The 56,262-nt window shown below is 67.4% G+C and carries 55 protein-coding genes, 1 tRNA gene and 1 pseudogene (2 of these 57 running past the window's edge); 21 read left to right on the top strand and 36 right to left on the bottom strand.

Annotated features, from left to right (window positions below; genetic code table 11):
• Both fabH and ACNQS7_RS15490 read right to left on the bottom strand, forming a co-directional pair.
• Positions 1-898, bottom strand: partial view of a beta-ketoacyl-ACP synthase III gene (gene fabH / locus ACNQS7_RS15495; RefSeq protein ID WP_418013210.1) — the 5' portion only. The gene continues 116 nt to the left of window position 1, outside the view; only the first 898 of its 1,014 coding nucleotides appear in the window; it begins with the start codon at positions 896-898; the stop codon falls past the left edge of the window.
• A gap of 60 nt (positions 899-958) precedes the next feature.
• Positions 959-1,837, bottom strand: a complete 879-nt coding sequence (locus ACNQS7_RS15490; RefSeq protein WP_055578899.1) for a 1,4-dihydroxy-2-naphthoate polyprenyltransferase — start codon at positions 1,835-1,837, stop codon at positions 959-961.
• A gap of 34 nt (positions 1,838-1,871) precedes the next feature.
• Here ACNQS7_RS15490 and ACNQS7_RS15485 point away from each other — a divergent pair, with 34 nt between their 5' ends.
• Together ACNQS7_RS15485 and ACNQS7_RS15480 are read left to right on the top strand one after the other, a co-directional pair.
• Positions 1,872-2,648, top strand: coding sequence for an S-methyl-5'-thioadenosine phosphorylase (locus ACNQS7_RS15485; protein WP_418013208.1), 777 nt, complete (start codon positions 1,872-1,874; stop codon positions 2,646-2,648).
• Positions 2,645-3,676 (top strand): NAD-dependent epimerase/dehydratase family protein, encoded by a 1,032-nt coding sequence (locus tag ACNQS7_RS15480; RefSeq protein WP_418013207.1) that lies wholly within the window; start codon positions 2,645-2,647, stop codon positions 3,674-3,676. The genes ACNQS7_RS15485 and ACNQS7_RS15480 overlap by 4 nt, the downstream gene beginning before the upstream one ends.
• Before the next feature lie 5 nt (positions 3,677-3,681).
• On the opposite strand, the gene ACNQS7_RS15475 is transcribed toward ACNQS7_RS15480, so the two are convergent.
• Positions 3,682-5,199, bottom strand: coding sequence for a hypothetical protein (locus ACNQS7_RS15475; RefSeq protein WP_418016007.1), 1,518 nt, complete (start codon positions 5,197-5,199; stop codon positions 3,682-3,684).
• A 467-nt stretch (positions 5,200-5,666) separates the two neighbouring features.
• Here ACNQS7_RS15475 and ACNQS7_RS15470 point away from each other — a divergent pair, with 467 nt between their 5' ends.
• Genes ACNQS7_RS15470 through ACNQS7_RS15460 form a run of 3 tightly spaced genes read left to right on the top strand, consistent with a single transcriptional unit; the run spans position 5,667 to position 9,231 of the window.
• Positions 5,667-7,889, top strand: coding sequence for a hypothetical protein (locus ACNQS7_RS15470; protein WP_418013206.1), 2,223 nt, complete (start codon positions 5,667-5,669; stop codon positions 7,887-7,889).
• 26 nt (positions 7,890-7,915) lie between these two features.
• Positions 7,916-8,566, top strand: coding sequence for a glycosyltransferase family 2 protein (locus tag ACNQS7_RS15465; protein WP_418013205.1), 651 nt, complete (start codon positions 7,916-7,918; stop codon positions 8,564-8,566).
• Complete coding sequence (locus tag ACNQS7_RS15460; RefSeq protein WP_418013204.1) at positions 8,563-9,231, top strand: TIGR04282 family arsenosugar biosynthesis glycosyltransferase; 669 nt, start codon at positions 8,563-8,565, stop codon at positions 9,229-9,231. Before ACNQS7_RS15465 ends, ACNQS7_RS15460 begins: the two co-directional genes overlap by 4 nt.
• On the opposite strand, the gene ACNQS7_RS15455 is transcribed toward ACNQS7_RS15460, so the two are convergent.
• The 12 genes from ACNQS7_RS15455 to fadD8 all read right to left on the bottom strand — a co-directional run bounded on the left by ACNQS7_RS15455 (position 9,218) and on the right by fadD8 (position 19,593).
• Positions 9,218-10,570 (bottom strand): hypothetical protein, encoded by a 1,353-nt coding sequence (locus tag ACNQS7_RS15455; RefSeq protein WP_418013203.1) that lies wholly within the window; start codon positions 10,568-10,570, stop codon positions 9,218-9,220. The two genes, ACNQS7_RS15460 and ACNQS7_RS15455, sit on opposite strands and share 14 nt — an antisense overlap.
• Positions 10,571-10,596: 26 nt before the next feature.
• Entirely contained in the window at positions 10,597-11,667 is a 1,071-nt protein-coding gene (gene menE, locus ACNQS7_RS15450; protein WP_418013201.1) for an o-succinylbenzoate--CoA ligase, read from the bottom strand.
• A gap of 68 nt (positions 11,668-11,735) precedes the next feature.
• On the bottom strand, positions 11,736-12,044 hold the full coding sequence (locus ACNQS7_RS15445; protein WP_055578758.1) for a DUF3349 domain-containing protein: 309 nt from the start codon (positions 12,042-12,044) through the stop codon (positions 11,736-11,738).
• Positions 12,045-12,103: 59 nt separating this feature from the next.
• Positions 12,104-12,391 (bottom strand): hypothetical protein, encoded by a 288-nt coding sequence (locus tag ACNQS7_RS15440; RefSeq protein ID WP_055578759.1) that lies wholly within the window; start codon positions 12,389-12,391, stop codon positions 12,104-12,106.
• Positions 12,388-13,650: an anion permease gene (locus tag ACNQS7_RS15435; protein WP_418013199.1), complete on the bottom strand. Its 1,263-nt coding sequence runs from the start codon at positions 13,648-13,650 to the stop codon at positions 12,388-12,390. Before ACNQS7_RS15435 ends, ACNQS7_RS15440 begins: the two co-directional genes overlap by 4 nt.
• 118 nt (positions 13,651-13,768) lie before the next feature.
• A complete protein-coding gene (locus ACNQS7_RS15430) occupies positions 13,769-14,155 on the bottom strand; it encodes a VOC family protein (protein WP_418013198.1) in 387 nt (128 codons plus the stop codon).
• A 10-nt stretch (positions 14,156-14,165) separates the two neighbouring features.
• Positions 14,166-14,786: a maleylpyruvate isomerase family mycothiol-dependent enzyme gene (locus tag ACNQS7_RS15425; RefSeq protein WP_418013197.1), complete on the bottom strand. Its 621-nt coding sequence runs from the start codon at positions 14,784-14,786 to the stop codon at positions 14,166-14,168.
• 15 nt (positions 14,787-14,801) lie between these two features.
• Positions 14,802-15,683 (bottom strand): SDR family oxidoreductase, encoded by an 882-nt coding sequence (locus tag ACNQS7_RS15420; protein WP_418013196.1) that lies wholly within the window; start codon positions 15,681-15,683, stop codon positions 14,802-14,804.
• Positions 15,684-15,879: 196 nt separating this feature from the next.
• Positions 15,880-16,782, bottom strand: a complete 903-nt coding sequence (locus ACNQS7_RS15415) for a 1,4-dihydroxy-2-naphthoyl-CoA synthase (protein WP_418013195.1) — start codon at positions 16,780-16,782, stop codon at positions 15,880-15,882.
• The gene (locus ACNQS7_RS15410) at positions 16,779-17,459 is read right to left on the bottom strand and encodes a hypothetical protein (protein ID WP_418013194.1); all 681 of its coding nucleotides are present in this window, start codon (positions 17,457-17,459) and stop codon (positions 16,779-16,781) included. Before ACNQS7_RS15410 ends, ACNQS7_RS15415 begins: the two co-directional genes overlap by 4 nt.
• Entirely contained in the window at positions 17,456-17,902 is a 447-nt protein-coding gene (locus ACNQS7_RS15405) for a nitroreductase family deazaflavin-dependent oxidoreductase (protein WP_418013193.1), read from the bottom strand. The genes ACNQS7_RS15410 and ACNQS7_RS15405 overlap by 4 nt, the downstream gene beginning before the upstream one ends.
• Positions 17,903-17,991: 89 nt before the next feature.
• A complete protein-coding gene (gene fadD8 / locus ACNQS7_RS15400) occupies positions 17,992-19,593 on the bottom strand; it encodes a fatty-acid--CoA ligase FadD8 (RefSeq protein WP_310781624.1) in 1,602 nt (533 codons plus the stop codon).
• A 65-nt stretch (positions 19,594-19,658) separates the two neighbouring features.
• Between fadD8 and ACNQS7_RS15395 the strand changes: the two genes are divergently transcribed.
• The 6 genes from ACNQS7_RS15395 (at position 19,659) to ACNQS7_RS15370 (ending at position 26,496) form a co-directional block, all read left to right on the top strand.
• Positions 19,659-21,263, top strand: a complete 1,605-nt coding sequence (locus tag ACNQS7_RS15395; protein WP_418013191.1) for an amidohydrolase — start codon at positions 19,659-19,661, stop codon at positions 21,261-21,263.
• Between the two features lie 50 nt (positions 21,264-21,313).
• On the top strand, positions 21,314-22,231 hold the full coding sequence (locus ACNQS7_RS15390; RefSeq protein WP_418016006.1) for an o-succinylbenzoate synthase: 918 nt from the start codon (positions 21,314-21,316) through the stop codon (positions 22,229-22,231).
• The gene (locus ACNQS7_RS15385; RefSeq protein WP_310781630.1) at positions 22,228-23,016 is read left to right on the top strand and encodes an alpha/beta hydrolase; all 789 of its coding nucleotides are present in this window, start codon (positions 22,228-22,230) and stop codon (positions 23,014-23,016) included. Before ACNQS7_RS15390 ends, ACNQS7_RS15385 begins: the two co-directional genes overlap by 4 nt.
• A 110-nt stretch (positions 23,017-23,126) precedes the next feature.
• The gene (gene menD / locus ACNQS7_RS15380; protein ID WP_418013189.1) at positions 23,127-24,776 is read left to right on the top strand and encodes a 2-succinyl-5-enolpyruvyl-6-hydroxy-3-cyclohexene-1-carboxylic-acid synthase; all 1,650 of its coding nucleotides are present in this window, start codon (positions 23,127-23,129) and stop codon (positions 24,774-24,776) included.
• A gap of 26 nt (positions 24,777-24,802) precedes the next feature.
• Complete coding sequence (locus ACNQS7_RS15375; protein WP_418016005.1) at positions 24,803-25,282, top strand: DUF3592 domain-containing protein; 480 nt, start codon at positions 24,803-24,805, stop codon at positions 25,280-25,282.
• Between the two features lie 71 nt (positions 25,283-25,353).
• Entirely contained in the window at positions 25,354-26,496 is a 1,143-nt protein-coding gene (locus ACNQS7_RS15370; protein WP_418013188.1) for a glycosyltransferase family 4 protein, read from the top strand.
• A gap of 5 nt (positions 26,497-26,501) precedes the next feature.
• Here ACNQS7_RS15370 and ACNQS7_RS15365 read toward each other — a convergent pair whose 3' ends face one another.
• Positions 26,502-27,326, bottom strand: coding sequence for an SDR family oxidoreductase (locus tag ACNQS7_RS15365; protein ID WP_418013187.1), 825 nt, complete (start codon positions 27,324-27,326; stop codon positions 26,502-26,504).
• A gap of 65 nt (positions 27,327-27,391) precedes the next feature.
• On the opposite strand from ACNQS7_RS15365, the gene ACNQS7_RS15360 reads away from it, so the two are divergent.
• Entirely contained in the window at positions 27,392-28,081 is a 690-nt protein-coding gene (locus ACNQS7_RS15360; RefSeq protein WP_310781639.1) for a demethylmenaquinone methyltransferase, read from the top strand.
• Positions 28,082-28,101: 20 nt separating this feature from the next.
• Here the strand turns inward: ACNQS7_RS15360 and ACNQS7_RS15355 are convergent, their stop codons facing one another.
• The 3 genes from ACNQS7_RS15355 to menJ all read right to left on the bottom strand — a co-directional run bounded on the left by ACNQS7_RS15355 (position 28,102) and on the right by menJ (position 30,533).
• Positions 28,102-28,437: a DUF732 domain-containing protein gene (locus tag ACNQS7_RS15355; protein WP_055578775.1), complete on the bottom strand. Its 336-nt coding sequence runs from the start codon at positions 28,435-28,437 to the stop codon at positions 28,102-28,104.
• Positions 28,438-28,461: 24 nt separating this feature from the next.
• Positions 28,462-29,148 carry a class I SAM-dependent methyltransferase gene (locus tag ACNQS7_RS15350; protein ID WP_418013186.1) on the bottom strand — a complete coding sequence of 229 codons (687 nt, stop codon included), beginning with the start codon at positions 29,146-29,148 and terminating at the stop codon, positions 28,462-28,464.
• A 146-nt stretch (positions 29,149-29,294) separates the two neighbouring features.
• A complete protein-coding gene (gene menJ / locus ACNQS7_RS15345; RefSeq protein ID WP_418013185.1) occupies positions 29,295-30,533 on the bottom strand; it encodes a menaquinone reductase in 1,239 nt (412 codons plus the stop codon).
• 21 nt (positions 30,534-30,554) lie between these two features.
• On the opposite strand from menJ, the gene grcC1 reads away from it, so the two are divergent.
• Both grcC1 and htpX read left to right on the top strand, forming a co-directional pair.
• Complete coding sequence (gene grcC1 / locus ACNQS7_RS15340) at positions 30,555-31,562, top strand: nonaprenyl/(2E,6E)-farnesyl/geranylgeranyl diphosphat synthase (RefSeq protein ID WP_418013184.1); 1,008 nt, start codon at positions 30,555-30,557, stop codon at positions 31,560-31,562.
• Positions 31,563-31,641: 79 nt separating this feature from the next.
• The gene (gene htpX / locus ACNQS7_RS15335; RefSeq protein ID WP_418013183.1) at positions 31,642-32,505 is read left to right on the top strand and encodes a zinc metalloprotease HtpX; all 864 of its coding nucleotides are present in this window, start codon (positions 31,642-31,644) and stop codon (positions 32,503-32,505) included.
• A gap of 101 nt (positions 32,506-32,606) precedes the next feature.
• Here the strand turns inward: htpX and ACNQS7_RS15330 are convergent, their stop codons facing one another.
• Positions 32,607-33,128, bottom strand: coding sequence for a hypothetical protein (locus ACNQS7_RS15330; RefSeq protein WP_418013182.1), 522 nt, complete (start codon positions 33,126-33,128; stop codon positions 32,607-32,609).
• 138 nt (positions 33,129-33,266) lie between these two features.
• On the opposite strand from ACNQS7_RS15330, the gene ACNQS7_RS15325 reads away from it, so the two are divergent.
• Positions 33,267-34,130, top strand: a complete 864-nt coding sequence (locus tag ACNQS7_RS15325; protein ID WP_418016004.1) for a Gmad2 immunoglobulin-like domain-containing protein — start codon at positions 33,267-33,269, stop codon at positions 34,128-34,130.
• Between the two features lie 84 nt (positions 34,131-34,214).
• Here the strand turns inward: ACNQS7_RS15325 and ACNQS7_RS15320 are convergent, their stop codons facing one another.
• From ACNQS7_RS15320 to ACNQS7_RS15305, 4 genes and pseudogenes are all read right to left on the bottom strand, one after another.
• Positions 34,215-35,348, bottom strand: a complete 1,134-nt coding sequence (locus tag ACNQS7_RS15320) for a YncE family protein (protein WP_418013181.1) — start codon at positions 35,346-35,348, stop codon at positions 34,215-34,217.
• A gap of 106 nt (positions 35,349-35,454) precedes the next feature.
• Positions 35,455-35,919 carry an META domain-containing protein gene (locus ACNQS7_RS15315; protein ID WP_418013180.1) on the bottom strand — a complete coding sequence of 155 codons (465 nt, stop codon included), beginning with the start codon at positions 35,917-35,919 and terminating at the stop codon, positions 35,455-35,457.
• Between the two features lie 197 nt (positions 35,920-36,116).
• A complete protein-coding gene (locus ACNQS7_RS15310) occupies positions 36,117-36,626 on the bottom strand; it encodes a hypothetical protein (RefSeq protein ID WP_418016262.1) in 510 nt (169 codons plus the stop codon).
• Between the two features lie 6 nt (positions 36,627-36,632).
• A pseudogene (locus ACNQS7_RS15305) lies at positions 36,633-36,710 on the bottom strand (DUF2510 domain-containing protein); the annotation flags it as partial.
• Between the two features lie 388 nt (positions 36,711-37,098).
• On the opposite strand from ACNQS7_RS15305, the gene ACNQS7_RS15300 reads away from it, so the two are divergent.
• Positions 37,099-37,608, top strand: a complete 510-nt coding sequence (locus ACNQS7_RS15300; RefSeq protein ID WP_418013179.1) for a hypothetical protein — start codon at positions 37,099-37,101, stop codon at positions 37,606-37,608.
• 9 nt (positions 37,609-37,617) lie between these two features.
• On the opposite strand, the gene ACNQS7_RS15295 is transcribed toward ACNQS7_RS15300, so the two are convergent.
• Positions 37,618-39,090: a SulP family inorganic anion transporter gene (locus tag ACNQS7_RS15295; RefSeq protein ID WP_418016003.1), complete on the bottom strand. Its 1,473-nt coding sequence runs from the start codon at positions 39,088-39,090 to the stop codon at positions 37,618-37,620.
• Positions 39,091-39,384: 294 nt separating this feature from the next.
• Positions 39,385-40,410, bottom strand: a complete 1,026-nt coding sequence (locus ACNQS7_RS15290; protein WP_310781657.1) for an NAD(P)H-dependent glycerol-3-phosphate dehydrogenase — start codon at positions 40,408-40,410, stop codon at positions 39,385-39,387.
• 127 nt (positions 40,411-40,537) lie between these two features.
• On the opposite strand from ACNQS7_RS15290, the gene ACNQS7_RS15285 reads away from it, so the two are divergent.
• Positions 40,538-41,935 (top strand): trypsin-like peptidase domain-containing protein, encoded by a 1,398-nt coding sequence (locus ACNQS7_RS15285; protein ID WP_418013178.1) that lies wholly within the window; start codon positions 40,538-40,540, stop codon positions 41,933-41,935.
• Here the strand turns inward: ACNQS7_RS15285 and ACNQS7_RS15280 are convergent.
• Positions 41,932-43,407, bottom strand: a complete 1,476-nt coding sequence (locus ACNQS7_RS15280) for a flavin-containing monooxygenase (protein WP_418013177.1) — start codon at positions 43,405-43,407, stop codon at positions 41,932-41,934. The genes ACNQS7_RS15285 and ACNQS7_RS15280 overlap by 4 nt on opposite strands.
• A gap of 113 nt (positions 43,408-43,520) precedes the next feature.
• Positions 43,521-44,012 (bottom strand): YajQ family cyclic di-GMP-binding protein, encoded by a 492-nt coding sequence (locus ACNQS7_RS15275; RefSeq protein ID WP_055578789.1) that lies wholly within the window; start codon positions 44,010-44,012, stop codon positions 43,521-43,523.
• 67 nt (positions 44,013-44,079) lie between these two features.
• Here ACNQS7_RS15275 and ACNQS7_RS15270 point away from each other — a divergent pair.
• Positions 44,080-44,163, top strand: a tRNA-Tyr gene (locus ACNQS7_RS15270).
• A 118-nt stretch (positions 44,164-44,281) separates the two neighbouring features.
• Here the strand turns inward: ACNQS7_RS15270 and ACNQS7_RS15265 are convergent.
• A complete protein-coding gene (locus ACNQS7_RS15265; RefSeq protein WP_310781665.1) occupies positions 44,282-44,539 on the bottom strand; it encodes a hypothetical protein in 258 nt (85 codons plus the stop codon).
• Positions 44,540-44,932: 393 nt separating this feature from the next.
• Between ACNQS7_RS15265 and ACNQS7_RS15260 the strand changes: the two genes are divergently transcribed.
• The gene (locus ACNQS7_RS15260) at positions 44,933-46,750 is read left to right on the top strand and encodes an AMP-dependent synthetase/ligase (protein WP_418013176.1); all 1,818 of its coding nucleotides are present in this window, start codon (positions 44,933-44,935) and stop codon (positions 46,748-46,750) included.
• A gap of 30 nt (positions 46,751-46,780) precedes the next feature.
• Here ACNQS7_RS15260 and ACNQS7_RS15255 read toward each other — a convergent pair whose 3' ends face one another.
• The 3 genes from ACNQS7_RS15255 to ACNQS7_RS15245 all read right to left on the bottom strand — a co-directional run bounded on the left by ACNQS7_RS15255 (position 46,781) and on the right by ACNQS7_RS15245 (position 49,123).
• Positions 46,781-47,419, bottom strand: coding sequence for a TetR/AcrR family transcriptional regulator (locus ACNQS7_RS15255; protein WP_418013175.1), 639 nt, complete (start codon positions 47,417-47,419; stop codon positions 46,781-46,783).
• A complete protein-coding gene (locus ACNQS7_RS15250; protein ID WP_418013174.1) occupies positions 47,419-48,183 on the bottom strand; it encodes a hypothetical protein in 765 nt (254 codons plus the stop codon). The genes ACNQS7_RS15255 and ACNQS7_RS15250 overlap by 1 nt, the downstream gene beginning before the upstream one ends.
• 70 nt (positions 48,184-48,253) lie before the next feature.
• Positions 48,254-49,123, bottom strand: coding sequence for a lysophospholipid acyltransferase family protein (locus ACNQS7_RS15245; RefSeq protein WP_418013173.1), 870 nt, complete (start codon positions 49,121-49,123; stop codon positions 48,254-48,256).
• A 112-nt stretch (positions 49,124-49,235) separates the two neighbouring features.
• Between ACNQS7_RS15245 and ACNQS7_RS15240 the strand changes: the two genes are divergently transcribed.
• The gene (locus ACNQS7_RS15240; protein ID WP_418013172.1) at positions 49,236-49,958 is read left to right on the top strand and encodes a TetR/AcrR family transcriptional regulator; all 723 of its coding nucleotides are present in this window, start codon (positions 49,236-49,238) and stop codon (positions 49,956-49,958) included.
• On the opposite strand, the gene ACNQS7_RS15235 is transcribed toward ACNQS7_RS15240, so the two are convergent.
• Together ACNQS7_RS15235 and ACNQS7_RS15230 are read right to left on the bottom strand one after the other, a co-directional pair.
• Positions 49,950-50,894 carry an LLM class F420-dependent oxidoreductase gene (locus ACNQS7_RS15235; protein ID WP_418013171.1) on the bottom strand — a complete coding sequence of 315 codons (945 nt, stop codon included), beginning with the start codon at positions 50,892-50,894 and terminating at the stop codon, positions 49,950-49,952. The two genes, ACNQS7_RS15240 and ACNQS7_RS15235, sit on opposite strands and share 9 nt — an antisense overlap.
• Before the next feature lie 51 nt (positions 50,895-50,945).
• Positions 50,946-51,923 (bottom strand): YihY/virulence factor BrkB family protein, encoded by a 978-nt coding sequence (locus tag ACNQS7_RS15230; protein ID WP_055578793.1) that lies wholly within the window; start codon positions 51,921-51,923, stop codon positions 50,946-50,948.
• 130 nt (positions 51,924-52,053) lie between these two features.
• Between ACNQS7_RS15230 and ACNQS7_RS15225 the strand changes: the two genes are divergently transcribed.
• Positions 52,054-54,165: a catalase gene (locus tag ACNQS7_RS15225; RefSeq protein WP_418013170.1), complete on the top strand. Its 2,112-nt coding sequence runs from the start codon at positions 52,054-52,056 to the stop codon at positions 54,163-54,165.
• Positions 54,166-54,167: 2 nt separating this feature from the next.
• Here ACNQS7_RS15225 and ACNQS7_RS15220 read toward each other — a convergent pair whose 3' ends face one another.
• Together ACNQS7_RS15220 and ACNQS7_RS15215 are read right to left on the bottom strand one after the other, a co-directional pair.
• Positions 54,168-55,736, bottom strand: a complete 1,569-nt coding sequence (locus tag ACNQS7_RS15220; RefSeq protein ID WP_418013169.1) for a long-chain-fatty-acid--CoA ligase — start codon at positions 55,734-55,736, stop codon at positions 54,168-54,170.
• A gap of 40 nt (positions 55,737-55,776) precedes the next feature.
• Positions 55,777-56,262: the 3' portion of a mycofactocin-coupled SDR family oxidoreductase gene (locus ACNQS7_RS15215; RefSeq protein ID WP_418013168.1), read on the bottom strand. Its footprint extends 318 nt past the window's final position; 486 of the gene's 804 nt are visible here — the last part of the coding sequence; the start codon falls outside the window, past its right edge; it ends in the stop codon at positions 55,777-55,779.

Genomic DNA, 56,262 nt, shown 5'->3' with positions numbered 1-56,262 from the left:
CAATGGCCAGCGGGATGGAGGCCGCCGAGGTGTTGCCGGCATGCTCGATGTCGTTGGCGACGACGGTGTCCGGCCGCAACTGGAGGTTTTTCACCAGCAGGTCGTTGATCCGGGTGTTGGCCTGGTGCGGCACGAAGACGTCGATCTGATCGGGCCCCACGCCGGCGGCCTCCAGTGCCCGACGGCCGACATCGCCCATTTTGAAGGCAGCCCAACGGAATACCGCAGGGCCTTCCAGACGCACGAACGGGCGTGGGCCACTGGGGTTCTGCGCGAACGTGATCCAGTCGATGTCCTGCCGGATCGCGCTGGACTGTTCGCCGTCGCTGCCTGCGATCGTCGGCCCCACGCCCTGAAACGGTGTCTCGCCGACCACCACCGCGGCGGCGCCGTCGGCGAAGATGAAACAGTTGCCGCGGTCGTACATGTCGATCGTGGGGGACAGTTTCTCGGTGCCGACCACCAGCATCCGCCGGGCGCCACCGCCCCGGATCAGGTTGGTCGCCGTGCTCAGCGCGTAACCGAACCCCGCGCACCCGGCCGAGATGTCAAAGCCGAGAACATCTTTGGCGCCGAGCGCCGCCGCGACCATCGGGGCGGCCGGTGGGGTCTGCAGGAAGTGGGTGTTGGTGGTGACGATCACGCCGTCGATGTCGGACGCCGACAGCGAGGCGTTCTTCAGGGCACGCCGGCAGGCCTCCGCCGCCATCGAGGCGGCTGACTCGTCGTCGGCGGCGAACCGGCGTGTCTTGATTCCGGTGCGTGAGTAGATCCACTCGTCCGAGGAGTCGATGTTCTGGCATATCTCGTCGTTGGTGACGACGCGCTCGGGACGGTATGCCCCGACACTGAGCAGGCCGACGTTCGTGGGGCCACTGACCGTGGCGATCTCCGTCATTTACCGCGTCCTTCCCGCCGCCGCCGCACCTTCCCTTATGCCGCCGGGGCCTGATCGACTCTAGGCGTGCCCGCTGTACGCCAGCGCGGCGGCCACGGCAACCGACCACACCACCATGGCCAGGCCGGTGTCACGCAGCACCGGGATCAACTCCCGGCCGCCGCGGCCGGACCGGACCGGGCGGTCGGCGCGCAGGGCCAGCGGCGCGGCCACCAGACCCGCAGCGCACCACGGGGTGGCAAGCATCAGCACCAGCGTCAGCAGACCAGGGACGACCAGCAGCGAGTGGTAGAGCACACGGGTGCGGCCGTCGCCCAGGCGGACGGCCAGCGTGATCTTGCCGGACTGGGTGTCGGTCGGGATGTCGCGCAGGTTGTTGGCCACCAGCACCGACGACGACAAGGCACCGATACCCACCGCCAGCACCAGGCCCACCCAGTCGACCCGCAGAGCCTGCGTGTACTGCGTGCCCAGCACCGCGATCAGGCCGAAGAAGACGAACACTGCGACCTCGCCCAGCCCCGAATAGCCGTACGGCCGCGACCCTCCGGTGTAGAGCCAGGCACCTAGCACCGAGACAGCGCCCACCGCGATCAACCACGGTGCGCTGACCAGCGCCAGCGCCAGCCCCGCCACGCAGCCGACGAACAGGCTCACCAGCGCCGCAGTCAGCACCGCCCGCGGGGCCGCGAGCCGCGAACCCACCAATCGCACCGGGCCGGCCCGCTCGTCGTCGGTACCGCGGATGCCGTCGGAGTAGTCGTTGGCGTAGTTGACGCCGACGATGAACGACAGCGCCACGGCCAGCGCCAACAGCGCCTTCCACCACACCGCGCCGTGCAGCCATGCCGCGGCGCCGGTGCCCGCGATCACGGGGGCTACCGCGTTCGGCAGCGTGCGCGGGCGCGCTCCGGAGATCCACTGGGCAAAACTGGCCACCACCGCATCCTGCCCTATGCATAAGATTGCGCGGGTGCTCGGAGTGATTGGCGGTACCGGCTTCTATACGTTCTTCGACTCAGACACCCGAACCGTCCGTCCGGACACCCCCTGGGGTGAACCCAGTGCACCGATCACGATCGGTGCCGTCGGCGGGCATGAGGTCGCCTTTCTGCCGCGCCACGGCGCCAAGCACGAGTACTCGGCGCACACCGTCCCGTACCGGGCGAACATGTGGGCGCTGCGCGCGCTGGGCGTGCGGCGGGTGTTTGCGCCCTGCGCGGTCGGCAGCCTGAACCCCGCGATCGAGCGCGGCGCGGTGGTGGTGCCCGACCAGCTCGTGGACCGCACCAGCGGCCGCGCGGACACCTACTTCGACACCGGCGGGGTGCACACCAGCTTCGCCGACCCGTACTGCCCGACCCTGCGCACCGCGGCCACCGCTCTGCCCGACGTGGTCGACGGCGGCACCATGGTGGTGATTCAGGGTCCCCGCTTCTCCACCCGGGCGGAGAGTCAGTGGTTCGCCGCCGCCGGGTTCAGCCTGGTCAACATGACCGGATATCCGGAGGCTATCCTCGCCCGTGAACTCGAATTATGTTATGCAGCAATAGCTTTGATCACCGATGTGGATGCCGGGGTGGCGGTTGGGGAAGGCGTGAAGGGCGTCGATGTGTTCGCTGAGTTCGGGCAGAACATCGAGATGTTCAAACAACTGGTGCGCGCCGCGATCGGTCGCGTCGCGGCCGAGCGCACCTGCACGCACTGCATGCAGCACGCCGGGGTCCCCTTGCCTTTCGAGCTGCCATGAGGGTCCTGCTGACCGGAGCGGCCGGATTCATCGGATCGCGGGTGGACGCTGCGCTGCGGGCCGCCGGTCATGAGGTGGTGGGCGCCGATGTGTTGCTGCCCGCCGCGCACGGTCCGGATGCCGTACTCCCCGAGGGTTGTCGTCGGGCCGACGTCCGCGATCCCGACGCCATCGCCCCGCTGTTGGCCGGGGTGGATCTGGTGTGTCACCAGGCCGCGATGGTGGGAGCCGGGGTGAATGCCGCCGATGCTCCCGAGTACGGCGGCCACAACGATTACGGCACCACGGTGTTGCTGGCGCAGATGTACGCCGCCGGCGTCTCGCGGCTGGTGCTGGCGTCGTCGATGGTGGTCTACGGGCAGGGCCGCTATGAGTGCGGTGAGCACGGACTGGTCGACCCGCAGCCACGGCGACGCAGCGACCTGGACGCCGGCAACTTCGAGCACCGCTGCCCGCGCTGCGGTGAACCGGTCGGCTGGCGGTTGGTGGACGAGGACGCCGCGCTGCGCCCCCGCAGCCTCTACGCGGCCAGCAAGACCGCGCAGGAGCACTACGCGCTGGCGTGGGCGGAGGCCACCGGCGGTTCGGTGGTCGCGCTGCGCTACCACAACGTGTACGGGCCGGGCATGCCGCGCGACACGCCCTATTCCGGGGTGGCGGCCATCTTCCGGTCGGCACTGGAAAAGGGTGAACCGCCGCGGGTCTTCGAAGACGGTGGGCAGATGCGTGACTTCGTGCACGTCGACGACATCGCCGCGGCCAACCTTGCCGCGATGGACACGGATCGGGGCGGGTTCACCGCGGCCAATGTCTGCTCCGGGCGCCCCATAGCGATCCGGGAGGTGGCCGACGCGCTGTGTCGCGCGCGGGGTGGTGACCTGTCGCCGGTCGTCACCGGGCAGTACCGCAGCGGGGACGTGCGACACATCGTCGCAGATCCCGCCCGAGCGGCCGAGATCCTCGGTTTCCGGGCGGCGGTGGAACCGATGGAGGGGTTGCGCGAGTTCGCGTTCGCTCCGTTGCGGTAGCCGGCTTACTGACGGTTGTTCGGCGGCCGGAAGATCTTCGGTCGCACCGGCCCGGTGGTTTCGCTGGACCGGAAGATCCGCGGCGCGGGCCCCGGCGCGGACAGCACCGTGGTGGGAGCATCGTGCTCGGTCGGGGCGGCCCCGAACCGCGTGGTCCTGGCCTCCGACGGAGGCGGGGGAGCGCCGGGACGGGTGGGGATCGGCACCGGGGGGCGGGTCCTGGCGACCGGACGCTGGGCCGGCCGGCGCCGGCGCCGCGGCTTGCGGATCTGTGCCGCGACGATGACGGCGGCGAGGATGAACAGGGCCAGACCACACAGCGTCACGTCGAAGGTGCTGGTGATCTGCTGCGCGAGATTGTTGCCGTAGACGGGGCTGACGGACCCGCCCTGCTCGAAGCGTGGGGCCAGCACGACGCCCAGGATCACCCGGGAAACCGTCAGCGTGACCACCAGGCCGCTCAACGCCGTGATCAACCGCGACCGCAGTACCCCGGATGCCAGCCTGACGCGCAGCCACAGCGCCAGCGCCGCGGTCATCACGTCGAAGGTTGCCAGCGTCAGTGAGTTGTACGGGAAGGTGGGGTAGTTGAGCAGCACCGCGACCAGCAGATCCGTGATCCGCATCAGCGCCGAACCGAAGCACCAGACGACGATCAACGTCAGGCCCTTGCGGATCGCGTTGCGCCACACCTCCCGGTCCCGGTACACCTCAGGCCGGCTGAACAGGGTCAGCGGCACGAACAGGGCCGCTGCCGCGGTCCAGGCCAGATAACCCTCGTAGCCCACGCCTGCCGTCGAGGTGTTCTGTGCGATGCCGTGGAACGCGTCGATCTCGCGGCCGGCGGGCAGGGCCCACACCAGCATCCCGGCGAGCAGCGACGAGACGCCCAGGGCGAAGATGGCGAACCGGGACGCCGGGGTGTTGCGCAGGATCCAGCGGGAGGCCACCAGCACCGCCGTCAGCGCCACCACGCCGTACACCACCGCGCTGAGAATGACGGTGGTGTTGCGGGTGCCGAACGCCTCCGAGCCGCCCGCGTTCTGCAGTGCGTAGCGCACCCGCCAGCACAGGTTGAATCCAGCGCTCAGCGACGCACCGAACATCGAGATGTAGCCGAGGAGCCGGGCGCCGCGCAGCCACCTCTCGTAGTGCTGTTCTTCGAGGTGGGGGCGGATCAACGCCGGTTGCGCGGCCAGCAGTGCGCCCGCGGCGCCCAGCCACCCGCCCGGCCCGACGCCACCCGGTACCTCCGTGGTGCCGCCCTGCAGGATCGACTCGGCCACGTCGTAGAGGACGAAACCCGCGATGAGCACCAGGTAGGGAATGTTGAGGATGAGCCGCAGCCGCGCGCTCGAACCTCCGTCGGATCGTCCGCGCGCTACCAGGATCGAGACCAGCGACAGCAGGGTTGCCAGGACGAGCAGCCCCCACCACACCAGGCTGCTGTGCGGGATCCCCAGACCGAAGTAGAGATTCCAGGGGAACACCAACGCCAGCAGAAGCAGGACGACGGCGGCGATGTCGCGGAGTGAGTTGCGCCGCTGCGCGGTGGAGCCGGGAGGCTGTGGACCCGGGGCGGGCCGCCCGGCGCCCGCCGGGCCGGGAGATGCCTGTCGCGCGCCCACGATCGGGCCCGTCGGCGTGTCGTCGGTGTTCAGGCTCACGATGCCCCCCAGGGATCGAGGTCGGGTGCTGGCGGGGCAGGTTCGGTAGTGTCGCAAGGGAACCCCCTGCCCGGCCCGCTGCGTTGTTCCCTTGCGAACATATTCTCCATTCGGATGTGGGGCAGTGGCTGTGAACAGGTTATGAACGTGAACGGGATCGCTGGTGAGCATCCCTAGGGGGTGGGAATCCGATTACGCTGCGCTCATGGGGCTTGCCTCCAAGCTTTCTCCAAGCCTGAATAACGAATATTGCCGACGGTACAAAGTGTAGTGATGCCGGGACTTAGCTGGTTCTGGGGTAGCCAGCCGAAGGGGAGCCGTAAATGGATGTCGTGTTGGGGGTGGCCGTCACCGGCCAGGTCGCACGCCTGGCTCTGGTTGAGGCGGCCGCTCGCGGTAACCAGGTGCTCGACCAGTCCACGGTCGAGCTGTCGCGTGACCCTGTCACGGACCTGACCGAAACCGTGGTCGGCACCAACCGGCTGCTGGCCGACGAAGGCCACCGGCTGGTGGCCACCCGCCTGGTCTGGTCGGACCAGTACCTGGCCGACCAACTGCGGCAGGCGTTGGACTACGCCCGCGTGCCCAACGTGCAGGTGGTTTCGGAGTCTAAGGCGGCCGGGGCGCTGCTGGGCCCCGGCCGGGGCGCCGCGGCAGTCCTGCTGATCGGCGACCAGACAGCGAGCCTGGCCGTGTCGGAAGATCCGGATGCGCCGCCGACAATCCTGGCATCGACACCGGTGGAGAACGATCCGGGTGCGACGTTCGACACGTTGATGGCCCAGATTCCCGGGCAGGCCGGCAGCCCGGACGACGTGCTGGTCGTGGGCAGCTCGCCCGAGCAGACCGCGATGTTCGCCGACCACTTGCAGTCCGCTTCGACCATGGGTGTGCAGATCCCGCCGGACGCCACCTTCGCGCTGGCGCAGGGGGCGGCGGCCGACGCGACGATGGCTGCCCCGGTGATCCCTGCCGACGGGCCGGCGGGCGTTGCCGGGTCGTCTCTCGATGCCCCGATGGGGCACCAGGGATTCGCGGGCGGTGGTCCCGGGGGCGCTCCCACATCGTCGCCGGATGCGTCGGGTCTGTCGGCCGGTGGTCCCGGTGGCGCTCCCACGTCGTCGCCGGATGCGTCGGGTCTGTCGGCCGGTGGTCCCGGTGGTGCTCCCACGTCGTCCCCGGACGCCTCGGGATGGGCCGCGACGATGGCGCAACCGTCGCTGTCTGGCGGCGGTCCCACTGCGTCCCCGGATGCACCGGGGTTGTCGGCCGGCGGGCCCGGTGGTGGCCCCACTTCGTCTCCGGATGCTTCGGGACTGGGTGCGACGATGGCGCACCCGGGCCTGGCTAATCAGGCGCATGGCCACCAGGGGTTTGCGGGAGACGCCACAATGGCCGCCCCGACCGCCTCCCCGGACGCCACGATGGCGGCGCAGGTCCCGGGCGATGCGACCGCGTACGTGTCCTCGCCCGACGCGGGGCAACCCGGCGGCGGGGATGAACAGCTGGCCTATTCGCAGGCCAGCGAGTACGACATCCTCCCGGTCGACACCGACGGCTTCGGCGATTACGGCGATGAGTACGACGAGTTCGACGACGGGTTCGACGAGGACGACCCCGAAGCGGCCGGCGGGAAACCGCACAATCTCAGGCGACTGCTGATCAGCAACGCGGTGATGGGGTTTGCGGTACTCGGGTTCGCCTCGCTGGCCGTCGCGGTGGCCGTCACCGTCCGCCCGACCGCGTCCACACTGCCCGTCGAAGGACACCAGAACGCGCAGCCGGGCAAGTTCATGCCGCTGCTGCCGACCGAGCAGCAAGCACCGGTGCCCCCGCCGCCGCCCGAGTTGCCCACTGCGGGTTTCCAGGGCGGCAGCATCCCCGCGGTGCAGAACATCCCGCGCCAGGCGCCCGCCGCTCCGGCACCCGTCCCTGAGCCCGTCGCTCCGGTCCCCGTTCCGGAGCCCCTGCCGGTACCGATCTTCATTCCGCCGTACCCGGGCTGGCAGCCCGGCATGCCGACCTGGCCGATCGTGACGCCGCCGACGACTGCGCCGACGACGGAGTACACCACTCCGCCGACCACGCCACCCACGACGCCGCCGACGACCCCACCCACGACGCCGCCGACGACGCCACCCACGACGCCGCCGACGACGCCACCCACGACGCCGCCGACGACGCCGCCGACCACGCCACCCACGACCGTTGTGACGACGCCACCGACGACCGCGGCCGTGACTACTCCACCCACGACGTACGCGCCGCAGCCGACCACCGCTGCTCCCGCGCCTACTACCTATGCGCCGCAGCCCACCACCGTGGCGCCCCAGCCGACCCAGGCGCCGCAACCCACGCAGGCCCCGCAGCCGACGTATGCGCCGCAGCCCACGCAAGCGCCGCAGCCCAGGACTCAGGCTCCGCAAACCCAGGCGCCGCAGACCGTGGCCCCGAAGCCGCCGACTCAGCAGGCGCCCAAGCCGCCGTCCGGCGGCAGCGGCGGCAGTGGTGGCAGTGGCGGCAGTGGCGGCAGCGGTCCCCGGTGAGTTGATTCCGCGGCGTCAGGGTTCCCATGTCTGAGGTGACCGTCGTTCTGCCCTGCCTGAACGAGGAAGAGTCTCTGCCTGCGGTGCTGGCCGCCATCCCGGCCGGTTACCAGGCGCTCGTGGTGGACAACAACAGCACCGACGGCACAGCCGCGGTGGCCGCCCGCCATGGTGCCCGGGTGGTCGCCGAGTCGAGGGCCGGATACGGCGCAGCGGTGCACGCGGGTGTGGTCGCGGCCACCACGCCGATCGTCGCGGTGATCGACGCCGACGGCTCGATGGACCCCGGCGACCTGCCCAGACTGGTCGCCGAACTGGATCGCGGCGCCGACATGGTGACCGGGCGGCGCCGCCCGGTGGCCGGCCTGCACTGGCCGTGGGTTGCCCGGGTGGGCACCGTGGTGATGAGTTGGCGGCTGCGGACCCGCCACCGGCTTCCGGTGCACGACATCGCGCCCATGCGGGTGGCACGGCGCCAGGCGCTGCTCGACCTGGGCGTCGAGGACCGGCGATCGGGCTACCCGCTGGAACTCCTGGTTCGCGCGGCGGCCGCCGGCTGGCGGGTCGTCGAACTCGATGTCAGCTACGGCCCCCGGACGGGCGGCAAGTCCAAGGTCAGTGGGTCGCTGCGGGGCAGCGTCACCGCGATTCTGGACTTCTGGAAGGTGATCTCGTGACTCTGCCGGTCACCGTGCTGGTGGTCGCCAAAGCGCCCGAGCCGGGGCTGGCCAAGACCCGGCTGGCGGCGACGGTCGGAAACCGCGTCGCCGCCGAGATAGCCGCCGCCGCGCTGCTCGACACGCTCGACGCGGTGGCCGCGGCCCCGGTGGCCGCGCGAGTGGTCGCCCTGACCGGCAATCTGGACAATGCCGCCGGGACAGCTGAGCTCCGGGAACGGCTCGGCGCGTTCACCGTCGTCGAACAGCGCGGCGACGACTTCGCCGACCGCCTGGTCAACGCCCACGCCGACGCGGCGAGCTCGGGCTACCCGGTACTGCAGATCGGGATGGACACGCCGCAAGTCAGCGCCGAGTTGCTGACCGACTGCGCGCGCCGGTTGCTGGAAGCTCCGGCCGTGCTCGGAATGGCGCAGGACGGTGGCTGGTGGGTGCTCGGGGTGCGCAGTCCGGACGCCGCCCACTGTCTTCGCGGCGTCCCGATGTCGCAGTCCGACACCGGCAATCTCACGCGTAAAGCGCTGCAGGACAACGGTATTGAGGTAGCGCTGGTGCGGGAGCTGGCCGATATCGACGTCATCGGCGACGTAGCAGGGGTGCGTCAGGTGTGCGGACGCACCAGTCGCTTCGCCCGCGCCACCGAAGGCGTCGCTACCAGTTCGTGAAGATCACGCTGTTCAATAGCAGCGCCCCGGCCGCGTTGACCGCCAGCCAGACCCGGTGCGAGCGCACCGGAAGCAGCGCCGGCGCCGCGGTCAGCCAGACGGTGAACAGCAGCCAGATCCGCTCGGTCTCGGCCTTGCTCAGCATGCTCAGGTCGGCGCAGACGATGGCGGCCAGGACGGCCAGCAACAGCAGGTGCAGGCCGCTGCGGCGACGGATCGCGGCCAGGTCGAAGACCCGGCTGACGCCCGCCACCGAGCCGAGGCCGACCGAGCACACCACGCACGCCAGGTTGGCCCAACTCCAGTACTGGAACGGCCGGTCCTTGGCGATGCCCTGCCAATAGCGTTGCTGCACCAGGTTATAGCCGTCGAACCAGTAGAAACCCGCAACCGCGAACGTCGCCGCCACCGCCACCGCTGCCAGCACCGCCGGCCCGAGCGCTCGCAACGCCGCCCGCCAGTCGGCGGCTGAAACGAGCACCGCCAGCGCCGGCAACCCGATCAGCACCAGGCCGTAACTGAGGAAGACTCCCCAGCCGAGCACCAGCCCCGCGGCGGCACCGGCGAGGGCCGGGACCCGGACACCCCCGTGCACCGCCAGCGCCAGCAACGCGATACCCCAGGCCGCCACACCGGCGAAGTACCCGTCGGCCGATACCGCGACCCAGATCGCCGTGGGGGCCACCGCGACGAACGGGGCCGCGCGGCGGGCCATCGGCTCGCCGGCCAGGGCGCGCACGGCGACCAGTACGGCGGCGGCCGCGCTGGAGCCGACCAGCAGGCACCACAGCCCGGCCCAGGCGCCGCCGTGCAGGCCGATGCGGTCCAGCCACACGAACGTCAGCAGCGCGCCAGGGGGATGGCCGGAGACATGTGTGGTCCACGAATGCGGCTGGAAGTCGACGATCCGGCTCGCGAAGGTGCGCAGCGTCGCGGGGATGTCGGTGATGCCAGGCACTTCCCACAGGTATTCGTCCCGGGTGGTCAGGCGACCTGCGAAGCCGCGCTGCCAGCCGTCGATCATCGCCAGCGACAACGCCCACGCGGCCGAAGTCGCCCAGCTGCCGAACAGCAGCGTTCGCCAGGAAAGTCGTTGCGCCACAACGGGACCCCACAACACCACGGCAGCCGCGATGACAATCGCCGCCGCGGTTCCCCAACTGAAGTGGATATCCCAGTAGCCGAATATCGGAGCGGCGCCGGCGCGCATCGCGAACCGCTCCAACCCGATATCCGAGCGCGGCTTGACGCCGACGTTCATCCGCGGCAGCACGAACGCCGCAGCAACCAGTACGGCCGCGGACGCCACCGCGAGGGTTTCCCGGCGCGCGATCTTCACACCAGCAGCCTATTGAAAGAGGCGGCCTACCGACCGAAGTGTTGCGCCAACGCCCGGCGGTCGACCTTCCCGATGCCCCGGCGCGGCAGCTCCGAGACCACGTGCAACTGCCGCGGCGCGGCAGTGACGTCCAGGGTGCGCGCGACGTGGGAACGCAGTTCCTGCACGGTCGGCGCCGCAAATCCGGCCTGCAGCACGATCGCGGCGACCACCCGCTGGCCCAGCCGGACGTCGTCAACTCCGAAAACCGCGCAGTCCGCCACGGCGGGATGGGTGAAGAGGGCCGCCTCGACCGGACCCGGCAACACGGTCAATCCGCCGGTGCTGATCGCGTCGTCGACCCGGCCCAGCACCGTCAGGACACCCGAATCATCCACGGAACCAAGGTCATCGGTGAGAAACCACCCGTCTTCGAACGGATTCGGATCGACCGGGTTGCGGTAGCCGCTGGCCAGCGTGGCGCCACCGAGTGCGATCCGGCCGTCATCGCGCACCCGCAGTTTCACCCCGTCCAGCGGGATGCCGTCGTAGACGCAACCGCCGGCGGTTTCGCTCATTCCGTAGGTGCGTACCACCGAGACACCTGCAGCGGCCGCGGCATCGAGCACCGGTCGTGGCGCGGGTCCGCCGCCGAGCAGGATGGCGTCCAGCTCGGCCAGCGCGGCCGTGGCGGCAGGATCGGCCAGCGCCTTGGCCAGCTGGGCGGCGACCAGTGAGGTGTACCGCCGCCCGGAGCCCAAACGCGCTACGGCGCCAGGCAATTCAGTTATGTCGAAGCCGGTTGAGACATCGAGTTCGACCGGTTCCGATCCCGCCAGCAGGCTGCGGATCAGCACCTGCAGACCGGCGATGTGATACGGCGGGATGGCCAGCAGCCAGCGTCCGGGTCCGCCGAGGTGCCGGTAGGTCGCCGATGCGCTCGCCCGCAGGGCCGCGGCGGTCAGCAGCGCACCCTTGGGCGCGCCGGTGGTTCCCGACGTCGTCACCACCAGGGCGACGTCCTCGTCGATCTCTTCCCCGACGCGCAGGCCGCGAACCGTGGAATCCAGGGCATGCTCGGGGCCGACGACCAGCGCGGGGTCGGTGCCGTCGAGCACCCGCTGCAACGCGGGCAGCAGCTGCCGGGTCGCCGAACCCGGTGCTACACCCAGTGCCCGCAGGACGGCTATGCGTGGTCTCCGTTGTCGCGCACGTCATCCAGGGGCCAACCCTGGGCGGCCAATCGCTTACGGACGCGCTCGACGTCATCGGGCGACGGCAGTTCGTCGGTGAGCTGGGTGATCGCGACGCCGATGTCGATCTTGTCGATGTTGAGTTCGCCGCGCTGCATCAATTCGTTGGCCACCGTGACGATCTCGTCGTTGGTCAGGCGGCGGGCCAGCAACGCCAGCACGGCGAAGGAATCCGTCGGCGGAATGCCGTCCGGGTACCCCGCGCGCAGCCACGAGACGATCGAACTGAGAAAACGGTTCATTGTGCGATCAACTTACCCCCCTGACCATCGCCGAAACGCGGTTGACGAGCAACTTCGCGTTACGGTTTGGCGCCCAGGAACGGGTAGTGAGTGTGGTGGGCGATGAAGTCCCTGGCGATGTAGAGCACGCCCAGGACGACCACCACGAGAACCACCGCGTAGATCAGCCAGGCGATGGCGGTCAGCATCGGGCGGTGCCGTCCTTCCGTGCCGCCCGCGTTGAGGGTGCCCCCGCCGGCGGCCTGAAGCCGCACGCCCAGGGCGAACAATCCGGGTAGGGCCGCGCCGGCCAGCAGGCTGAAAAGCAGGATCTTCAACGTGGCTTCGTAGTTGAACCAGGCGTTCATGAGGCGTTCCGAGCGGGGATCTGGCCGTCGGAGCCGTACTGACGGGCAGGCGGTGTCGGCGGACTCGGCGGCATCGGACTGGGCGGCGGTGGAGCCGGCGGCAATTCGTGCTCGTCGACGCCGTCCAACCCGGCCGTCAGGTGGCCCTCCCAGTCGGCGTTGACGTTCTTGTGGTCGACCTTCACCCGGCGCGACCGCAGGTAGATGGTGGCCGCGACCGCCACCAGCATCGCGAAGCCGACGATCGCACCCGGGTACCCTCCGATGAGGTGCACGATCCAGTAGGTGACCGCCCCGACCAAGCCTGACAGCGGCAGCGTCACCAACCACGCGGTCGCCATCCGGCCTGCCACTCCCCAGCGGACCTCGGCGCCCGGCTTGCCCACGCCGCTGCCCAGCACCGAGCCGGTGCAGACCTGTGTGGTGGACAGCGCATAGCCGAAGTGTGCCGACAGCAGAATGACTGCGGCCGAAGATGATTCGGCGGCCATGCCCTGCGGCGACTTGATCTCCACCAGTCCCTTGCCCAGGGTGCGGATGATCCGCCAGCCGCCCAGGTAGGTACCGCCGGCCATCGCCAGCGCGCAGCACACGATGACCCACAGCGGCGGCATGGAGGCCGTCTTGCTGACCGACCCGTAGGACATCAGGGCCAGGAAGATCACGCCCATCGTCTTCTGCGCGTCGTTGGTGCCGTGGGCCAGCGAGACCAGCGACGCCGACCCGATCTGCCCGCGCCGGAAACCCGCCTCGGTGCGCTCGTCCGAGGTGCCGCGGGTGATCCGGTAGACCAGCCAGGTGGCTGCCGCGCCGACGACGATCGCCAGCAGCGCTGCGATCACGGCAGGGATGAGGACCTTGGAGATCACGCCCTTCCAGATCACCCCGTGTCCGCCGACGGCAGCGATGGTGGCACCGACGATGCCACCGATCAGTGCGTGCGAGGAGCTCGAGGGGATGCCGAGCAACCAGGTGAGCAAATTCCAGACGATGCCGCCCACCAGGCCGGCGAACACCAACTCCAGCGTCACCAGGTTGGCGTCGATCAACCCCTTGGCGATTGTTGCCGCCACCGCCGTGGACAGGAATGCGCCGATCAGGTTGAGCACCGCCGAGAGCGCGACCGCAACCTTCGGCGCCAGCGCGCCACTGGCGATGGAGGTCGCCATGGCGTTACCGGTGTCGTGGAAGCCGTTGGTGAAGTCGAAGGCGAGTGCGGTGATCACGACGATGATCAAGAGGAACAGCTGAATGTTCACAGGCCCTGATTCTTGTGGTCGGAGTAACCCTTGTCGAACGGATGACTAGGGGAAATGCAGGAATATCGCGAGTCGTCGCCAGATGTTACCTAGCAGTTCATCTTCGGTTCGTCCCCGCTCACTGCCGGGTATCGGTGCGCAGCGGATGACCTCGCGGAACCTGGATGAATATCAGGTTGACGCCGTCGGGGTCGGTCACGTGCATCTCGTGCAGACCCCACGGTTCCTGGCGGGCCTCACGGGCGATCGGCACGCCCCGGCCGCGCAGCTCGTCCTGGGTTGCGTACAGGTCGCGCACCTGCAGCCACAGCGCGCCGGGAAAGGGTCCCCGGGAATGGTCCGGCTCGTCGTAGCCGGTCAGTTCCAGCAACGACTGGCCGGCGAAAAACACTGTGCCAGCGCCGTACTCGCGGGCGATTGCCAGACCGATCTCGTCACGGTAGAAGGCCAGCGAGCGTTGATAGTCTGCCGGTCGGAGCAGCATCCGGCTGGCCAGGATCTCCATGTGTTCGTGTCTAGCACCGGTTGCGCAGGGTCGCCACGCCGGGGCCGCTGAGATCGTCGCAGGCCGCGGCCCGGCCGGTCATTGCCAGCAGCAGCGACAGCAAGGGGCCTTCGACAGCTTCGCCCTGCCCGTGTTGCCAGTCGTCGTCGATGGCGCGCAGCGACAGACCGGCGATTCGCTTCTTGGCGCCGCTGAGCATGTTGGAACTTTTGTAGAAGTCGATCACCTGGCGGACCGCTTCGGTCGGGTAGGTATGCGCGATGCCCAGCGGGCGCCGGATGTCGGCGCCATGGATGACGATCTCGCCCAGCCAGGAGACCTTGGGACCGGGCGGGGCGGAGGTCGAGTGCACCCGGCCGCGGAAGTCGGCGAGCGTAGCCGCCGGATCGGGTCCGCGGTGCTCATCGAGCTGCCCTTTGGAGAACTTGGCGAAGCTGAAACCCGCCTTGGCCATGCCGGCGAAGAACTTCGCCGGGGTCATCGACGCGGTGGCAGACAGGTGGGCGACGACGTCACGGACCGTCCACCTGGCGCACAGGGAGGGCGCGTCCCATTGCGCGGGGGTCAGCGCGGCCAGGTCGCCGGCCAGGGCGCCGCGCTCGGCGGCGATGGTGGTCCAGATGTCGGTCATGGCACCCTCCTCGGCTCAGCCTGGGTGGTTGTTGCGGGCCTGCATCAGCGTATTGACCCAGCGGGGGCCGACGGTGTTCAGCGCCTTGGCCGCGATGGCCATCCGGGGCGCAATCTGTACCGGGCGGGTGCGGGCCGCGGTGATCATCCATTCGCCCGCCTCTTCGGAGGTCAGCGCAGGCATTCCGTCGTAGGCCTTGGTCGGGGCGATCATCGGAGTGGCCACCAGCGGGTAGTAGAGGGCGGTGGAGTGCACGCCCCTGGGGCCCCACTCCGTTTCAGCGATCCGGGTGACCGAGGTCAACGCGGCCTTGGATGCGTTGTAGACCGAGAACAGCGGAGCGGCCTCGTTGAGCACACCCCAGGTGGAGACGTTGATGATGTGGCCGTCGCCGCGCTCGATCATGCCGGGCGCCAGCCCGCGCATCAGGCGCAGCGGCGCGTAGTAGTTGAGCACCATGGTGCGTTCGACGTCATGCCAGCGTTCCAGCGATTCGGCCAGCGGCCGGCGGATGGACCGGCCGGCATTGTTGATCAGGATGTCGATGCCGCCGATGCGCTGTTCGACGTCGGCGACCAGGGCGTCGATGGCGTCCATATCGGAGCAGTCGCAGGGGATGGACATCGCCGTCCCACCCGCGGTGGTGATCCGGTGGGCCAGTTCGTCTAGCAAGTCCCGACGCCTGGCGACAACGACGACGGTGGCGCCGCGCTCGGCGAACTGTTCCGCCGCTGCCTCACCGATGCCCGACGAGGCACCGGTGAGCAGGACGCGCTTACCCCGCAGGTCGATGGGTTTGATCGCCGGCCGGTTGAGCAGCACCTGAGGCGTCACTGGCGGGCGCATGCTGGCCAGCACGATCTGATCGGTCAACCGGCGCAGCGGACTCTTGCTCACGGCGCGAGTCTAGGGTGGGTGTCTTTCAGCGCAGCGGATGGCTACCGCGCCTGACAACCGGTGCGCGAGAAAGTGTCAGCCGACGCCGAGCGCACGCCCGACGGTGGTGTTGCCCGATTGCTGCATCTCCGACTCGAACAGGCCGTGGCGTAGAGAGCTTCGTATCTTGGATTCAAAAATGCAGCCCCGTCGAAGCTCAGAAGTACCGCGGGAACGGGCTCCAGTCCGGCGGCCGCTTCTCCAGGAACGCGTCGCGTCCCTCGACGGCCTCGTCGGTCATGTACGCCAACCGGGTGGCCTCCCCGGCGAACAATTGCTGACCCACCAGGCCGTCGTCGAGCAGGTTGAATGCGAACTTCAGCATCCGTTGTGCCTGAGGCGATTTCGCGTTGATCTCAGCGGCCCACTGCACGGCCACCGCTTCCAGATCCGCGTGGTCGACGACCTCGTTGACCGCACCCATGTGGTGCATCTGCTCCGCGGTGTACGTGCGGCCCAGGAAGAAGATCTCGCGCGCGAACTTCTGGCCCACCTGGCGGGCCAGATACGCACTGCCGTAACCACCGTCGAAGCTGCCGACGTCGGCGTCGGTCTGCTTGAAGCGCGCGTGTTCGCGACTGGCCAGGGTGAGGTCGCAGACGACGTGCAGGCTGTGCCCGCCTCCGGCCGCCCATCCGTTGACCAGGCAGATCACCACCTTCGGCATGAACCGGATCAGTCGCTGCACCTCGAGGATGTGCAGCCGGCCGGCGCGTGCGGCGTCCACGGTGTCTGCCGTCTCGCCGCTGGCGTACTGGTAGCCGCTGCGCCCGCGGATGCGCTGGTCCCCACCGGAGCAGAACGCCCAGCCACCGTCCTTGGGTGAGGGCCCGTTGCCGGTCAACAGCACCACTCCCACGTCCGGCGACATCCGCGCGTGATCGAGCACCCGGTACAGCTCGTCGACGGTGTGCGGGCGGAACGCGTTACGTACCTCAGGGCGGTTGAACGCCACCCGCACCGTCGCGTCGCTCAGATGTCGGTGGTACGTGATGTCGGTCAGATCGTCGAAGCCGTCGACGGGTCGCCAATGAGTCTTGTCAAAGGGGTTGTCACTCAAGGCTCTTGGACTCCATCCTGGTCGATTGTGCGCTCGCCGCAACTGATCGTCTGGGCAGTCGTCACCGCGGGGTCCTGCGCGGACGTGGCCGTCAGGGTATCGGACGCGCCGGTAGCGGCCCGCAGCCCGTTCAGGTCGATCTCGGTGCGCCGCACGGTCCACTGGCCGCCGCTGCCCAGCGCCTGCAGTGCGACCAGGTGACGTTCGCCCCCGGCCTCGCTGCAGCCGACGCCGGTGCCGTTGCCCGCCAGGTTCTCCAGATCGAAGACGAACGGCCTGCCGTAGTGGCTGTCCAAAACGGTTTGCAACCGGCAGTCGGCGAACGCGAACAGAGGCGCGCTGCGGCCCACACTGGCGATCACCTGGTGACCGTCCTGTGCATCAATTGCCAAGGCGCGCAACGGTATCGGACTTGCCGATACGACCGGAACGTGGCTGTCGGCCCCGCTGGCGGTGGCGATGCCGACGGCGCGGGTCATGGCACCGTCCGGGCTCTGCCATTTGCCGACCCACAGGGTGTCGGGCAGGCCGTCCCCGTCGACGTCGCTGATCTGCCGGGTGGCTGCGCCGGGCGGCACCAGGGCACCGCCGGGCGGGCATCCTGCAGCAGCGGTCGCTCGCGGCACCGCCACCAGACAAGCCGCAACCGCGACGGCGATAAGCAACCGCAGCATCATGTGTCGAAACGAAAAACCGCACAGCGCCCGGCGAGTGCTTCGAATTCTTCGGGGCGCCCGTCCTGGACGAGGCCGGAACGCTTCATGAAGCCGACACCGGTCGGCACTTCGGTGGGGAATGCCCGCAGGACCGGCCTGGCCTCCGTGGCCGAGAGTTCCACCATCCGGACACGATCGCTGTGGCGGCCACGGGTCAGCGTGACTTCGCCTGCGGCCCTGACGTTCTTCACCCAGTCGGCACCCGGAAAGCCGGCCACCACATACTGTTTGCCGTCCAAAGTCATCGGAGTGACCGGCGTCGAACGGGGCTTGCCGGACTTGCGGCCGGGCACCGTCAGCACGACCGGGCTTTCCCCGCCGAAGCTCATCCCCAGCTTCGACATCTGGATGAAGACCTTGTTGAGTGGCTTGAGCCACCAGGGTGGTGTAACGCGGTCGGCCATGTCCGCCAGCGTAGCCACCCTCGCCGAGCGTGAAGACAGCTTCACGCTGGGCCGCGAACGTGAAGGCATCTTCACGCTCGACAAGAGAATCATCCCACCGCGCGGCCGGCGCCCTCCCAGAACTGCGCGCGCACGGCCTTCTTGTCGGGCTTGCCCAGCCCGGTCAATGGCAGCGCGTCGACCACGACCACCCGCTTGGGCGACTGCACCGAGCCCTTGCGCTCCTTGACCGCGGCCTGGATCTCTACCGTCATCGTCTCGATCGACGCTTCGTCGCGTGCCGCGTCGGCGCGCAGCACCACCACCGCGGTGACGGCCTCACCCCACTTCTCGTCGGGAGTGCCGACCACACACGTCTGCGCGACGGCCGGGTGCTCGGCGATGACGTCCTCCACCTCGCGCGGGAAGACGTTGAAGCCACCGGTCACGATCATGTCCTTGACCCGGTCGACGATGAAGTAGAAGCCGTCCTCATCCTCGCGGGCCATGTCCCCGGTGTGCAGCCAGCCGTCCTTGAAGGCCTCGGCCGTCGCCTCCGGCTTGTTCCAGTAACCGGCCGCCAAAAGTGGCCCACTGACACAGATTTCGCCAGGCTCACCCTGCGGTACCGGGTTGCCGTCCTCGCCCAGCAGCGCCACCCGGGCGAACAGCGTGGGACGTCCGCACGACGTCAGCCGCTTCTCGTCGTGGTCGGCCTTGGCCAGGTAGGTGATCACCATCGGCGCCTCGGACTGACCGTAGTACTGGGCGAAGATCGGGCCGAAGCGGCGGATCGCCTCGGCCAGCCGCACCGGGTTGATCGCCGAGGCGCCGTAGTAGACCGTCTCCAGCGAGGACAGGTCCCGGGTGTGCGAGTCCGGGTGGTCCATCAGTGCGTACAGCATCGACGGCACCAGCATGGTGGCCGTAATGCGTTGTTCCTCAATGACTCTCAGTACCTCGGCCGGATCGAACTTGGCCAGCACCACCATCTCGCCGCCCTTGACCACGGTGGGGGTGAAGAACGCCGCGCCGGCATGGGACAGCGGCGTGCACATCAGGAACCGCGGGTGCTCGGGCCACTCCCATTCCGCCAGCTGGATCTGGGTCATCGCGGCGATGTTGCCCGTCGTGCCGATGACGCCCTTGGGCTTGCCGGTGGTGCCACCGGTGTAGGCCATACCCCCGATGTTGTCCGGCGGCAGATCGGCGACCACCAGCGGCTTGGGCTCGAACTTGGCCGCCTCCGCCGACAGGTCGACCGCCACCCCCCGCAACGCTTCTGGCACCGGGCCGATGGTCAGGATCTGCTTGAGCGAGTCCACCTTCTCCAGCAACCCCAGCGCACGCTCGACGAACATCGGGTTGGGGTCGATGATCAGCGCGCTGGCGCCGGAGTCGTTGAGCACGTAGGCGTGGTCATCGAGGGAGCCGAGCGGGTGCAGGGCGGTGCGCCGGTAACCCTGAGTCTGGCTGGCTCCGAGAATCATCAGAACCTCGGGGCGATTCAGGGACAGCAGGCCGACCATGACGCCGGAACCGGCGCCGAGCGCTTCGAACGCCTGGACGTACTGGCTGATCCGCTCCGCCAGCTGACCACCGGTCAGCGTGGTGTCGCCGAGGAAGAGCACCGGCCGGTTCTTGTGGCGCTTGAGTGCGCCCGCCAGCAGATGGCCGTTGTGGGTCGGGTTGCGCAACAAATCGACACTCATCACCTCAGACTAGAACGTGTTGCAATTCGGCTTCGCCGCGCCCTTGATCAGTAGAGTCTGCTCTCATGAGTGCCGCAGATGTCGTCATCACCGGAACCGTTCTCACTGTCGACGAACGCCGCCCCACGGCCGAGGCGCTTGCCATTGCCGACGGCCGGATCATCGCCGTCGGTGACCGCGCCGACGTCGCGCAGCACACCGGACCGGACACCCGGACCATCGATCTCGGCGACGGCTGCGTCATGCCCGGGTTCATCGAGGCGCACGGTCACCCCCTGATGGAGGCGATCGCGCTATCGGACCGGATCGTCGACATCCGCCCGGTCACCATCCGCGACCCGGACGATGTGGTCGAGACGATCCGGCGGGAGGCCGCTCGTCGGGGGGCCGAAGGCGCCTACCTCAACGGTTGGGACGCCCTGCTGCAACCGGGGCTGCCCGACCCGACGCTGAGCTGGCTGGATGGCATCGCACCGGACGGCCCGCTCGTCATCATCCACAACTCCGGGCACAAGGCGTACTTCAACTCCCGCGCCGCGCAGCTCAACGGCCTCACGCGGGACACGCCCGACCCCAAGGGCGCCAAGTACGGTCACGACGCGAACGGTGAACTCGACGGCACCGCCGAGGAGATCGGTGCCGTCTTTCCGTTGCTGGGCGGCGCCATCCAGGCGGGCAACTACCCGGACATGCTGCGTGCGGAGTGTGCGCGGCTGAACCGCGCCGGACTGACCACGTGTTCGGAGATGGCCTTCGACCCGAAGTTCAAACCGCTCGTCGAGCAGCTGCACAACGACCTGACCGTGCGGCTGCGCACCTACGAGGTTTCCAACGCGCAGATGGCCACCGACGCCACCCCTGGCGAGGGCGACGACATGATGCGCCAGGTCGGCATCAAGATCTGGGTCGACGGCTCGCCGTGGATCGGCAACATCGCCTTGTCGTTTCCGTACCTGGACACCGCCGCCACCCGCTCGGCCGGCATCACCCCCGGTTCCTGCGGCTGCGCCAACTACACCCGCGAGCAGCTGACCGAGATCGTGGACGCATATCTGCCACTGGGCTGGCAGATGGCCTGCCACGTGCAGGGCGATGCGGGCGTGGACACCATCCTCGACGTCTATGAAGAGGCCTTGCGCAAGCACCCACGCGAAGACCATCGGCTGCGGCTCGAGCATGTCGGCGCGATCCGGCCCGAGCAGCTGCAGCGCGCCGCCGCGCTCGGGGTCACCTGCAGCATCTTCGTCGACCAGATCCACTACTGGGGGGACGTCATCGTCGACGGGCTGTTCGGGGAGGAACGCGGCTCGCGCTGGATGCCGGCCGGCTCCGCCGTGGCCACCGGAATGCGGATCTCGCTGCACAATGACCCTCCTGTGACGCCTGAGGAGCCGTTGCGCAACATTAGTGTGGCCGCGACCAGGGTGGCTCCCAGCGGCCGGGTGCTGGCGCCCGAGGAGCGGCTCACGGTCGAGCAGGCCATTCGCGCGCAGACCATCGACGCCGCCTGGCAGCTGTTCGCCGACGACGTGACCGGCTCGCTGGAGGTCGGCAAGTACGCCGACCTCGTCGTGCTGTCGGCGGACCCCCGCACGGTGCCCCCCGAGCAGATCGCCGACCTCGAGGTCCGTGCCACCTTCCTGGCCGGTAGGCAGGTCTACGGGCAGTGATTCCCGACCTGCAGGACGTGCTGGACCGCCTGCAGGTGGTGGCGCTGCCGATGCGGGTCCGGTTTCGCGGCATCACCACCCGCGAACTGGCATTGATCGAGGGCCCCGCCGGGTGGGGCGAATTCGGCGCGTTCGTCGAATACGGACCGCCCGAGGCCGCGCACTGGCTGGCCTCGGCGATCGAGGCCGCCTACCGGCAACCCCCGCCGGCGAGACGCGACCGCATCCCCATCAACGCCACGGTGCCCGCCGTCAGGGCCGCCGAGGTGCCCGACGTGTTGGCCCGATTCCCCGGTGCCCACACCGCCAAGGTGAAGGTCGCCGAGCCGGGACAGGGCCTGGCTGACGACGTCGACCGGGTCAACGCGGTCCGCGAGCTGGTGCAGACGATCCGGGTCGACGCCAACGGCGGCTGGAGCGTGCCGGAGGCCGCCCGGGCCGTGTCGGCGCTGACCGCCGACGGCCCGCTCGAATACGTCGAACAGCCCTGCGCCACCGTCGCCGAGCTCGCCGAGTTGCGCCGCGAAGTGGACGTGCCCATCGCCGCCGACGAAAGCATCCGCAAGGCCGACGACCCGCTGGCGGTGGTCCGTGCCGGCGCCGCCGATGTCGCGGTGCTCAAAGTCGCTCCGCTGGGCGGTATTTCGGCGATGCTCCGGGTCGCCGCGCAGATCGACATCCCGATCGTGGTGTCCAGCGCATTGGACTCGGCCGTAGGGATCGGCCACGGTCTGGCCGCCGCGGCGGCCCTGCCGGAACTGCGGCATGCCTGCGGACTGGGCACCGGTCGGCTGTTCGTCGACGACGTCACCGATCCGGTCGCGCCCGTCGACGGATTTCTTCCGGTCGGTCCGGTGACACCCGATCCCGCCCGGCTCCAAGCGTTGAGCGCGCCGGCGGATCGGCGACAGTGGTGGATCGACCGGGTCAAGGCCTGCTACCCGTTGCTTGTACCGTCGATCGGGTGATCAACCTGGCTTTCGACGACAAGGGGACCGGTGAGCCGGTTGTCTTCATCTCCGGTCGCGGCGGTGCCGGACGCACCTGGCATCTGCACCAGGTCCCGGCGTTCCTGGCCGCCGGATATCGCTGTGTGACCTTCGACAATCGTGGGATCGGGGCCACCGAGAACGCCGAAGGCTTCACCACTGCGACCGTGGTCGCCGACACCGCGGCCCTGATCGAATCCCTGGGCGTCGGTCCGGTGCGGATCGTTGCGGTGTCGATGGGCTCCTACATCGCCCAGGAACTCATGGTGGTCCGGTCCGAACTGGTCAGCTCGGCGGTGCTGATGGCCACCCGTGGCCGGCTGGACCGCACCCGCCAGTTCTTCCATCAGGCCGAGGCCGACCTCGATGCGGCAGGCGTCGGCCTGCCCGCCACCTACGACGCGAAAACCCGCCTGGTGGAGAACTTTTCCCGCAAGACGCTGAACGACGACGCGGCCATCGCCGACTGGATCGCGATGTTCAGCATGTGGCCGACCAAGCTCACTCCCGGCTATCGATGCCAGCTCGACATCGCCCCGCAGACCAACCGGTTGCCCGCCTACCGCAACATCGCCGCCCCAGTGCTCGTGATCGGTTTCTCCGACGACGTGATCACCCCGCCCTATCTGGGCCGCGAGGTGGCCGACGCGCTGCCCAACGGCCGCTACCTGCAGGTCCCCGACACCGGGCACCTCGGGTTCCTGGAACGGCCGGAGGCGGTCAATGCCGCGATGCTGAAGTTCTTCGGCGGGGCCAAGGCCTGACTCGCCGCCTGCCGAAGGCCGTCGAGACTGCGTCCAGCGCGCACCTCATCGGCGCGTCTCCGCCCTGGACGCAGAGTCGACACTGCGCAGGGCTGTGACACCCTGTAGAGGTGAACCCCTCGACGACCCAGGCGCGCGTCGTCGTCGACGAATTGATTCGCGGCGGCGTCCGCGACGTGGTGCTGTGTCCCGGCTCACGCAACGCGCCGCTGGCGTTCGCGCTGCAGGACGCCGACCGGGCGGGGCGGCTACGACTGCACGTCCGCATCGATGAACGGACCGCCGGTTATCTCGCCATCGGTCTGGCCATCGGGGCGAACGCACCGGTGTGCATCGCCATGACGTCGGGGACCGCGGTCGCCAACCTCGGGCCGGCCGTGGTCGAGGCCAACTACGCCCGGGTGCCGCTGATCGTGCTGTCCGCCAACAGGCCGTACGAACTGCTGGGTACCGGCGCCAACCAGACCATGGAGCAACTCGGCTATTTCGGCTCGCAGGTGCGGGCCACCATCAGTCTCGGCCTGGCCGAGGATGCGGCCGAGCGGTTGCCCGCCCTCAATGCCACCTGGCGTTCGGCAACCTGCCGAGTGTTGGTGGCCGCCATGGGTTCTCGCACCGCGAACGCCGGGCCGGTGCACTTCGACATCCCGTTGCGCGAACCTCTGGTGCCCGATGCCGAGCATTTGAACGCGCCCGTTCCGGCCGGCCGCCCCGGTGGGAGGCCGTGGACCTACACCCCGCCGGTCACGTTCGACCAACCGCTGGACATCGACCTCACGCCGGACACGGTCGTCATCGCCGGCCACGGCGCCGGCGCGCACCCCAACCTCGCGGCGTTGCCGACGGTCGCCGAGCCGACGGCGCCGCCGGCCGCCAACCCGCTGCATCCGCTGGCGCTGCCCCTGTTGCGGCCTCAGCAGGTGATCATGCTGGGCCGCCCCACGCTGCACCGGCCGGTGTCGGCACTGCTGGCCGACGCCGCAGTGCCGGTATTCGCGCTGACGACGGGACCCCGCTGGCCCGACGTCTCGGGAAACTCGCAGGCCACCGGCACCCGGGCGGTCACGTCCGGCACGCCCAACCCGGCTTGGCTGCGCCGCTGCGCCGAAGTCAATGAGCAGGCTGTCACCGCGGTGCGCACCCAGCTGGCCGAGCACCCGCTCACCACCGGCCTGCACGTCGCCGCCGCGGTCGCCGACGCGCTGCGACCCGGCGACCAGCTGGTATTGGGGGCGTCGAACCCGGTGCGCGACGCCGCGCTGGTCGGGCTGAACACCCAGGGCATCCAGGTGCGCTCCAACCGCGGAGTCGCTGGAATCGACGGCACCGTGTCCACCATCATCGGGGCCGCGCTCGCGTTCGAGCGCGTCGGCAATGCCGATGACCCACCCCGGACCGTTGCGCTCATCGGCGACCTCACCTTCGTCCACGACAGTTCGGGGCTGCTGATCGGACCCACCGAACCGACCCCGCGGCAGCTGACCATCGTGGTGTCCAACGACAACGGCGGCGGCATCTTCGAACTGCTCGAGCAGGGCGATCCGAGGTTCTCGGACGTGTCCGCACGGGTCTTCGGCACGCCGCACGACGTCGATGTGGGCGCGCTGTGCCGCGCTTACCACGTGGAGAGCCGCCAGATCGAGGTCGACGACTTGGCCGCCGCCTTGGACGAACCGGGCGTCGGCATGCGGGTATTGGAGGTCAAGGCGGACCGGTCGTCGCTGCGGCGACTCCACGCGGCCATCAAGGCAGCGTTGTGACAAGACTCGCCAGATCGCCGAAAGACTTGCTGCGCATCCTGATTCACGGAACCAGCGAGGAACTACCGGACACCCGGGCCAGGATGGTGGTGCGCTGGGCGCGGATAACCGTGCTGATCGTCATACTTCTGGTCACCCTGCAGTCGGTGCTGTTGGTGGCCGGGGCGTGGCGCAATGACCTGGCGATCAAACGCAACATGGGGGTCGCGCAGGCCGAGGTACTCAGTGCCGGGCCGCGACGTTCCACCATCGAGTTCGTGACCCCGGATCGCGTCACGTACCGGCCGGAACTCGGCGTGCTCTACCCGTCCGAATTGGCCACCGGCATGCGAATCTACGTCGAGTACAACAAAAAGGACCCCAACCTGGTGCGGGTCCAGCATCGCAACGCCGGTCTGGCGATCATCCCGGCGGGCTCGATCGCGGTGGTGGCATGGTTGATCGGTGCGGGGGCGTTGATCCTTTTGGCACTGCTGGACAAGCGACTGAACAAGGCCGATTCCTAGCGCGAACAGATTTCGCGTCGCGTACTCCCGGCGGCAACCTGATCGACAGCCGCTGCTGCCACTGTGGTGGCGTGCGCGTTGCAATCGTCGCCGAATCGTTCCTGCCGCAGGTCAACGGTGTGAGTAACTCGGTGGTGCGGGTTCTCGAGCATCTGCGCCGCAACGGTCACGAGGCCCTCGTCATCGCCCCGGACAACCCGCCCGGTGAGGCCCGTGCCGACCGCGTGCACGACGGTGTCCGCATCCACCGCACGCCGTCGCGGATGTTTCCCAAGGTGACCACGCTCCCGCTGGGCGTGCCCACCCCGCGAATCCTGCGGGTCCTGCGCGGATTCGACCCCGACGTGGTGCACCTGGCCTCGCCGGCGCTGCTCGGTTACGGCGGGTTGCTGGCCGCGCGCCGGCTCGGCGTCCCCACCGTGGCCGTCTACCAGACCGACGTACCGGGCTTCGCGGCCAGCTACGGCATCCCGATGACGACCCGGGCAGCCTGGGCATGGTTCCGGCGCCTGCACAGTCGCGCCGACCGCACTCTGGCACCGTCCACGCCGACCATGGAAGCCCTTGCCGCTCAGGGTTTCCCGCGTGTTCACCGCTGGGCGCGCGGCGTGGACCTGATCCGGTTCGCGCCGTCTGCGCGCGACGAGGCGCTGCGCCGGCGGTGGTCTCCCGACGGCCGGCCGGTCGTCGGGTTCGTCGGCCGACTCGCACCGGAGAAGCACGTCGAACGGCTCGCCGCGCTCGCGGGCGCCGGCACCGTTCGGTTGGTCGTCGTGGGCGATGGAGTCGACCTTCCGAAACTGCAAAAGGCAATGCCCACAGCGATATTCACGGGCGCGCTGTACGGTGACGAGCTCGCCGCGGCATACGCCAGCATGGACGTCTTCGTGCATCCCGGCGAACACGAGACCTTCTGTCAGGTCGTGCAGGAAGCGCTGGCGTCGGGGTTGCCGGTTATCGCCCCCGACGCCGGCGGCCCGCGCGACCTGGTGTTGCCGTGCCGCACCGGTCTGTTGCTGCCGGTGGCCGAGTTCGAGGCGCGGCTGCCCGGGGCCGTCGAACACCTGCTGGCTGAGCGCCAGCGCTACTCGCAGGCCGCTCGGCGCAGTGTGCTCGGCCGCAGCTGGTCGGTCATCTGTGACGAACTACTCGGTCACTACGAGGCCGTGATGGCCCGTCCCGAACGGGCCCGGGCCACCCGGCGATACGCCTAAAAGACCTAGCCCTGAGCCAGCTCGGCCACCGGTTGCCACTCTTCCCAGGTGCGCAGCCGGTTCTCGTAGTCGGCCCTGGCCGTTGCCAGCGGGGAAGCGCCGAAGAAAACCCGCAGCGGCGGCTCGTCGGCATCCACCACTTTCAGCAGCGCCTCCGCCGACGCCGAAGGGTCGCCCGGGGCCGCCCACCGCTGCTTGCGCCATTCGTCCTGCTTGGCATGCACTTCGGCGTAGTCCGGCAGCCGCTCGGCGCGGCGCGACGACGATCCGGCCCAGTCGGTGTCGAACCCGCCGGGCTCGATCAGCGTGACGTGGACGCCGAACGGCGCGACCTCCTGGGCCAGTGCCTGCGAAAAACCCTCTAGTGCCCACTTGGAGGCGTGGTAGATCCCGACGTCGGGGAACGCCGTGATGCCACCGATCGACGACACCTGAATGATGTGCCCGCTGCGCTGCGCCCGGAGGTAGGGCAATGCGGCCTGCGTGATCCACAGCGCGCCGAACACGTTCGTTTCGATCTGGTCGCGGGCGTCCTGCTCCGAGACTTCCTCGATGAATCCGAACTGTCCGTAGCCGGCGTTATTGACCACGATGTCCAGCCGCCCGAAGTGGTCGTGGGCCTGCTGGACAGCAGCGAAGTCCGCGTCCCGGTCGGTCACGTCCAACTGGATCGGCAACAGCGCGTCACCGTATTCGCCGACGAGGTCGTCGAGCGACGCGGTGTCACGCGCCGTGGCGGCCACCTTGTCGCCACGTTTCAATGCGGCCGTTGCCCATTGGCGTCCAAAGCCGCGCGATGTCCCGGTGATAAACCAAACTTTTTCGCTCACGCAGTCTTGCAACGCATCGACCGGCGACGAATTCCCGTATCCGGCGGCCGGGTAGCGTCTCAGGGGTGAGCCGCGCCGACCTTGACAAGGATCCCCGGGACGTCGCGTCGATGTTCGACGGGGTCGCCCGCCGATACGACATCACCAATACCGTGCTGTCGCTGGGCCAGGACCGGTTCTGGCGGCGCGCCACCCGGTCGGCGCTGAAAATCGGGCCCGGACAGAAGGTGCTGGATCTGGCCGCGGGCACCGCGGTGTCGACCGTCGAATTGGCCAAGTCCGGGGCCTGGTGTGTGGCGGCCGACTTCTCGGTCGGCATGCTGTCCGCGGGCAGCTCCCGTGACGTACCCAAGGTTGCCGGCGACGCGACCCGGTTGCCGTTCGCCGACGAGGTGTTCGACGCGGTCACCATCAGCTTCGGATTGCGCAACGTGGCCGACTTCGCCGCGGGGCTGCGCGAAATGGCTCGGGTCACGCGGCCCGGTGGCCGGCTGGTGGTGTGCGAATTCTCCACTCCCACAAGCCCGTTGTTCGCCACCGCGTACAAGGAGTACCTGATGCAGGCGCTGCCGCGGGTGGCGCGCGCGGTGTCCAGTAACCCCGACGCCTACGTCTACCTGGCCGAGTCGATCAGGGCCTGGCCCGACCAGGAGGCGCTGGCGCAGGAGATCGCGGGAGCGGGATGGTCCGCGGTGCGGTGGCGCAATCTGAGCGGCGGGATCGTGGCGTTGCACGCGGCGTACAAGCCGCTCTGAGAGCCCGCCGAGCCTGCGCCCTAAGTGCCGGCCCGCTGCAAGAAGCCGACCTGCTCGGGGCAGTAGTGGTCGAGCGCCGCGCCGAGGAACTGAAACGCCTGCCCCTGGGTGGTGCCTCGCGGCAGATTGCGCTGCAGGAAGGTGGCCGACTTGTACGGATCCCCGTCCACGCCCCGCTCGATGCGCTGGCAGCTGATCTTGCCCAGCCAGGCGTTGTAGTCCTGCGGGCCGTAGATGCCGTAGGTGTGCAGTTGCGAGTTGAACGGGGCGTCGTAATCGTCGGCCTGGGCGGGTGCCGCCACTCCGATAGCGGCGACCGCCATGGCCGCGAAAGCACCCAGCCTAAATGCCTTCATTAGACGGACTATACACCTGGGCGATCAGCCGAGATGGGCCGACAGCAGCCAGGCGCCGACCGACTTGCGGCCGTCGGGTTCGTCGCGGGCCACGAAGCCGGGCATCTCCGGGGCGTCCGCCGGAACCTGGGCGTGAATGCGCGCCGGCCGGATCTCGTCGATCACCCAGTACTTGGAGACGACCTCGCGCAGTTCGTCCTCGGTCACGGCATTCACCGGGCCCTGAGACAGCGCGGCCTTGTCGAAGACGAGCACGAAGTAGGACGCCCCGGGAGCAGCGGCGCGCACGATGGACTGCTGATAGCCCTCACGCAGCTCGACGGGCATCGAGTGGAAAAGGGTGGAGTCGACGATCGTGTCGAACCGGCCGGCCAACCCGCCGGGGTAGCTGCCGAAATCGCTGATGTCGGCGACCGCGAAGCTCGCGTTGGTCAGGCCACGCCGCTGCGCCTCGGCCTGGGCCAGCTTGATGGCGGTGGGGGAGGCGTCCAGGCCGACGGTGCTGTGACCCCGTTCGGCCAACGCCAGCGAGATTGCGCCCTCTCCGCAACCGGCGTCCAGAACGTCGCCGCGGAACTTGCCCTGCTCGATGAGCGCGGCCAGCTCGGGCTGGGGCTCTCCGATGCTCCACGGCGGCCGGACGCCCTCGCCGAGCTGCTCCGATTCGCCGCGGTAAGCCTCTTCGAAATGAAAATCCACTGGTGAAGTCATGTGGTCAATATATCAACCTACCTGATACATGTCAACTAGGTTGATACATGTACAGGGGTTACCACCGTGGCGCGAGCGGACGCGAAATCGCACTGTGCGGCGCCAAATCGTGCGATTTTGTGTCTGCTCGGCACCCTTGGGTGACCTCAGGTGAACGGCGGGCGCCGGTCGATCAGGCGCGAAGCCCGCCCGCCGCCGCGCCACACCCGCGCCACCCAGTCGGCGTCCTCATCGGTGACCAGATTGGCCATCACCCGCACGGCGATCCGCATCAACGTGGTGGACCGCATCGCGATCGGCCCGGTCGCCGGCAGGAATCGCTGGAAGGTCAGCAGCAGCGCCAGCCGGCGCGCGACCGAAAAACCGCGGGCGTAGTGGTCGGTGAGCAATGCCGGCCACAACTGGGAAAAGTCGGGCAACTCCAGCATTTCGGCGGCCAGCCGGCCCGTCTCCAAGCCGTAGTCGATGCCCTCGCCGTTCAGCGGGTTGACGCACGCCGCGGCGTCGCCGATCAGCATCCAGTTCGGCCCGGCGACGCCTGACACCGCGCCGCCCATCGGCAGCAGTGCCGAGGCCACCGCCCGCGGCGGTCCGTCGAATCCCCACTCGTCGCGCCGCAGGTCGGTGTAGTAGGAGATCAGCGGTCGCAACGCCAGATCGGCCGACCGCCTGGTGGTCGACAACGCTCCCACGCCGATATTCACTTCGCCGTTGCCCAGCGGGAAGATCCAGCCATAGCCCGGCAGCACGGCGCCGTCGGGCGAGCGCAGTTCCAGATGCGACGTCAGCCAGGGGTCGTCACTGCGCGGCGTCGTCAGGTAGCCGCGGGCAGCCACCCCGTACACCGTCTCCTGATGCCAGCGGCGGCCCAGCTTGCGGCCCAGCGACGACCGCGCGCCGTCGGCGACGATCAGCTGGTCACACGTCACCTCGGTACGGTCCGCCAACGTCACCGAAGTCACCCGTCGTGACGAATCATGATGCACCTCAACCACTTTGGTGCCCAATAACATGCGCGCCCCGGACTCTTCGGCAACCTTGCGGATCCGGTCGTCGAGCTCCAGGCGCGCCACCGCGCTGCTGTGCGGCGGGAACGACGGGCCCGGCCACTGCACCTCCACCTCGCCGCCGAAGCCGCTCATGCGCAGGCCCTGGTGCCGGATACGGCCGGACAGCCACTCGCCCAGCCCCAGCCGCTCGAGTTCGAGAATGGCCCGGGGTGTCAGCCCGTCGCCGCACGCCTTGTCGCGGGGGAAACTTGCCGAATCGATGACCAGGACGTCCCGGCCCGCCCGGGCGGCCCAGGCGGCCGCCGCCGACCCGGCCGGTCCGGCACCGACCACCACCACCTGCGCGCGCAGGGCTCTGGGGACTTTGTTCTCCACGCCCACCAGTATGTTGGTCGAATGAGAACTCCGGCGACGGTGGTGGCGGGCGTGGACTTCGGTGACGCCGGGTTCGCCGCGACTGTGCGTGACGGTGTCGCCCGGGTCGAGCAGCTCATGGATGCCGAGCTGCGGGGGTCCGACGAGGTGATGACCGAGTCCCTGCTGCATCTGTTCCAGGCCGGCGGCAAGCGCTTCCGTCCGCTGTTCACGGTGTTGGCCGCCCAAACCGGGCCGGATCCGGACAACGCGGACGTGACCGTGGCCGGCGCCGTGGTGGAGCTCATCCACCTCGCGACGCTGTATCACGACGACGTGATGGACGAGGCCGAAGTTCGCCGCGGGGCGCCCAGTGCCAACGCGCGCTGGGGCAACAACGTCGCCATCCTGGCCGGGGACTACCTGTTGGCGACGGCGTCGCGCCTGGTGTCCCGGCTGGGGCCGGAAGCAGTGCGGATCGTCGCCGACACGTTCGCCGAGCTGGTGACCGGGCAGATGCGTGAGACCCGAGGAACGCCCGACGGGGTGGACCGCATCGAGCAGTACCTGAGGGTGGTCCACGAGAAAACGGGCAGCCTGATCGGTGCCGCCGGCCGGTTCGGCGGCATGTTCTCGGGTGCCGACGACGATCAGATCGAACGGCTGAGCCGGCTGGGCGGCATCGTCGGCACCGCGTTCCAGATCGCCGACGACATCATCGACATCGACAGCGAGTCCGACGAGTCGGGCAAGGTGCCGGGCACCGACCTGCGCGAAGGTGTCCGCACGCTGCCGATGCTGTACGCCCTGCAAGGCACCGACGACGACGGCGCGCGGCTGCGCGAGCTGCTGGCCGGACCCATCCACGACGACGGCGAGGTGTCCGAGGCGCTTGCCCTGCTGCGCATGTCGCCGGGCATGGCCCAGGCCAAGCAGACGCTCGCGGGCTATGCGGACCGGGCACATCACGAGCTCGGTCTGCTGCCGCAGTGTCCCGGCCGCGACGCGTTACAGGCGCTGGTCGACTACACCGTCAGCCGGCACGGCTGAACCTGTCCGCACCGATCGGAACCCGAAGCGTCCTCTCGACCGTTGATCGGCTGTAATCAAGTCGTAGGAGGACACACCCATGACCTGGCATCCGCATGCCAACAGGCTGAAGACATTCCTGCTGTTGGTCGGTATGTCCGCGATGATCGTGTTCGTCGGCGCGCTGTTCGGCAGAACCGCCCTGATTTTCGCGACCCTGTTCGCGGTCGGGATCAACGTCTACACCTACTACAACAGCGACAAGCTGGCGCTGCGGGCCATGCACGCGGTACCGGTGTCGGAGTTGCAGTACCCCGCCATGTACCGGATCGTGCGGGAGCTGGCCACCGCCGCCCACCAGCCCATGCCCCGGCTTTACATCAGCGACACCAACGCGCCCAACGCATTCGCCACCGGTCGCAACCCGCGCAATGCCGCGGTGTGTTGCACCACCGGGATCCTGCAGATCCTCAGCGAGCGCGAGCTGCGCGCCGTGCTGGGTCATGAGCTGTCGCATGTTTACAACCGCGACATCCTGATCTCCTGTGTGGCCGGTGCGCTCGCATCGGTGGTCACCGCCCTGGCCAACATGGCCATGTGGTTCGGCGCATTCGGTGGCAACCGCGAGGGTGGCGCCAATCCCTTTGCTTTGCTGCTGGTTTCGCTACTTGGCCCGATCGCCGCCACGGTCGTGCGACTCGCGGTGTCTCGCTCCCGGGAATATCAGGCCGACGAGTCCGGCGCGATGCTGACCGGTGACCCGCTCGCGTTGGCGTCCGCGTTGCGCAAGATTTCCGGCGGCGTGCAGATGGCACCGTTGCCCCCCGAGCCGCAGCTGGCCAGCCAGGCCCACCTGATGATCGCCAACCCGTTCCGCGCCGGCGAGCGCATCGGGTCAATGTTCTCGACGCACCCGCCGATCGAGGATCGCATTCGCCGGCTGGAGCAGATGGCCCGCGGCTGATGCCGGGGCGACTGTCGATGAGGTGGCGCCCCCTGTTATCCAGCGGACCCGATCTCGCCAACCTCTACGAATGGTGGACGGCCAGCCGATGACCGGGCGCACTATTGCGGAGGCGGCGGCTGCCAGCCCACCGGGAACCAGCCGGCGCGCGCCCAGCCGACCGCGTTGGGGCCACCAGTGCGGAACGGACCCATCGGCGTGTCGACCGGTGTGGTGTCCGGCGGAACTTCGGAGCCGGCGTGCACGAGGGTGCTCTTCCATTGCGGCGCGGGAGAGGTTTCACCGCTTACATACATGCGGTAGTCCCAGTCGTTCGACACGCCGATCGAGGGCGTGTTGGTCGAATGGGTCTTCATCCATTCCGCCATGTCGACGCGGATCATTCCGCAGACGTCCCACAGCATCTCGCATGCAACACTGACGAAGTCGCCGAGTGGCGTGGTCACCTTCTGCCCGGGCTCAGCTTGAACCGGATTGCCCTCGGTGTCGTAGAGCAGGCCACGCCAGCCCTGACTCCTGGTATCGGGCGCCCACACGACCATCTCGTAGATGAGTCGACCGGGTGGGTCGGCCCGCGCGACGGTCGGCATGGCCGATGCTCCCAGCGCTGCCACTGCGAACATCAGCCACGCTCCCAAGCAGTTCGCCGGCCTGCAAAACCGCATCTGAGGCTCCTTACGAATGGTGCCGCGGGCGTTGTCAGACTAAAACGCCGGCGGACAATGGCGATAGGGCATAACGGACGGCGTCCGGTGACTGAAATGAGGCCATTCGCCCCTGTTGTCACCGTGATGTTCGATGCCACGCTCCTCGCTATGAGGCTGACGACGTGGCTTCTTTCGGCCGTGAGCTTGTTGCTGGTGGGAACCGCGTGCGGCCAGCCCCGACAGCCGGCGGCGACGTCACCGAAGCCGCCGGCAGCTTCGACCGTGACGCCGGCCGCAGGTACGGTCCGGGTCTACTTCGTCCGGGCGGACAAAGTTGCGACCGCCGGTCGTCAGGTGGCCGATCCGAGCGCGAAAGATCAAGCGGTGCAGGCCCTTTTGTCTGGACCCAGTGACTTCGAACGAAGCATCGGTATGTCCACCGATATCCCGTCCGCATCCAGACTGCTCGGCCTCAAGGTCATCGACGGCACCGCTACTGTTGACCTTTCCAACGACTTCCAGTCGGGGCAGGCCGCGCAGCGGATCCAACCCCGCGTCGCCGAAATCGTGTTCACACTAACCCAATTCCAGGACGTACGGCAGGTGACCATCACCCTCGAGGGCAAACCGGTGGAAGGCGGGGTGGATCTCAAACGCGGCGACCTCGAGACGTTGACGCCGAAGATCCTCGTTGAGTCTCCGGTTCCCGGGCAATCAGTGACCTCACCGCTGAAGGTATCCGGAGCCGCCAACGTCTTCGAGGGAACGCTCTCCTACTCGGTCGACGCCGCCGAAGGTGCAGAACTGGATCACGGTTTCACGACTGCGACGCAGCAGGAGTGGAGCAACTGGTACGCCTTCACCTTCACGTCCGCTTACCCGGCGCAGCAACGTGGTCTCGGCCATGTGGTCGTGTGGGAAACGAGCATGAAGGATGGATCCCGGCTCAATGTCTACGACGTGCCGGTGAACATGTGAGCTTCTGCCGCACCGGTTCACAGCTGTCGTGCCTGAATCGGTGCCCGGCGAATTGCCAGCGTTCCCAGGCGGATTGGTCAGCACTCAGCGCTCAATCACGGTCACCGTGCCGTCGTTGAAGCTTGTGACGTAGACGGTGTGGGTCGCCGGATCCACGGCGACGCCGTGCCCCAGCGACGCCCCGACGAGGGGCGCGGTGACGGTGACCCCGCGCGTAGACCCGTCGATCACCGCGAGGGTGTCGTTCGCGTATTTGGTGACGTAGACGGTGTGGGTGCCCGGATCGACCGCCAGCCCGTCCGGTGACTTGCCGATGGGAACGGTCGCGGTCACCGCGCGAGTCGATGCGTCGACCACCGACACCCTGCCACTGCGCGACGGGGGCTGGGTGTCGTTCGGGGCGATTTCGGGGTCCCGGGTGGCGACGTAGACGACGTGGGTGTCGGGGTCGACTGCAACGGCTTCGGGCCACTGGCCGAGCGGCATCGTGGCGGTCACGGCATGCGTCGACCCGTCGATCATCGACATGGTGTCGTCGCCCGAGTTGGTGACGTAGACGATGTGGTTGCCGGGATCGACCGCCACCTCGCCCAGGAATTTGCCGACGGGCACGGTCGAGGTGACGGCGTGGCTGGACCCATCGATCACTGCCACCGAGCCGTGCCCGTCGTTGGGATCGGAGGCGCCGACGTAGACGGTGTGAGTGCCCGGATCGAGTGCGACCGACTTCGAGCCGGGGGCGACGGGCACCGTGGCGGTGATCTTGTTGGACGCGCCGTCGATGACCGACACGGTGCTGTCCGTGGCGTTGACCACGTAGACGGTGTGGGTGCCGGGATCCACCGCCACCGGTCCCGAGCGCTTGCCCAGTGGCACAGTGGCGGTCACCGTACGCGTCGACCCATCGATCACCGAAAGCGTGCCGTCACCGCTGTCGGGGTCCAAGTTGCCGACGTAGACGGTGTGGGTGCCTGAGTCCACCGCCACGCCTCCGGGCCCCTTGCCGACGCGGATGGTCGCGGCGACCCGGTACGTGCCCTGCCCGCTCGTCGGGGCTGCCGAGGTCGAACTCGACGTCGATGCCTGACCTCCGGAGGGACCCCGGCATCCCGACAGGGCCACGGTCAGGACGAGGGCTCCGATCACCGCGAGTACGCCGACCCCAGGTTTGCGGGGACACTCCCTGCGCCGACTCAAGGCACTGGCAATCACCGTCATGTTGGTTACCCCCTCGGCTCCTGACAGGTGTTACGTAGTTGCACCATACGAGCGAACAGCAAACAGCGGTCTAATAACGGCAACGGTGCCGCCGCGGCCCGGCAAATCACGTCGCCGCTGTCAGGCGTGCGAGCAAAGTCCCGTCGGACGCGAACAACTCAAGCCCGCCCGGGGGACTGGCCATTCGGCTGGAACGCTCAAGGGTCTGCTGGACAGCCATTTCCACCGCCATGACGTCAGGACCACACATCATTTTCGTGTACGAGAGATCGGAAAAACTCAGATCTGTCCCGCTCGAAACGAAGCGCCCGGAGAACTGATTGCAGCCCGTGTCGCCGGTCGCCACGCCATCGGCGGAAAACGCCAACGTCGGCTGGACGGCCGTGGGGGTTGCCGCGCCCATGATCTCGACGAAACGCCATGAGGTACCGGCGATCATCGACGGCGGAGGGTCCTGCGGCAAGGTGATCGTCGACCTGCTCTGCGCCGGCATGCCCACTGCCACAGCGCAACTGAACGCGAAAAAAGCCGTTACGATCACCGCGGTCGATAATGCGCGAACCATGGTCATTTCCCTCGGTCCTGTTAGATGCGGTCCTTGAGCATCCGCGGAAGGCTACGTTGCCGCGTCGGGGTGGCGCTCGGAAAGGGCCTTTCGACCTGGTGTGAAGAGTCTTAAGGCCCGCGCCGGGGTTGGCGTCTGACGGCCAACCGTGCGGTGGCCGTTGCGAAAAGCCCTGCATCGGAACGAAGTTCGGACGCGGCCGGTCAGTAGCCGATGACGGCTTCACGCTGTGCGCGGCGCCTTCTGGCAAGCACAGCGACGGACAGGGCGGTGATCACCGCACCGCAGCAGGCGAGCGAAAAGCCAGAGAACAGATAGGCAATCGGGGTGCCCATGTCGTCGCCGTTGCCCACGGACAAGAGGCCGAGGAGGCACCCGGCCAATCCCACCACGACCGTCGAGACCCCCGTGCTGACGCTGTACAGCGGGTGAGACTCCGGTCTGACCAGGGCAAGGACTCCCAGGATCAACGCCGCCACACAGAGCGCCAGAACGGTCAGAAAGTAAGTGCGCCACAAGGTGTCCACCAATGCGGGGGCGTGTGCCCGGCGCGTAGGCACATCGGGTAACGCATCGGCATGGAAATATCCGAATATCAGCGCGAACAGGACCAGCGAGATCCCCTGCGCGATGCTGACGGGCGATGCCTTGGCGGTCCATGCACGCGTGCGTTTATCGGCCACACTGCGCGTGTCGATGCCGCCCGGCGGCACGAAGGCCCCCCAATCATGGCCGTCCCAATATCGGGACCCTGCCGCCCCGGTCGGATCCGGGTACCACCCTGGTTCTGGCGGCATCATCTGCATTCCCGCTGCGTGTCCGGTTCAGCCGCGAACGGAGGTGACCGCGGTTGTTCTGTTGGGCACGCTCAAAGCAGTGCTGAGTGAGGTGAGCCACGACGTGATCGAGGAGTAGATGCTCGTGAGGCTGGGCGTGGCCGCTGGTGGTTGCTGGGGAGCATTCGCGCCGGAGTTGCCGCAGGCGGCAGATGTCCCTACGACACCCATGGCGATGAGTGCGGCTGCCCCGGCCGTAGCGGCGAGGCGGCGGGCTAAGAATTCTGACCTCATGGCGTTCCCTTCATCCGCGATGTGGGCAATCGTCCCCGCACTTTCCGGTCCGGACTAGAACCGAAAGTCCTTTGGCGTCGTTGCCGGTACGCTGGCCACCCATGAAAAGAGGGGTATGACGACGCCGTTGCCAGCACCCGACGGCCGGGCCCGCAGGAGGCTCCGAACCTGGATCCGGGCAGTTGCCGCCGTGGGTCTTTTCGTCGTCGCGGCCGTGGCCGCCGGCGTGATAGCCACCCACCGCGAACGGGCGGCTTTGACACCCGGCGGTACGGCACGGTCACAACTCGTCGATCTCGCTTTGCCGGCAGGCTCGAAGCTGATCGATTCCTCGCGGACGAACGAATGGGACGCGAGCGAGTTCTGGGAGCTGGCATTGCCGTTCGACCGGGAAGTGGCAGCGCTCCGCGGCCAGTTGCCCATCGGTCGTGATCTTCAAGGACTGCGCTGGTGCCTGGAGGACACCAACGACAGCGTCGGTTATGTCTATTGGAGGTGGGGTGACGCACCGACCAGGAGGATGATCGTCGTCGAGGTGTTCCGGCTCTTCAGCCCGCTTCAGAAGCGTGGCGGTGTGAACATCCTCAAGACGGCCAGTACGCCGGACCCCTGCGCCGAGGGGTAGGCGCGGAACTCAGACTACGGGTTCGGGCGCGGTCGCTCCCACCACCGATGCGACCTGCGTTCCCGCAGAGTGTCCCCGCTCCAGCACGCCGTCGATGTGCACCTGGCCGCCGTTGGCCAGGTGCTGCTGCTGCCAGTCGGTAATCGCTTGATGCGCAGCATGATCGAGGTAGGTGACCGCGATGTGCAGGGTGACGGTGCTGCCGCGAGGTATCGAGGCCAGCACGCGGGTCAGCCGCGGCAGGCTGAGGAAGGTGCAGGCGCCCTCGATGGTGACGCGCCACTGATCGCCGTCGGCAACGGCAACCACCTTGGCCCGGATCACCCGCCATCCGGTCATCGCGATGGCCAGAGCCAGCCCGATCAGGACGCCGTGCAGGAGGTTGAGGAAGACGACGGCGACGATGGTCACCAGATAGATCGCGAAATCGCCGGTCTTGACCGCGGTTTCGATGTGCGCCGGCTGTAACAGCTGAATTCCGATCACAATCAGCAGCCCCGCCAGCGCGGCGCTGGGTATCTGTTCGATCAGGCCCGCGAAGGGCAGCGCGAACAGCAGGATCCAGAACCCGTGCAGGATCGTCGAGGCGCTGGATTTGGCCCCCGCCTTGATATTTGCGGAGCTGCGCACGATGACTCCGGCGATCGGCAGACCGCCGATGGCGCCCGAGACGATGTTGGAGGCGCCCTGCCCGATCAGCTCGCGGTCGAGGTTGGTGCGCGGTCCGGTGTGCATCCGGTCGGTGGCGACCGCCGTCAACAGGCTCTGCACGCTCGTGATCAGCGTGACGGTGATGATGCCGACCACAACGGCCCCCCAGTTGCCGTGCGGTATCGAGGGCAACTGCAGCGCGTCGATCACGGAGCCTTCCAGCGTGATACGTGAGACGGTGAACGGAAACACCACCGAGATCACCGTCACGACCACGATGGCGACCAGTGGGCCGGGAACTGCGGCCAGCTTCGCCGGGGCCCACCGCCACGCGACCATGATCGCGATCACCAGCAGGCCGAGGAAGAGTCCGGGCCGGTGAGCGCCGAGGATCTGGGCAGGCAGTTCCACCACGTTGACCCAGGCCGAGCTGTGCGACTCCCCACCCAACAGCACGTGCGTCTGCTGCAGCGCGATGGTGATCCCGATGCCGGCCAACATCGCATGCACCACCACCGGCGAAATCGCAAGCGCCGCACGGGCAACGCGGCTGAGCCCCAACAGCACCTGCATGAGGCCCGCGACAGCGGTGATGAAGCACGTTATACCCCAGCCGAATTCGGCTATCAGATCGGCGACGATCACCGTGAGGCCGGCGGCCGGACCGCTCACCTGCAATGGCGACCCACCCAGGGCGCCGCCGACGATACCGCCGACGATCGCGGCGATCAGACCGGCGAGTACGGGCGCGTCGGAGGCGATCGCGATGCCCAGCGACAAGGGCAGTGCCACCAGGAAAACAACCAGTGACGCCGGCAGGTCCTGTTGCATGACGGCCCGCAGCCGACCTGTTCGCGAAGGGCCTCCGATTTCGTCGATCAACGGATGCTCCCTCGTCAGATGTAGCGGGGGACAATGCGACATCCGCCCCGGGTCAGCCGTAACGCTCTGACGCACAAGCGAATACGGACTGACCCGAAACGCCGGTGTTTCGGGCGGCCCGCATGACGACCTTTGAAAGACGGTATGGGGGGCGGCCGGCACCGGCAACCGGACGCGCTGGGTGCATAGCGAACGCAAATTTTCTATGCGCCGCACCTGATCAGCGCCTGATGGAGCCTGGGGTCAGAACCCGGAGCCGTGCACCTCGTGTCCGGGTTCCTCGGCGGCCAGGCCACTGTAAGCCTGCTCGACGGTCGAGCCGTGGTTGATCACGGCGTCGACCTCGCGTGCGATAGGCATGTTCAAACCGAACTCCTCGGCGAATTCCATGATCACACTGGCGGCCTTGACGCCCTCGGCCACCTGGTTCATCGAGGCGATGATCTCGTCGATGGGCTTGCCGGCGCCCAGCTGTTCGCCGACGTGGCGGTTGCGGCTGCGCTGGCTGGTGCACGTGACGATCAGGTCGCCGAGACCGGCCAGGCCGGGGAAGGTCTCGGCGTTGCCGCCCATCGCCACCCCGAGCTTGGTCATCTCGCGCAGCGCCCGGGCGATCACCAGCGCCCGGGTGTTCTCGCCGATGCCCAGCGAATAGCCCATCCCGACGGCGATGGCGAAGACGTTCTTGAGCGCTCCGGCCATCTCCACGCCGATCACGTCGTCGGTGGTGTAGACGCGGAAACGCCGGGTGCGGAACATGTGCGACAGCCGGGTGGCCAGGTGCTGGTCCGGCATGGCCAGCACCGCGGCCGCCGCGTACCCCTCGGCGACCTCACGCGCGATGTTCGGTCCGGCCAGAATTCCGGCCGGATGCCCGGGCAGGATCTCCTCGATGATCTGGGACATCCGCATGTTGGTGCCTTGTTCGAGACCCTTCACCAGGGAGACCACCGGCACCCACGGCCGCAGTTCCTTGGCCAGCTCGGTCAGCACTCCGCGGAAGCCGTGCGACGGCACGCCCATGACCAGAACGTCCGCGCAATTGGCGGCTTCGGCGAAGTCGGTAGTGGCGCGCAGCGAGCTGCTCAGCGCTACCTCGTTGCCCAGGTAGCGGCTGTTGCGGTGATTCTCGTTGATGTCCTTGGCCGTTTCCTCCGACCGCACCCACTGCAGCGTGGGTCCGCGGCGTGCGCAGATCGAGGCGACCGTGGTGCCCCAGGAACCGCCACCGAGGACAACGACATTGGGTTCGCGCTTCTCAGCTGCCATGAACGCCAGCCTATTGCGGCGGCTTCTGAATACCAACGACCGAATACCAACGACCGGATACCAACGACCCACGGGCAGAGGACTTCGGGCCCTTCCCGCGGGGCGCCGACACCGGGAAGCTGACGGAGTGACCCTGTGCCGAGCAATGCTTGCCGCAGCCGCGCTCGTCGTTTCGGTGTCGTGGCCCGCCACCGCGGTCGCCGATGGTGGCCGACCGCAGGCCAACGCCGAACAGATTGCAGCGGCACGGATCCGGCCGGCCGTCATGTTTCTCGGTGTCGAGGCATACGGCATGGTCAGGTTGCCCGACGGGAAGACGCTGTCGTTCTTCGGCGAAGGATCCAACGCCCCGTTCGTCACCACCTGGAACTGCACCGGATTCGTCGTCAACCCCGACGGCTGGGTCGCCACCGCCGGGCACTGCGCCGATCCGGACACGGCGAAGGAGCAGATACTCAAACGGGCGGTCGGCGAGTACCAGGCCCAATATCCGGACGCGCCGGTCAGCCAGGATCCGCTGGCGACGCTGGATTGGCTGGCGAAGAATGCGCGGGTGGAGGGCACCTTGCCGGGCCAGGGGCCGCAGGTGAACCTGACGCTGATCTACGGCACCGGGACGAAGATCGCTGAGAAGATGCCCGCCTCCGTCGTGGACTTCAAGCCGCTCGGCAAAGGCGACGTGGCCCTGCTGAAGGTTGACAAACACAATCTGCCGTCGTCCGAACTCACCACCGACTCCGCGGTCAGTATCGGCACACCCGTGCTGGCCGTCGGTTACGCCGAACCCACCGCAAGGCTGACCGGCCGCTCTCTCGACCCGACCAACAAGAGCGGCAAGGTGAGCAAGAAGTCGAACGTGAAATCGAGCCCGGTCTACGAGATCGACGCCGCCGTCGCCGAGGGCATGAGCGGTGGCCCGACCGTGGATCTCAGCGGAAAGGTGATCGGCGTCAACAGTTTCGGGCCCGCCGGCGAACCGCAGCCGTTCAACTTCATCGCACCCGCGGACACCCTCGCGACGATGCTGGCCGCCAAGGCCGTCAAGCCCACGCTCGGGCCGGCCGATCAGGCCTACCGCCGCGGACTCAGTCATTACTACGAGGGCCGCTACAGCGATGCGATCGCCGACTTCGACCTGGCCCTGACGCTGTCGCCCGACTATCCCGGCGCCGCCGATCTCAAGACCAGTGCGGCCAATCTCCGCCAGCAGTACGGTGACGTCTCGCTGTTCGAGCGGTCAAACCTGTTGTGGTACATCGCAGCTGGTGCCTTGCTGGTTCTGCTGGTCGCCGGCTGGGTGAGTCTTCTGGTGGTCCGGAACCGACGCCAGCGCGGCGCCGAAGAAGAAACCTCCGAACCGGACGACGAAGACGCCGCCGACGACACGGTGCGCCCGCTGGAACTCGTCCCTGCCGCTGGCACCGACGAACCGCACTTCTGCGCCAACTGCGGCGCGCAACATCACCGCACCGAGAAGTTCTGTCCGAACTGCGGCAAGAAGATCTCGCTGGGGGCGTCCGCCTAACCCGCCAGCGCGGCGCGGTCGACGGCACGGCCGAATTCCATGGCCTCATCGATTCGGTCGAACCGGTAGTCGATCGCGTCGGCGAAATAGTTCTGCCGCACGTTCCACGGGCGCTTAGTGCCCGACTTGGGCAGCGCGTGCAGCGCCCGCTTGACGTAGCCGGCCTGAATATCCCAGGCCGGCTTCTCGGTCATCGGCTGATCACCGAGGTGCGGGCTGGCATGGGTGTAGCCGTGCTCGGCCATGTAGGCCAGCAGCTTGGCGGTCGCCCGCGCGGTCATGTCCGCCCGCAAGGTCCACGACGCGTTGGTGTAGCCGACGCACCAGAACAAGTTGGGGACGTCCTCGAGCATGTGCGCCTTGTAGACGAAGCGGTCCCGGGGGTTGATCTCGACGCCGTCGATGCTGATCGTGGCGCCGCCGAGGGCCTGCAATTGCAGGCCGGTGGCGGTGACGATGACGTCGGCGTCCAGATGCCGCCCGGATTTCAGGGCGATGCCGGTGGCGTCGAAATGGTCGATGTGATCGGTGACCACCTCGGCGCGACCGTCGGCCACGACCTGGTATAGGTCGGCGTCCGGGATCAGGCACAGCCGCTGGTCCCACGGGTTGTAGCGGGGCTTGAAGTGGGTGTCGACGTCATAGCCCGCCGGCAGGTTCTGCACCGCTTTGCGGCGCAGCAGCCACTTGATCAGCGGCGGCGTCTTGCGCGACAGGAACCACAGCACGCCCTCCATCAGCGCGTTGTAGAACCGGATGGTCAGGTGAGCAAGCCTGCGGGGCAGCAGCTTTCGGCTCAGCCAGGCGACCTTGCTGTACTTGGACGACGAGATCAGGTACGTCGGCGAACGCTGCAGCATGACCACCTTGCCGGCTTTCTCGGCCATCGCCGGAACAAGCGTCACCGCGGTGGCGCCGCTGCCGATCACCACCACGTTCTTGCCCGTGTAGTCAAGGTCCTCGGGCCAGTGCTGCGGATGCACGACGGTGCCGCCGAACTGGTCGATGCCGGGGAAGTCGGGGGTGTAACCCGCGTCGTAGTCGTAGTAGCCGCTGCCGAAGAACACGAACCTGCTGCGGCACTGCTTGGTGACGCCGTCTTGCTCGAAGCTGACCGTCCAGGTGTCGGTGTCCGAATCCCAGTCAGCGCCGCGGACGTGGCTGCGGAACCGGATGTGCTCGTCGATGCCGTACTTGCGGGCCATGGCGGTCAGGTACTCGCGGATGTGTTCGCCGTCGGCGACGCCTTCCTCGCGGGTCCAGGGCTCGAACGGGAAGCTGAGCGTGAAGATGCTGCTGTCCGAGCGCACGCCCGGGTACCGGAACAGGTCCCAGGTGCCGCCGATCCGGTCGCGGCGCTCCAGGATGGTGTAGGACAGGCCCGGGTTGCGCTGCAGGATGCGATAGGCCGCCCCGAGGCCGGAGATGCCGGCGCCGACGATGAGGACGTCGACGTAATCCGTCTCGGTCATCGTGAACCTCACTTCTTCTTCGATGCGTTGAGTCTGCGTGCAGGGCGTTGAGTCTGCGTGCAGGGCGGCGACACACCGGGCGGGTCCGCCCTCAGCGCAGGATCAAGACCGGGTCAGCGGTAGTTCACGAACTGCAGCGCCACATCGAGGTCGGCCTGCTTGAGCATCGAGATGACGGTTTGCAGGTCGTCGCGCTTCTTGCTGGTCACCCTGACCTCGTCGCCCTGGATCTGGGTCTTGACAGTCTTGGGCCCCTCATCGCGGATGAGCTTGGTGATCTTCTTGGCGTTCTCACTGCTGATGCCCTGCTTGAGGGTTCCGCTCAGCTTGTAGGTCTTGCCGGAGGCCTGCGGCTCGCCGGCCTCGAACGACTTCAGAGAGATGTCGCGGCGGATCAGCTTCTCCTTGAAGACGTCGAGCGCGGCCTTGACCCGTTCTTCGGTGGACGAGGTCAGCTCGATGCCTTCCTCGCCCTTCCACGCGATCTTGGTGTCGGTGCCGCGGAAGTCGAAGCGCGTGGACAGTTCCTTGGCGGCCTGGTTGAGCGCGTTGTCGACTTCCTGCCGGTCGATCTTGCTGACGATGTCGAACGAGGAGTCCGCCATGCGTTGCGTCCTTTCTCAGTGCTGCCCGTTTGTGAACTGTCTACCCCGTCGTTGTACCCTGCTAGGCGGCAGGTTGCCCGAGCGGCCAATGGGAGCGGACTGTAAATCCGTCGCGAAAGCTACACTGGTTCGAATCCAGTACCTGCCACCACAGCTCAGAGGCTATTTCCGCCCGTGCGAGTAGTCCGGACCGCCGCATCGGAGGTGGCCGGCACCGCGGCCAGGGCATCCCGCTGAGCGATCGCTGGTGAGACGCCGGAAGCACGTCGCTAGACGACCGTCTCCACCCATTTCATCAGCATCAGGACGAGAAACGTGAGGATTGCCAAGACGATGCCCGCGGCGATCGCGAGGCATCCCAGCACGACGCCCGCGATCGCGACGCCAGCCTTGTCGGCTTCGCCGCGCCGGACTCTTTTGAGGGCAGCGCCCCCGGTCGCCACTGCGACTATGCCCAGAATCGCCCCGCCGAATATCGGCCAGCCCGTTCCCAGCGCAAAGGCCACCGCGTCCGTCAGCAGGGCCATGACCGCGGCGATAATCGAAGCCGTGCCCGGGCCGTTCTTCGGGGCGGTGCGGGGCGCAGTGCGGCCTGAGGACTGTGGAGGCGGATATCCCGTTGTGCCGCAGGGGTTCTCAGACCCGTCCCGGGAATCGCTCATGATCTGCACTCTCCAATGACCACCCTCGGTCGTCATCAGCCGCCCGCCCCGACTGTGCGCCCTCAACGCGCCGCTCTACTAGGGCCTTTCGGCCCCGAATGACGCCGCCCCGGTCGCACAGCTCGGGTATCGCCCCCAATAGAAGCGGTTTCTGCTCATCCGAGATCGTGGCCGTTTAGCGTTGGTGACCCACGCAGCATCTGGAAATGCTTGGCGGAGCTCGCATACTTCTCATTGAGAGAAGTGACAAGGAGAGTGATGACAGTGTCGTCGGTAACTGCTGAACCCAAGACGTCGTCGAACCTGGCTTCGATGTTCTTTGATCGAGTCGCCGTTTCCGCCGATAAAGAGGCGTTTCGGCAACTGCGGGACGGCCGCTGGGTGTCGATCACCTGGCAGGAGACCGCCGACCGGGTGCGCGAACTCGCGGCGGCCTTGCTCGCGTCGGGCATCGAACCGGAACAGCGCGTCGCCATCATGGCGGGCACCCGGTACGAGTGGATCCTGGCCGACCTCGCCGTGATGTGCGCCGGTGCGGCGACGACGACCGTCTACCCCAGCACGCACGCGGCGGACGCCACCTACATCGTGGCTGACTCGGAATCGCAGATCGTCTTCGCCGAGGACGCATCACAGGTCGCCAAACTCGCCGACAATCGCGGCGACCTGCCGGACGTACGGCTGGTGGTGGTCATGGACGGGGAGGGTGACGGGGACTGGGTCGTCACTTTCGACGAATTCGCCCGCCGCGGCGCCGCTCACCTACAGGAACACCCGACATCCGTCACCGACGCCGCAGCCACGGTGACCAGCGAGTCACTCGCCACGCTCATCTACACGTCGGGCACCACCGGACGCCCGAAGGGGGTTCGCCTCGCGCACCGGTCATGGACCTCGGCGGCGGAGTTCATCCGCAACGAGGAACTCCTGGGCGAGGACGACCTGCACGTGTTGTGGCTGCCGCTGGCCCACTCGTTCGGCAAGGTGCTGCTCGCCAGCCAGCTCGCGTGCGGTTTCGTCAGCGCTGTCGACGGGCGCGTAGACAAGATCGTCGAGAACATGGGCGTCGTGAAGCCGACGTTCATGGCCGCGGTGCCGCGCATCTTCGAGAAGGCGCACGCGCGGATCGTGATGACGAGCCAGGAAGGCGGCGGCATCAAGGCCCGGTTGTTCGAGCAGGCCTTCCGAGTTGGCCTGGACGTCAGCCGCCGCCGACGTGACGGCAAGCCCGTACCGCTACCGCTACGGCTGCAGCAGCAGCTGTTCGACCGCTTGGTGTTCAGCAAGGTGCGCGCGGTCTTCGGCGGCCGGCTGCGGTTCTTCGTCTCCGGGTCCGCGCCGCTGAACCGCGAGATCGCCGAGTGGTTCCTCGCTGCCGGGGTGCTGGTGCTGGAAGGCTACGGCCTCACCGAATCCGCGGGGGCCGGGTTCATCAACCGTCCCGACAACTACAAGCTGGGCACCGTCGGGTTGCCGTTCGACGGCACCGGGGTGCGCATCGGTGACAACGGCGAGGTGCAGCTGCACGGCCCGCTGGTGATGACGGGCTACCACCACTTGCCCGACAAGACCGAAGAGGCGATGACGAAGGACGGCTGGCTCCGCACCGGCGACCGCGGCAGCCTCGATTCCGACGGATTCCTCACCATCACCGGCCGCATCAAGGAGTTATTCAAGACCTCCGGTGGCAAGTATGTCGCGCCGCCGGCCATCGAAGCGAAGTTCATGGCGCTCTGCCCGTATGCCAGCCAATTCATCGTGTTCGGCGAAGCGCGCAACTACTGTGTCGCGCTGATCGCGCTGGACGGTGACGCGCTGTCGAAATGGGCTGCGGAGCAAGGGATCTCGGAAGGCTCGTTCGCCGAGCTCACCCGCAACGCCCAGGTCCGCGAGATGGTCGACGGCTACGTGCAGCAGTTGAACAGCGAACTCAACCGCTGGGAAACGATCAAGAAGTGGGAGCTGATCGACCACGAATTGTCAGTCGACACAGGAGAATTGACACCTTCGCTGAAGCTCAAGCGGGCGGTGGTGGAGCAGAACAACAAGCAGGTCATCGACGGGTTCTACACCTGAGTGCGCCTTGGTGCGGCCGACCCGTCGCGACTACGGTTGCTCGGGCGACCGTTCGAACGCGAGGGACAGATAGCGGGCGGCCATGACTTTAGCCTGCGCGATGATCGCCGGGTCGCCGGCGGGATCAATGCGGAAGGCCGCTTCGAGGAGAGCCTGGCTGGCCTCCCAGCAGACGTAGATCATCAGCGTCAGGTCGTTGAGCGGTACGTGCGCGCGAGATGCCAGCGTGTCGGCGAGCGTTGCGGCGAATCGGGTGTTGTTGTGTTCATGGTCGGCGCGAATGAAATCCGGGTCCAAGCGGGCCCCGACCCACAGCTGCCGAAGCGCCGGTTCGCTGCGGTAGAACGACGAATAGGCATCCAGCAGACGATCCAACAGATCACGCCAGTCGGAGTCGACGGGGGCATCGGCCAATGTCGACTCGAGAACTTCGCCGAAGCGGTTTGCGAAGCGTTGCGCGAGCGCGTAAACGATGTCGTCCTTGCGCGCGAAGAACTGGTACAGGGTACCTAGTGGGACGCCGGCGCGGCGGGCGATGTCGCCGACCTTGAGGCTTTCCAGGCCCTGGTCGACCACGATGGCCGCCGCCGCGTCCAGGATGCGTTCCACGCGTTCGCGGCTGCGCTGCTGGCTCGGCGAGCGCCGCATGTGCTGCGGGCTGACGGACATCACTTTTGGTCGAACGGCGCCACGTGCATGAGGGGAATGAAACCGCAGCGGCGCAGAAGCGCAAAGCGTCCGCCGCGTACCGCTCTTGCCTCGGCGGCGAAATGCCCTGCGAGTTCGCGGGTGAACCCGTGTCTGTCATAACGGGCCAGCGTGTCGCCGACCAGATTCGCCGACAGGTCCCATAGCCGGTTGCCCATGATGTCGACCATGGCCCCGGCCTGGATGTAGTAGCCGAGCGGGCCGTCATGCTCGACACTTATTCCGGGTGTGGTGTGCACGGTGATGGCGTCGGACAGCTGCGTTGCCCTCCGACCATCGAGCTGGGCCGACGCGGCGCACTCGGTGGCACGCCGGGCGCTGCGAATAGTGAAGTCTTCGCCCGGCACGGCGGGAGCGATACCGTGGTCGTGGAGCAGGCAGCCGGCGTATAACAGTTCCTCGTCCAGTTCGACGGCATCGACGTCGGCGAGCGCCCGCCCAAAGATCCACGACCGGTAACTGTGGCCGATGATAACGGGGCTCTGCTCTGCCGCGGCTGCCTCCACCTCGCGGGCAAATCGGCTGTCGGGAGGCCGGATTTCGCGATCTGACGGGCGTGCGGCGAGGGAAGGCCGATCACGTCGCAGTCGATGTAAAAAATAATCACGCTGGCTGTTCACGATCGACGTCAGCAGCCGGAGCTGCTCGCGGCGAGTGAGCCGGCCGCTGGTGCGCCGCGTCCATTCCAAGCCCCCGATTCGCTCGGGGTCCGGGTGCGGGCTCACGGTTTCCCATCGGCCAGAACTCGACAAAAGATGAACATGAATCATGTTCTATCGATTTGATGCGCTCCCGTCAACCCACCTGCGAAATCTCCGACAACCGCTGCCCGGTCACTGCACTTCGCCACCCCAGTGGACTCAGATGTCTGAAGGGGTCGGTTTGGCGGAGCTGCTGAAGTTCTGCTAGCAACGTCTCGAGTGCCGCCTGGCTTCGTTGCTTAACCGAGGCCTCCCATACGGTGGCCGACGCGTGAGCAGGTTTGCATGTGTCGATCTGAGCGCCGAAGCGCAGATACATCCTTTGCGGGCGTGGGATCAGCGTCGGCCCGAGACCTCGGATGAGTGGGATATTGACTTCCGGTTGCCGCAGAACATGTTTGGTGAACAAACGGCCCGCTCGGCCCCACCGTGAGTCCCGTTCCACCAGGCTGAGGTAGACCTCGTCGCCGCCGACCAGTCCGACCGGAACGATCGGATAGTCGTGAGCGATGGCCAAACGCGCGAATCCGCTCCGCCCCTCCCAGAACAGCTGATAATCCTCGCCTCTGAATTTAGGCATCTCACGGCCGCCGCCCGGGAACACCAGGAGGGCTTCATGGTGTCGCATCAACTGCGCACCGTTGTCCTGGTCTCCGACCACGGCGCCGGCCGCTGCAAGCAGATCGGCGGCAAGGCCGCGCCGTCTGGCCAGGGAACGTGAAGCCAGACCGCGGACGCGGACGCCCAATTCGCGATACACGAAGTAGGGAATGAGCACGATCTCGGCCACGCCCGACGAGGTGTGGTTGCCAACGAGGAGAAAACGTCCGTCGCGCGGGAGATGTTCGAGGCCATCGACGTACGGTTTGCACAGATCCACCAGCGGGGTTAATTGATCGGCGATCGAGAAGATGGCTCGTTGCATTGCCTTGACGCGGTCGGATTGGTCGATCAGGTTGCTCATTTCCCGTCCCGTCTCAGAGGGCGAACTGGTAACGATGATAGCTCGAGACTGACCAAATGACCATTTTGGTCAGTCTTACCACAGCAGGTGCGCGCGGGTTATATTCACAAAGGTGAGTGCACCCAGTGGCGACCTGCCCGAACGCAATTCGGCCAAGGCGGCCCGGCTGCTCGAGGCGGCCGGCGACCTCCTCATCGGCCGAGGCGCAAAAGGATTCACCGTCGCTGACGTCGCACAGCGGGCACACGTCGGAAAGGGCACCGTCTACCTGTACTGGCAGACCAAGGAAGACCTCCTGATCGGCCTGATCGGCCGCGGATTCCTCGGTCTTCTCGACGACTTGATCGAGACGCTCACCGAGCAGCCTGATTTTGCCCGCCCGTCCCGATTCTGTCCGCTGATGCTGGAGATCGCGACGAGCAAGCCGCTGGTGGCGGCTCTGCAGAGCCGCGACGAAGACCTGCTCGGAGTCCTTGCTCGCGACCCACGCTCAGTTGGGTTTCGCGACACCCTCGGACCCAGCGCGGTGATTAAGGCGGTCCTACCCGTGTGGCGCCGGAACGGACTGGCTCGCACCGACTGGGACATCGACAATCAGACGTTCGCTCTGCACGGGCTTGTTACCGGCGTTGCGATGTCGATGGTCGGCGAGGCCCCGGTCGCTGTCGACGATTGGCTGGGCGTCCTCGGCGCGGCAGTGACAGCACTCCTCGGCCCTGAACGCGCCAACCGGAAACAGCTCGCGGCTACCGTGGCCGAGGTAGTCAAGTTTCTCCGACAGGCCCGGATCGCCGCTCTGGCCTTGATCAACCCCACCACTGGTGGATCACCATGAGGCACAACGCAACTGTGGCATAACGTCACTCGCCAGCAGCTCCAGATGCGCCAGGTCGGACATATCGAGTAGCTGCGCGTATACCCGCCGCACCCCCAACTCCCCCCAGGGGCCCAGCTTGTCGACGATCTCGCCAGGCGTGCCGACCAGCGGACTGTTGGACCGCATCTCGTCGACGTCCCGGCCGATCACCGCAGCCCGACGGGACACCTCGGCCTCGTCGCGGCCGGCGCACAGCACGAAGGCGCTGGAATAGACGATCGAGTCCGCGGCCCGGCCGGTCGCGGCGACCGCGTCGGCCACCCGCTCGAACTGCGTACGCACGACGTCGATCGTCGCGAAGGGCACATTGAATTCGGCCGCGTACCGTGCCGCGAGTGCCGGGGTGCGTTTGGCCCCGGTGCCGCCGATCACGATCGGCGGATGCGGGTTCTGTACCGGCTTGGGCAGCCCCGGTGAGTCGGCGATCGTGTAGTGCTCGCCCGCGTAGTCGAATGTCTCACCGTTCGGTGTGGTCCACAGCCCCGTGATGATGGCGAGCTGCTCGCTGAGCCGGTCGAAACGTTCGCGCACCGACGGAAACGGGATCCCGTAGGCCCGGTGCTCCGATTCGAACCAACCGCTGCCCAAGCCGAATTCGACACGGCCGCCGCTCATTTCGTCTACCTGTGCTACCGCGATCGCCAGCGGCCCGGGGTAGCGGAACGTCGCGGACGTCACCAGCGTGCCCAGCCGGATACGCGTCGTTTCGCGGGCGATCGCGCCGAGCGTCACCCAGGAGTCGGTTGGCCCCGGCCCCCCGTCACCGCTCATGGCCAGAAAGTGATCAGAGCGGAAGAACGCGTCGAAGCCGAGGTCTTCGGCGGCTCGCGCAACTGCTGACTGGTCGGCGTAGGTGGCCCCTTGCTGTGGCTCGACGAAAGCGCGGAATTCCATGGGTTCCTTCGGTAACTCATTGCACCGCAACGTAATAGCGGCACGGTCGATTCAGGATACGCCAGTGGGCTTGCGGTTGGAATCGGTGAATCGGACGCTGACGCGCTGAAAGCGCTTGACGCGTTCGGCTTTGGCTTTTCTGGTGTAGGTCTTGCGGTCAGCCGGCGTGAGATCCGCGTCGTCGGTGAACGGGGTCAGCAACGAACGCGGATGCAACCCCTCGACCAGCACCACGTTGATCTCGGCGCACAACACCAGCGTCGAGGACACCAGGAACAGGAACGCCAGCATGCCCAGCACCAGTGCGAACACACTGTTGGTGGCGCTGGAGGACTTCACCACGTGCCCGATGTACCCGGCCCCGAACCATTGCAGAATCTGCCAGACGATGGCCGCCGCGATCGCTCCCGGCAACACCTGGCGGTAGGTGAGTTCGCGCGCCGTGGTCACCCGGAAGGCCACCAAGCAGATGCCTGCGTTGATGGCCACCGCGACCAGAGCGATGCCGATCCTGCCGAATGGGCCCAACGTGCTTGTCACGTGCGCGATCGCCGACAGCAGGGTGGTGGCGATGGCCGCCGAGCCGAGCACCAACAGCAGTAGGAAGCTGCGCACCCGTGACCGGATCGGGTCGGGGCGCTCGTGCCGCGGTACCGCCCACACCGAATCCATGGCGTTCTGCAGCGCCTGTCCCACGCCCAGGCCACCATAGAGCGCGCCGACTATGCCTACCGCCACTGCGCCGGCCCCGCCGCTGAGTCCTTCTGGCTGATGTAGCTGGCTGCCGATGACCGGGAACTGACTCAACGTGCTTTGCAGCACTTCTGCCTGCAGGTCGGGCCGGCCGGCCAGCAGCACTCCAAGGCCGGTGGTCAACAGCAACAACAAAGGGAACAGCGAGACAAACGCGTAGTAGGTGATCAGCGCGGCAAGATAACCGCCCTGATCGTCGAGGTATTTGTAGATCACCGCAATGGTCACACCCACGGTGCGATTGCGTTGCTGCAATCTGTCCAGCCAGCCGACCATCGCCGCTCACTTCACACTCACCGATGAAACACGCTGAGAAATACCCGAAACCATGAAAGGTCAATCTCTGCTTAGGGCGTCGAGTTCGGGGTACCCCGCGAAATCCATGTCCCAGCATTTCGGAGTAGCCATGCCACCGCGCCGCCAGCCCGACCAGACCGCCCCCAAGCGAACGAGCCCCACGGGCAACACCAACGGAGAGACCGGCGATATCGACGCGCGCGCTCAGGGCGGTAAATACCTGACCACCGCGCAAGGTCTGCGGCTCCCGGACACCGACCACTCGCTGAAAGCCGGTAACCGCGGGCCCAGTCTGCTCGAGGACTTCCACCTGCGCGAGAAGATCACGCACTTCGACCACGAGCGCATTCCCGAGCGCGTCGTGCATGCCCGTGGCGCGGCCGCGCACGGTGTCTTCGAGTCCTACGGCACCGCGGCATCGGTTACCAGGGCCGGGTTTCTTGCGCGCAAGGGCAAGAAGACCGAGGTTTTCTGCCGATTCTCGACGGTGCTGGGCTCGCGGGGGTCGGCCGACACCGTTCGCGACACCCGGGGGTTCGCGGTCAAGTTCTACACCGATGAAGGCAATTTCGACCTGGTGGGCAACAACATTCCGGTGTTCTTCATCCAGGACGGCATCAAGTTCCCCGACGTCGTCCATGCGGCGAAGCCCCATCCCGACCGTGAGATCCCCCAGGCCCAGTCCGCGCACGACACCTTCTGGGATTTCGTCTCGCTGCATACCGAAGCCACGCATCACGTGCTGTGGAACATGAGCGATCGCGGCATTCCGCGTTCCTACCGCACGATGGAGGGATTCGGCGTCCACACCTTCCGGCTGGTGAACAAGAAGGGCAAGACGAGCCTGGTCAAGTTCCACTGGAAGCCGGTGGCCGGCGTGCATTCCCAGGTCTGGGAAGAGGCTCAGATCACCGCCGGTGTCGATCCCGACTTCCACCGCCGGGACATGGCCGATGGCATCGAGGCGGGTGCCCCGCTCGAATACGAGCTCGGCATCCAGGTCATGCCGGACGACGGCACCGACAGCTTCCAGGGCATCGACCTGCTGGACCCGACCAAGCTGGTGCCCGAGGAGATGGTGCCGGTGCAGCTGATCGGCAAACTGACCCTCAATGGCAACCCGACAAATTTCTTCGCCGAAACCGAACAGGTCGCGTTCCATCTCGGCAACCTGGTCCCCGGCATCGAACCGACCAACGACCCACTGCTACAGGCCCGCCTGTTCTCGTATCTGGACACGCAGCTCACCCGCCTCGGTGGCCCGAATTTCACGCAGCTGCCGATCAACCGGCCGCACTGCCCGGTCAACGACATGCTGCGCGACGGCATGCACCAGACCGCAATTCACACCGGCCAGGCACCATACCGCCCCAACAGCATCGACGACGGGGAACCGTTGGTGGCCGGTGCCGACGAAGGCGGTTACGTGCAGACACCGCGGCAGGTGCAGGGGCCGACGGTGCGGGAGAACCCGTCCTCGTTCGAGGACCACTTCACCCAGCCGGCGATGTTCTACCGCAGTCTGTCCGCCGTCGAGCAGGCGCACGTCATCGAAGCGTTCACGTTCGAACTCGGCAAGTGCTACGAGCAGTCCATCAAGGAACGCCAGCTCGAGGTCCTGGCCAATGTCGACGCCGATCTGTGCAAGCAGGTGGCCATCGGGCTCGGCCTGCCCGCGCCCAGGGGCAACCCGCCCAAAGACGTTGTGCTGTCGCCGTCTTTGTCGCAGGTGGTTGAGATCCCCGGTCCGATCGACGGCCGCAAGGTCGGCATCATCGCCGGAGCGGACTCCGACCTCAGCGGCGTCGCCAAACTCGTCGACGCCGTCCTCGGGCTCAACGCGACGCCGTTGGTGACCGCGCCCGTCGGCGGTGTCCTGAAGTCCGGCCGGCGCAGCGTGATCGTCGAACGGACCCTGCTGACCACGCGATCCATCGAGTTCGACGCGGTGGTGGTCGCCGACGGAACCAAGCCCACCAACGACCTGAAGCTGGTTCTGTTGTTGCAGGAGGCTTTCCGGCATTGCAAACCAATAGCCGCGTGGGGTGACGGGACGTCTGCGCTGAGGGCCGCGGGCATCCCGCTGGACGCACCGGGCGTCCTGGTCGCCGACAAGATGGACCGCAAGTTCACCACCGCGCTCGCCAAAGCGGTCGGCCTGCATCGGGTGTGGGAGCGGGCCGTCGACGTGATGGCCTCCGAGGTGGCGCCGGCGCGCTGACCTCAGACGGTCGCGCGGTCGCGGCCCTCCCAGTAGGGCTTGCGCAGCTCCTTCTTGAGGATCTTGCCGGTGGGGTTTCGTGGTAGCTCGTCGGCGAAGTCAATGGATTTCGGACACTTGTAGGCGGCCAGTCGCTCGCGGGCGAATGCGATGATCTCCTCCGCGGTGGCCTCGCCTTCAACTGCCACAACGGCTTTCACCACTTCGCCCCATTTGTCGTCGGGCACGCCGATGACCGCGACCTCCACGACCGCCGGGTGCTCGGCCAATACCTGCTCGACTTCGATCGAGTAGATGTTCTCGCCGCCCGAGATGATCATGTCCTTCAGCCGGTCCTCGACGAAGATGTATCCGCCGTCGTCGACGCGGCCGATGTCGCCGGTGCGGAACCAGCCGTCCTCGGTGATCGACTCGGCGGTCGCCTCCGGCCTGTTGTGGTACCCCTTCATCAATTGCGGTGAGCGGAACCACAATTCGCCCTGCTCGCCGGTGGGGACGTCCTGGAGCGTGTAGGGGTCGACGACACGCACCTCTGCGCCCGGCACCAGCGTGCCCGCGCTGCTGAGCCGCTCCGGTCGGTCGGTGGCGCGGTGGGCCTCGGGGAGCAGGTGACTGATCACCCCGCACAGTTCGGTCAGGCCGTACGCCTGGATGAAGTCGGTGTTCGGCCACGCCTCCAGGGCCGCGCGCAGCAGCGGCAGCGGCATCGGTGACGCGCCGTACGAGTAGGTCTTGAGCGCGCCGAACAATTTCACCGCGTCCTCGCCGGACTCCAGGACCTTGGCCAACACCGCAGGCACCAGGAACGTTCTGTTGGCACCCTTGAGGATTGCGCCGGCCAGTGTCATGCCGTCGACGTCGCGCGTCATCACGCTCGGCACTCCGTCGTGAATGCCGAACTGCACGTAGGACGATCCACCGACGTGGAACAGCGGCATCGACACCATGCTCTTGTCGCCCGGGTCGAAGTCGAAGCCCTCGTGTGCGTTGAGCGTGTGCGCGATCATGTTGGCCTGCGTCAGCTGCACGCCCTTGGGGCGCCCGGTAGTTCCCGAGGAGTACATGATGATGCACACGTCGTCGGGTTCGACGTCGTCGGCCCGGCCGACCGGTGTCGACCCGGCCAGCAGCGCTTCGTATTCATCGCCGTCGCCGCCTTCGGGCGTCACGGTGATGATCTGCTCGACGTTGGTGAGGTCGCCGCGGATCTTGTCGATGCTCGGCTTCAGCTCGGTGCCGACGATCAGTACCTTGGCTCCCGAATCATTGAGGACATAGTCGAGTTCGTCGGCCGCGAGCCGGAAGTTGATGATCGCGTTGGCCGCACCCAGGGACGCGGCGGCAAAGGTCAACTCGACACACGCCGGGTGGTTCTTATCCAGGAAAGCCACCACGTCGCCGCGCTTGACGCCGAACGCCGAGAGAGCCCCGGCCAACCGGCGCACCCTGTCGTTCCACTGCGCCCAGGTCCAGTTCCGATCCAGATAATCGATCGCCTCGTCGTCGGGCTTGGTCGCTGCCCAGTGAGCGAGGCGGTCGTCGAGAAAGCGGGGGTCAGCTAGGTCAGGCATGCGAAGAGCCTTCCATGTCGGGTGCCTACTGAGAAGCACATCAGTGGATACGGGCGCTGCCGCCCAGTCCTACCTCCAGCACGCTGCCCGTGATGACCCCGGGGTCGGTGACCAGGTACATGACCCCGCGGCTGACGTCCTCGGGCTGAAGCCACGGCTGCGGTATCGGGTTCGCCCTCATCATGCGCCGTACCAGATCGTCGGGAACGTCATCGCCTCCGGCGGGCTGCACCATCGGCGTCTGCGTTGTGGTGGGGCAGATGACGTTGACCGTGATGCCCTCCTTCGCGACCTCCAGGGCGACGGACTTCGCGAGCCCGATGATGCCCCACTTGGTGGCGTTGTACGCGGCGAGATCCGGGATCCCCATCCGGCCGCCCATCGAGGACGTCACCACGATCCGGCCGAATCGCTGCCGCCGCATCACCGGAATGACGGCCCGCAGGGTGTGGAAAACGCCGGTCAGGTTGGTGTCGATGAGTTGCTGCCACATCTGGTCACTGACCTGTTCCAGTGGCCCGGTGCT

Origin of the sequence: Mycobacterium sp. 23 (genome assembly GCF_048287075.1) — a bacterium.
Classification (GTDB): Bacteria; Actinomycetota; Actinomycetes; order Mycobacteriales; family Mycobacteriaceae; genus Mycobacterium; species Mycobacterium gordonae_B.
Note: the sequence above shows the minus strand (reverse complement) of the source record. Positions and strands in the feature narration are given on the sequence as shown.

Bases quoted from the DNA above. Each gene is read 5' to 3' on its own strand.
- ACNQS7_RS15265 (WP_310781665.1), bottom strand. From the start codon at position 44,539: ATGGCCCTGCTGACGGACGCGGTGGCCTTTGCGCTGGGAACGGGCTGG.
- ACNQS7_RS15275 (WP_055578789.1), bottom strand. From the start codon at position 44,012: ATGGCGGACTCCTCGTTCGACATCGTCAGCAAGATCGACCGGCAGGAA.
- ACNQS7_RS15350 (WP_418013186.1), bottom strand. From the start codon at position 29,148: ATGACTTCACCAGTGGATTTTCATTTCGAAGAGGCTTACCGCGGCGAA.
- ACNQS7_RS15465 (WP_418013205.1), top strand. From the start codon at position 7,916: ATGTCTGAGGTGACCGTCGTTCTGCCCTGCCTGAACGAGGAAGAGTCT.
- ACNQS7_RS15480 (WP_418013207.1), top strand. From the start codon at position 2,645: ATGAGGGTCCTGCTGACCGGAGCGGCCGGATTCATCGGATCGCGGGTG.
- ACNQS7_RS15470 (WP_418013206.1), top strand. From the start codon at position 5,667: ATGGATGTCGTGTTGGGGGTGGCCGTCACCGGCCAGGTCGCACGCCTG.
- ACNQS7_RS15430 (WP_418013198.1), bottom strand. From the start codon at position 14,155: ATGGAGATCCTGGCCAGCCGGATGCTGCTCCGACCGGCAGACTATCAA.
- ACNQS7_RS15395 (WP_418013191.1), top strand. From the start codon at position 19,659: ATGAGTGCCGCAGATGTCGTCATCACCGGAACCGTTCTCACTGTCGAC.
- ACNQS7_RS15330 (WP_418013182.1), bottom strand. From the start codon at position 33,128: ATGTTCGCAGTGGCAGCGCTGGGAGCATCGGCCATGCCGACCGTCGCG.
- ACNQS7_RS15325 (WP_418016004.1), top strand. From the start codon at position 33,267: ATGAGGCCATTCGCCCCTGTTGTCACCGTGATGTTCGATGCCACGCTC.
- ACNQS7_RS15255 (WP_418013175.1), bottom strand. From the start codon at position 47,419: ATGTCCGTCAGCCCGCAGCACATGCGGCGCTCGCCGAGCCAGCAGCGC.
- ACNQS7_RS15220 (WP_418013169.1), bottom strand. From the start codon at position 55,736: ATGCCTGACCTAGCTGACCCCCGCTTTCTCGACGACCGCCTCGCTCAC.
- ACNQS7_RS15235 (WP_418013171.1), bottom strand. From the start codon at position 50,894: ATGGAATTCCGCGCTTTCGTCGAGCCACAGCAAGGGGCCACCTACGCC.
- fadD8 (WP_310781624.1), bottom strand. From the start codon at position 19,593: ATGAGTGTCGATTTGTTGCGCAACCCGACCCACAACGGCCATCTGCTG.
- ACNQS7_RS15300 (WP_418013179.1), top strand. From the start codon at position 37,099: ATGACGACGCCGTTGCCAGCACCCGACGGCCGGGCCCGCAGGAGGCTC.
- ACNQS7_RS15445 (WP_055578758.1), bottom strand. From the start codon at position 12,044: ATGAACCGTTTTCTCAGTTCGATCGTCTCGTGGCTGCGCGCGGGGTAC.
- ACNQS7_RS15245 (WP_418013173.1), bottom strand. From the start codon at position 49,123: ATGAGCAACCTGATCGACCAATCCGACCGCGTCAAGGCAATGCAACGA.
- ACNQS7_RS15390 (WP_418016006.1), top strand. From the start codon at position 21,314: ATGCGGGTCCGGTTTCGCGGCATCACCACCCGCGAACTGGCATTGATC.
- ACNQS7_RS15320 (WP_418013181.1), bottom strand. From the start codon at position 35,348: ATGACGGTGATTGCCAGTGCCTTGAGTCGGCGCAGGGAGTGTCCCCGC.
- htpX (WP_418013183.1), top strand. From the start codon at position 31,642: ATGACCTGGCATCCGCATGCCAACAGGCTGAAGACATTCCTGCTGTTG.
- ACNQS7_RS15425 (WP_418013197.1), bottom strand. From the start codon at position 14,786: ATGACCGACATCTGGACCACCATCGCCGCCGAGCGCGGCGCCCTGGCC.
- ACNQS7_RS15355 (WP_055578775.1), bottom strand. From the start codon at position 28,437: ATGAAGGCATTTAGGCTGGGTGCTTTCGCGGCCATGGCGGTCGCCGCT.
- ACNQS7_RS15280 (WP_418013177.1), bottom strand. From the start codon at position 43,407: ATGACCGAGACGGATTACGTCGACGTCCTCATCGTCGGCGCCGGCATC.
- ACNQS7_RS15315 (WP_418013180.1), bottom strand. From the start codon at position 35,919: ATGACCATGGTTCGCGCATTATCGACCGCGGTGATCGTAACGGCTTTT.
- ACNQS7_RS15290 (WP_310781657.1), bottom strand. From the start codon at position 40,410: ATGGCAGCTGAGAAGCGCGAACCCAATGTCGTTGTCCTCGGTGGCGGT.
- ACNQS7_RS15410 (WP_418013194.1), bottom strand. From the start codon at position 17,459: ATGATGCTGCGGTTGCTTATCGCCGTCGCGGTTGCGGCTTGTCTGGTG.
- grcC1 (WP_418013184.1), top strand. From the start codon at position 30,555: ATGAGAACTCCGGCGACGGTGGTGGCGGGCGTGGACTTCGGTGACGCC.
- ACNQS7_RS15225 (WP_418013170.1), top strand. From the start codon at position 52,054: ATGCCACCGCGCCGCCAGCCCGACCAGACCGCCCCCAAGCGAACGAGC.
- ACNQS7_RS15230 (WP_055578793.1), bottom strand. From the start codon at position 51,923: ATGGTCGGCTGGCTGGACAGATTGCAGCAACGCAATCGCACCGTGGGT.
- ACNQS7_RS15440 (WP_055578759.1), bottom strand. From the start codon at position 12,391: ATGAACGCCTGGTTCAACTACGAAGCCACGTTGAAGATCCTGCTTTTC.
- ACNQS7_RS15405 (WP_418013193.1), bottom strand. From the start codon at position 17,902: ATGGCCGACCGCGTTACACCACCCTGGTGGCTCAAGCCACTCAACAAG.
- ACNQS7_RS15295 (WP_418016003.1), bottom strand. From the start codon at position 39,090: ATGCAACAGGACCTGCCGGCGTCACTGGTTGTTTTCCTGGTGGCACTG.
- ACNQS7_RS15260 (WP_418013176.1), top strand. From the start codon at position 44,933: ATGACAGTGTCGTCGGTAACTGCTGAACCCAAGACGTCGTCGAACCTG.